The organism is Metabacillus idriensis (assembly GCF_050483325.1).
Taxonomy (GTDB): Bacteria; Bacillota; Bacilli; order Bacillales; family Bacillaceae; genus Bacillus_P; species Bacillus_P idriensis_A.
In genome coordinates, this window is the sequence record NZ_JBCMYF010000004.1 from 1 (window position 1) to 57,671 (window position 57,671).

At 40.1% G+C, this 57,671-nt stretch carries 56 protein-coding genes (1 of these 56 running past the window's edge); 23 read left to right on the top strand and 33 right to left on the bottom strand.

Going from position 1 to position 57,671, the window contains the following annotated elements; translation table 11 throughout:
• Positions 1-177 precede the first annotated feature (177 nt).
• From ABEQ24_RS02365 to ABEQ24_RS02375, 3 genes are all read left to right on the top strand, one after another.
• Complete coding sequence (locus tag ABEQ24_RS02365; protein ID WP_430005291.1) at positions 178-1,344, top strand: MalY/PatB family protein; 1,167 nt, start codon at positions 178-180, stop codon at positions 1,342-1,344.
• A 176-nt stretch (positions 1,345-1,520) separates the two neighbouring features.
• Positions 1,521-2,816 (top strand): ATP-binding protein, encoded by a 1,296-nt coding sequence (locus tag ABEQ24_RS02370; RefSeq protein ID WP_430005403.1) that lies wholly within the window; start codon positions 1,521-1,523, stop codon positions 2,814-2,816.
• An 85-nt stretch (positions 2,817-2,901) separates the two neighbouring features.
• On the top strand, positions 2,902-3,231 hold the full coding sequence (locus tag ABEQ24_RS02375; RefSeq protein WP_430005292.1) for a hypothetical protein: 330 nt from the start codon (positions 2,902-2,904) through the stop codon (positions 3,229-3,231).
• A gap of 35 nt (positions 3,232-3,266) precedes the next feature.
• On the opposite strand, the gene ABEQ24_RS02380 is transcribed toward ABEQ24_RS02375, so the two are convergent.
• Both ABEQ24_RS02380 and ABEQ24_RS02385 read right to left on the bottom strand, forming a co-directional pair.
• A complete protein-coding gene (locus tag ABEQ24_RS02380) occupies positions 3,267-3,836 on the bottom strand; it encodes a superoxide dismutase family protein (protein ID WP_430005293.1) in 570 nt (189 codons plus the stop codon).
• 107 nt (positions 3,837-3,943) lie between these two features.
• On the bottom strand, positions 3,944-4,153 hold the full coding sequence (locus ABEQ24_RS02385; protein WP_430005294.1) for a hypothetical protein: 210 nt from the start codon (positions 4,151-4,153) through the stop codon (positions 3,944-3,946).
• Positions 4,154-4,363: 210 nt separating this feature from the next.
• On the opposite strand from ABEQ24_RS02385, the gene ABEQ24_RS02390 reads away from it, so the two are divergent.
• On the top strand, positions 4,364-4,750 hold the full coding sequence (locus ABEQ24_RS02390) for a kinase-associated lipoprotein B (RefSeq protein ID WP_430005295.1): 387 nt from the start codon (positions 4,364-4,366) through the stop codon (positions 4,748-4,750).
• Between the two features lie 76 nt (positions 4,751-4,826).
• On the opposite strand, the gene kapD is transcribed toward ABEQ24_RS02390, so the two are convergent.
• Complete coding sequence (gene kapD / locus ABEQ24_RS02395) at positions 4,827-5,450, bottom strand: 3'-5' exonuclease KapD (RefSeq protein WP_430005296.1); 624 nt, start codon at positions 5,448-5,450, stop codon at positions 4,827-4,829.
• A gap of 239 nt (positions 5,451-5,689) precedes the next feature.
• Between kapD and ABEQ24_RS02400 the strand changes: the two genes are divergently transcribed.
• The 3 genes from ABEQ24_RS02400 to ABEQ24_RS02410 all read left to right on the top strand — a co-directional run bounded on the left by ABEQ24_RS02400 (position 5,690) and on the right by ABEQ24_RS02410 (position 9,309).
• On the top strand, positions 5,690-6,868 hold the full coding sequence (locus ABEQ24_RS02400) for an MFS transporter (protein WP_430005297.1): 1,179 nt from the start codon (positions 5,690-5,692) through the stop codon (positions 6,866-6,868).
• Positions 6,869-7,024: 156 nt separating this feature from the next.
• Positions 7,025-8,851, top strand: a complete 1,827-nt coding sequence (locus ABEQ24_RS02405; RefSeq protein WP_430005404.1) for a transglycosylase domain-containing protein — start codon at positions 7,025-7,027, stop codon at positions 8,849-8,851.
• A 59-nt stretch (positions 8,852-8,910) separates the two neighbouring features.
• Entirely contained in the window at positions 8,911-9,309 is a 399-nt protein-coding gene (locus ABEQ24_RS02410; protein ID WP_430005298.1) for a thiol-disulfide oxidoreductase DCC family protein, read from the top strand.
• A 33-nt stretch (positions 9,310-9,342) separates the two neighbouring features.
• On the opposite strand, the gene ABEQ24_RS02415 is transcribed toward ABEQ24_RS02410, so the two are convergent.
• Positions 9,343-9,900: a DUF5366 family protein gene (locus ABEQ24_RS02415; protein WP_430005299.1), complete on the bottom strand. Its 558-nt coding sequence runs from the start codon at positions 9,898-9,900 to the stop codon at positions 9,343-9,345.
• A gap of 114 nt (positions 9,901-10,014) precedes the next feature.
• The gene (locus ABEQ24_RS02420) at positions 10,015-10,248 is read right to left on the bottom strand and encodes a hypothetical protein (protein ID WP_430005300.1); all 234 of its coding nucleotides are present in this window, start codon (positions 10,246-10,248) and stop codon (positions 10,015-10,017) included.
• 226 nt (positions 10,249-10,474) lie between these two features.
• On the opposite strand from ABEQ24_RS02420, the gene ABEQ24_RS02425 reads away from it, so the two are divergent.
• The 8 genes from ABEQ24_RS02425 to ABEQ24_RS02460 are packed head-to-tail and all read left to right on the top strand — an operon-like array spanning position 10,475 to position 16,918.
• Positions 10,475-12,865: a Na+/H+ antiporter subunit A gene (locus tag ABEQ24_RS02425; RefSeq protein ID WP_430005301.1), complete on the top strand. Its 2,391-nt coding sequence runs from the start codon at positions 10,475-10,477 to the stop codon at positions 12,863-12,865.
• Complete coding sequence (locus tag ABEQ24_RS02430) at positions 12,862-13,299, top strand: Na(+)/H(+) antiporter subunit B (RefSeq protein WP_430005302.1); 438 nt, start codon at positions 12,862-12,864, stop codon at positions 13,297-13,299. Before ABEQ24_RS02425 ends, ABEQ24_RS02430 begins: the two co-directional genes overlap by 4 nt.
• Positions 13,299-13,640, top strand: coding sequence for a Na(+)/H(+) antiporter subunit C (locus tag ABEQ24_RS02435; RefSeq protein WP_070876102.1), 342 nt, complete (start codon positions 13,299-13,301; stop codon positions 13,638-13,640). Before ABEQ24_RS02430 ends, ABEQ24_RS02435 begins: the two co-directional genes overlap by 1 nt.
• Positions 13,633-15,114: a Na+/H+ antiporter subunit D gene (locus ABEQ24_RS02440; protein WP_430005303.1), complete on the top strand. Its 1,482-nt coding sequence runs from the start codon at positions 13,633-13,635 to the stop codon at positions 15,112-15,114. The genes ABEQ24_RS02435 and ABEQ24_RS02440 overlap by 8 nt, the downstream gene beginning before the upstream one ends.
• A gap of 5 nt (positions 15,115-15,119) precedes the next feature.
• Positions 15,120-15,596 (top strand): Na+/H+ antiporter subunit E, encoded by a 477-nt coding sequence (locus ABEQ24_RS02445; protein ID WP_430005304.1) that lies wholly within the window; start codon positions 15,120-15,122, stop codon positions 15,594-15,596.
• The gene (locus tag ABEQ24_RS02450) at positions 15,596-15,880 is read left to right on the top strand and encodes a Na(+)/H(+) antiporter subunit F1 (protein ID WP_430005305.1); all 285 of its coding nucleotides are present in this window, start codon (positions 15,596-15,598) and stop codon (positions 15,878-15,880) included. Before ABEQ24_RS02445 ends, ABEQ24_RS02450 begins: the two co-directional genes overlap by 1 nt.
• A complete protein-coding gene (gene mnhG, locus ABEQ24_RS02455) occupies positions 15,864-16,223 on the top strand; it encodes a monovalent cation/H(+) antiporter subunit G (RefSeq protein ID WP_430005405.1) in 360 nt (119 codons plus the stop codon). Before ABEQ24_RS02450 ends, mnhG begins: the two co-directional genes overlap by 17 nt.
• Positions 16,224-16,261: 38 nt before the next feature.
• The gene (locus ABEQ24_RS02460) at positions 16,262-16,918 is read left to right on the top strand and encodes a DNA alkylation repair protein (RefSeq protein WP_430005306.1); all 657 of its coding nucleotides are present in this window, start codon (positions 16,262-16,264) and stop codon (positions 16,916-16,918) included.
• Positions 16,919-17,526: 608 nt separating this feature from the next.
• Here ABEQ24_RS02460 and ABEQ24_RS02465 read toward each other — a convergent pair.
• The 10 genes from ABEQ24_RS02465 to ABEQ24_RS02510 form a co-directional block, all read right to left on the bottom strand.
• Positions 17,527-18,087, bottom strand: a complete 561-nt coding sequence (locus tag ABEQ24_RS02465; protein ID WP_430005307.1) for a GNAT family N-acetyltransferase — start codon at positions 18,085-18,087, stop codon at positions 17,527-17,529.
• A 63-nt stretch (positions 18,088-18,150) separates the two neighbouring features.
• The gene (locus tag ABEQ24_RS02470; protein ID WP_430005308.1) at positions 18,151-18,540 is read right to left on the bottom strand and encodes a hotdog fold thioesterase; all 390 of its coding nucleotides are present in this window, start codon (positions 18,538-18,540) and stop codon (positions 18,151-18,153) included.
• Complete coding sequence (locus ABEQ24_RS02475; protein WP_430005309.1) at positions 18,540-19,637, bottom strand: PQQ-dependent sugar dehydrogenase; 1,098 nt, start codon at positions 19,635-19,637, stop codon at positions 18,540-18,542. The genes ABEQ24_RS02470 and ABEQ24_RS02475 overlap by 1 nt, the downstream gene beginning before the upstream one ends.
• A gap of 266 nt (positions 19,638-19,903) precedes the next feature.
• Positions 19,904-20,590 carry an SIMPL domain-containing protein gene (locus ABEQ24_RS02480; protein WP_430005310.1) on the bottom strand — a complete coding sequence of 229 codons (687 nt, stop codon included), beginning with the start codon at positions 20,588-20,590 and terminating at the stop codon, positions 19,904-19,906.
• Positions 20,591-20,677: 87 nt separating this feature from the next.
• On the bottom strand, positions 20,678-21,307 hold the full coding sequence (locus ABEQ24_RS02485; RefSeq protein WP_430005311.1) for a response regulator: 630 nt from the start codon (positions 21,305-21,307) through the stop codon (positions 20,678-20,680).
• 80 nt (positions 21,308-21,387) lie between these two features.
• A complete protein-coding gene (locus tag ABEQ24_RS02490) occupies positions 21,388-23,685 on the bottom strand; it encodes a histidine kinase (RefSeq protein ID WP_430005312.1) in 2,298 nt (765 codons plus the stop codon).
• 38 nt (positions 23,686-23,723) lie between these two features.
• Entirely contained in the window at positions 23,724-23,885 is a 162-nt protein-coding gene (gene comX / locus ABEQ24_RS02495; RefSeq protein WP_430005313.1) for a competence pheromone ComX, read from the bottom strand.
• Between the two features lie 3 nt (positions 23,886-23,888).
• The gene (locus tag ABEQ24_RS02500; RefSeq protein WP_430005314.1) at positions 23,889-24,836 is read right to left on the bottom strand and encodes a polyprenyl synthetase family protein; all 948 of its coding nucleotides are present in this window, start codon (positions 24,834-24,836) and stop codon (positions 23,889-23,891) included.
• A gap of 138 nt (positions 24,837-24,974) precedes the next feature.
• Positions 24,975-25,115, bottom strand: coding sequence for a degradation enzyme regulation protein DegQ (gene degQ, locus ABEQ24_RS02505; protein ID WP_101567816.1), 141 nt, complete (start codon positions 25,113-25,115; stop codon positions 24,975-24,977).
• Positions 25,116-25,353: 238 nt separating this feature from the next.
• A complete protein-coding gene (locus tag ABEQ24_RS02510) occupies positions 25,354-25,581 on the bottom strand; it encodes a hypothetical protein (RefSeq protein WP_430005315.1) in 228 nt (75 codons plus the stop codon).
• Between the two features lie 305 nt (positions 25,582-25,886).
• On the opposite strand from ABEQ24_RS02510, the gene ABEQ24_RS02515 reads away from it, so the two are divergent.
• Positions 25,887-26,120: a hypothetical protein gene (locus tag ABEQ24_RS02515; protein WP_430005316.1), complete on the top strand. Its 234-nt coding sequence runs from the start codon at positions 25,887-25,889 to the stop codon at positions 26,118-26,120.
• A 24-nt stretch (positions 26,121-26,144) separates the two neighbouring features.
• On the opposite strand, the gene ABEQ24_RS02520 is transcribed toward ABEQ24_RS02515, so the two are convergent.
• The 5 genes from ABEQ24_RS02520 to ABEQ24_RS02540 all read right to left on the bottom strand — a co-directional run bounded on the left by ABEQ24_RS02520 (position 26,145) and on the right by ABEQ24_RS02540 (position 33,052).
• On the bottom strand, positions 26,145-28,124 hold the full coding sequence (locus ABEQ24_RS02520; protein WP_430005317.1) for a methyl-accepting chemotaxis protein: 1,980 nt from the start codon (positions 28,122-28,124) through the stop codon (positions 26,145-26,147).
• Between the two features lie 90 nt (positions 28,125-28,214).
• Complete coding sequence (gene pcp, locus ABEQ24_RS02525; protein WP_430005318.1) at positions 28,215-28,823, bottom strand: pyroglutamyl-peptidase I; 609 nt, start codon at positions 28,821-28,823, stop codon at positions 28,215-28,217.
• A gap of 644 nt (positions 28,824-29,467) precedes the next feature.
• Positions 29,468-30,370, bottom strand: a complete 903-nt coding sequence (locus ABEQ24_RS02530) for an aldo/keto reductase (protein WP_430005319.1) — start codon at positions 30,368-30,370, stop codon at positions 29,468-29,470.
• A 72-nt stretch (positions 30,371-30,442) separates the two neighbouring features.
• Complete coding sequence (locus tag ABEQ24_RS02535; RefSeq protein ID WP_430005320.1) at positions 30,443-31,678, bottom strand: EAL and HDOD domain-containing protein; 1,236 nt, start codon at positions 31,676-31,678, stop codon at positions 30,443-30,445.
• Between the two features lie 102 nt (positions 31,679-31,780).
• Complete coding sequence (locus ABEQ24_RS02540) at positions 31,781-33,052, bottom strand: helix-turn-helix domain-containing protein (protein ID WP_430005321.1); 1,272 nt, start codon at positions 33,050-33,052, stop codon at positions 31,781-31,783.
• A gap of 138 nt (positions 33,053-33,190) precedes the next feature.
• On the opposite strand from ABEQ24_RS02540, the gene ABEQ24_RS02545 reads away from it, so the two are divergent.
• Positions 33,191-33,331 (top strand): hypothetical protein, encoded by a 141-nt coding sequence (locus ABEQ24_RS02545; RefSeq protein WP_430005322.1) that lies wholly within the window; start codon positions 33,191-33,193, stop codon positions 33,329-33,331.
• Positions 33,332-33,486: 155 nt separating this feature from the next.
• On the opposite strand, the gene ABEQ24_RS02550 is transcribed toward ABEQ24_RS02545, so the two are convergent.
• Together ABEQ24_RS02550 and ABEQ24_RS02555 are read right to left on the bottom strand one after the other, a co-directional pair.
• Positions 33,487-34,740, bottom strand: a complete 1,254-nt coding sequence (locus tag ABEQ24_RS02550; RefSeq protein ID WP_430005323.1) for a S8 family serine peptidase — start codon at positions 34,738-34,740, stop codon at positions 33,487-33,489.
• Between the two features lie 461 nt (positions 34,741-35,201).
• Positions 35,202-35,591: a YueI family protein gene (locus tag ABEQ24_RS02555; protein ID WP_430005324.1), complete on the bottom strand. Its 390-nt coding sequence runs from the start codon at positions 35,589-35,591 to the stop codon at positions 35,202-35,204.
• Positions 35,592-36,095: 504 nt separating this feature from the next.
• On the opposite strand from ABEQ24_RS02555, the gene hpaB reads away from it, so the two are divergent.
• Positions 36,096-37,556 (top strand): 4-hydroxyphenylacetate 3-monooxygenase, oxygenase component, encoded by a 1,461-nt coding sequence (gene hpaB, locus ABEQ24_RS02560; RefSeq protein WP_430005325.1) that lies wholly within the window; start codon positions 36,096-36,098, stop codon positions 37,554-37,556.
• Here hpaB and ABEQ24_RS02565 read toward each other — a convergent pair.
• The 6 genes from ABEQ24_RS02565 to ABEQ24_RS02590 all read right to left on the bottom strand — a co-directional run bounded on the left by ABEQ24_RS02565 (position 37,547) and on the right by ABEQ24_RS02590 (position 44,507).
• A complete protein-coding gene (locus ABEQ24_RS02565; protein WP_430005326.1) occupies positions 37,547-39,601 on the bottom strand; it encodes a molybdopterin oxidoreductase family protein in 2,055 nt (684 codons plus the stop codon). The two genes, hpaB and ABEQ24_RS02565, sit on opposite strands and share 10 nt — an antisense overlap.
• 200 nt (positions 39,602-39,801) lie before the next feature.
• Complete coding sequence (locus ABEQ24_RS02570; protein ID WP_430005327.1) at positions 39,802-40,785, bottom strand: LacI family DNA-binding transcriptional regulator; 984 nt, start codon at positions 40,783-40,785, stop codon at positions 39,802-39,804.
• A gap of 152 nt (positions 40,786-40,937) precedes the next feature.
• Entirely contained in the window at positions 40,938-41,153 is a 216-nt protein-coding gene (locus ABEQ24_RS02575; protein WP_430005328.1) for a spore germination protein, read from the bottom strand.
• Between the two features lie 230 nt (positions 41,154-41,383).
• On the bottom strand, positions 41,384-42,532 hold the full coding sequence (locus ABEQ24_RS02580; protein WP_430005406.1) for an AI-2E family transporter: 1,149 nt from the start codon (positions 42,530-42,532) through the stop codon (positions 41,384-41,386).
• A gap of 143 nt (positions 42,533-42,675) precedes the next feature.
• On the bottom strand, positions 42,676-44,010 hold the full coding sequence (locus ABEQ24_RS02585) for a hemolysin family protein (RefSeq protein WP_430005329.1): 1,335 nt from the start codon (positions 44,008-44,010) through the stop codon (positions 42,676-42,678).
• A gap of 83 nt (positions 44,011-44,093) precedes the next feature.
• Entirely contained in the window at positions 44,094-44,507 is a 414-nt protein-coding gene (locus ABEQ24_RS02590; protein WP_430005330.1) for a MerR family transcriptional regulator, read from the bottom strand.
• A gap of 407 nt (positions 44,508-44,914) precedes the next feature.
• Between ABEQ24_RS02590 and ABEQ24_RS02595 the strand changes: the two genes are divergently transcribed.
• Positions 44,915-45,481: a TVP38/TMEM64 family protein gene (locus tag ABEQ24_RS02595; RefSeq protein ID WP_430005331.1), complete on the top strand. Its 567-nt coding sequence runs from the start codon at positions 44,915-44,917 to the stop codon at positions 45,479-45,481.
• Positions 45,482-45,741: 260 nt separating this feature from the next.
• Here ABEQ24_RS02595 and ABEQ24_RS02600 read toward each other — a convergent pair whose 3' ends face one another.
• A complete protein-coding gene (locus tag ABEQ24_RS02600; protein WP_430005332.1) occupies positions 45,742-46,275 on the bottom strand; it encodes an HD domain-containing protein in 534 nt (177 codons plus the stop codon).
• 237 nt (positions 46,276-46,512) lie between these two features.
• Between ABEQ24_RS02600 and ABEQ24_RS02605 the strand changes: the two genes are divergently transcribed.
• A complete protein-coding gene (locus ABEQ24_RS02605) occupies positions 46,513-46,974 on the top strand; it encodes a helix-turn-helix transcriptional regulator (RefSeq protein ID WP_430005333.1) in 462 nt (153 codons plus the stop codon).
• A gap of 131 nt (positions 46,975-47,105) precedes the next feature.
• On the opposite strand, the gene ABEQ24_RS02610 is transcribed toward ABEQ24_RS02605, so the two are convergent.
• Positions 47,106-47,657 carry a hypothetical protein gene (locus ABEQ24_RS02610; protein ID WP_430005334.1) on the bottom strand — a complete coding sequence of 184 codons (552 nt, stop codon included), beginning with the start codon at positions 47,655-47,657 and terminating at the stop codon, positions 47,106-47,108.
• Between the two features lie 159 nt (positions 47,658-47,816).
• Between ABEQ24_RS02610 and ABEQ24_RS02615 the strand changes: the two genes are divergently transcribed.
• The gene (locus ABEQ24_RS02615; protein WP_430005335.1) at positions 47,817-48,305 is read left to right on the top strand and encodes a DinB family protein; all 489 of its coding nucleotides are present in this window, start codon (positions 47,817-47,819) and stop codon (positions 48,303-48,305) included.
• 131 nt (positions 48,306-48,436) lie between these two features.
• Here ABEQ24_RS02615 and ABEQ24_RS02620 read toward each other — a convergent pair whose 3' ends face one another.
• From ABEQ24_RS02620 to ABEQ24_RS02630, 3 genes are all read right to left on the bottom strand, one after another.
• Positions 48,437-49,192, bottom strand: coding sequence for a (S)-benzoin forming benzil reductase (locus tag ABEQ24_RS02620; RefSeq protein ID WP_430005336.1), 756 nt, complete (start codon positions 49,190-49,192; stop codon positions 48,437-48,439).
• Between the two features lie 163 nt (positions 49,193-49,355).
• Positions 49,356-53,876, bottom strand: coding sequence for a cell wall-binding repeat-containing protein (locus tag ABEQ24_RS02625; protein ID WP_430005407.1), 4,521 nt, complete (start codon positions 53,874-53,876; stop codon positions 49,356-49,358).
• A 364-nt stretch (positions 53,877-54,240) separates the two neighbouring features.
• A complete protein-coding gene (locus ABEQ24_RS02630; RefSeq protein WP_430005337.1) occupies positions 54,241-55,644 on the bottom strand; it encodes an alanine/glycine:cation symporter family protein in 1,404 nt (467 codons plus the stop codon).
• A gap of 277 nt (positions 55,645-55,921) precedes the next feature.
• On the opposite strand from ABEQ24_RS02630, the gene ABEQ24_RS02635 reads away from it, so the two are divergent.
• Positions 55,922-57,154 carry a PucR family transcriptional regulator gene (locus ABEQ24_RS02635; protein WP_430005338.1) on the top strand — a complete coding sequence of 411 codons (1,233 nt, stop codon included), beginning with the start codon at positions 55,922-55,924 and terminating at the stop codon, positions 57,152-57,154.
• A gap of 152 nt (positions 57,155-57,306) precedes the next feature.
• Positions 57,307-57,671, top strand: the 5' portion of a protein-coding gene (gene ald / locus ABEQ24_RS02640; protein WP_430005339.1) for an alanine dehydrogenase. It continues 766 nt past the right edge of the window; only the first 365 of its 1,131 coding nucleotides appear in the window; the start codon lies at positions 57,307-57,309; the stop codon falls past the right edge of the window.

Genomic DNA, 57,671 nt, shown 5'->3' on the forward strand with positions numbered 1-57,671 from the left:
GTGTAAACCCGAAATCCCTGGTTAGCTCCGACAGACAGATAAGGATCCGGCTGAAAAGGCGCTTTTTGCCTTTACAAACGGAGCCGTTCTGGCCGAGGAGTTGGGCGATGGAGCTGGACAACAAGAAAAGCGTAACCGCCCGTTTATTTACAATACCAGAAAAGAAGGAGGGTTAAAATGAATCCTTTTGATCAGACAACAGACAGATCCAATACTCAATCCGTAAAGTGGGATTACACGGAAGAAATTTTCGGGATTAAGGATGTCCTGCCTATGTGGGTGGCAGATATGGATTTTAAAGCTCCTAATGAAGTAGTTTCGGCTCTCGCAGAGCGGGCATCACATGGTATTTTCGGATATACATCCGCAGGGTTCGGTGCCAAAAAAGCCGTACAGCATTGGATGGAAAAACGCCACAACTGGAGCATCACACAAGAATCGATTGTTTTCAGTTCGGGTGTAGTGACAGCTTTAAGCATGGCCATTCAGTCACTGACAGATCCCGGAGACAGTGTCCTCATTCAGTCTCCTGTTTATCATCCTTTTTTTGACATGACCGAAAAAAATAACCGGACGATTATTAATAATCAATTAGAACTTGTGCAGGGAAACTATGAGATTGATTTTGCAGACCTTGAAGAAAAGCTATCTGATCCTGCAGTTAAACTTATGCTGCTGTGCAATCCCCACAACCCAGGCGGCAGAGCTTGGACCTCGGATGAATTGAAAAAGCTTGGCGAGTTATGCGCGGCCCATCATGTTATCGTAGTTTCAGATGAAATTCATTCTGATTTAATGCTGTTTGGAAAAAAGCATGTGCCATTTGCCTCCATTTCTAAGGAGCTGGCCGATCTTTCCATCACATGCATGGCTCCAAGCAAAACATTTAATCTTGCAGGCCTGCAATCATCTGCAATTATCATTTCAAACAAGAATCTTCGCACGAAATATGAGGATTTTCAAAAGAGACAGGGTTTTTTCACCCTGAATACATTCGGGATCACAGGAATGGAAGCTGCTTATACTTTTGGCGCTCCTTGGCTTGAAGAGTTAACAGCGTACCTGGAAGGCAACGTCAATACAGTCACTTCCTTTATTGAAGAAAAGCTGCCGGAGTTAAAGGTAATTCAGCCTGATTCCACCTATCTTGTTTGGATTGACTGCAGAAGCCTCTCAAAAACAGATGCGGAATTGAAGGAATTATTGCTTAAAAAAGGGAGACTTGCCGTTGAAGAAGGCACAAAATACGGCCCTGGCGGTGAAGGCTTTATCCGCATGAATATTGGCTGTCCCCGTTCAGTTGTTCTTGATGGGTTAAAACGCCTTGAAAAAGCATTTTCTTGAATCAGCAAAAGCCATAACTGGGATTATGGCTTTTTTAAACTTCCAATCCGGAATAACTAAGCGCCTCATTCCGGCAGCACATCCCCTGGGTATAAATTGAAATATATTGAAGTATATTGATTTTTTTAATGGTATAATGTATTCAGAATATTGTAAAGGTGTCGAATCCATTGACCATGACAATTGAATCGATTAAAGATTTAATTCTCCATATGACATTCATTCTTTTTCCTGTATTTATATATCAAACCGCATGGCTCAGCAGGCCTTTCAAATCGCCCCCCAGCCGTAACAAAACACTAATTTATTTGCTTTGTGCGCCTTCTGCCGTTTTATGCATGACCTATCCGCTTCATATTATTGACGATTTAAGCTTTGATCTTCATTCCATTCCCATTGTGATCAGTATTTTATATGGAGGGCCGCTTTCCGGTGCTCTGGTCATTCTCACTGTATTTGCCTACCGATTTTATACAGGCGGATATTGGCTGATGCTGAGTCTGCTTACCATCCCTTTCTATATTATTCTTCCTTACTATCTGCAAAAAAAATGGTTTTTCTATAATAAACAGCGCAAAATGATGTTCATTCTGCTGACAGCAACTATTAAAACCGCAGTCACTTATTCTGCGTTATATGTAACTGGAACTTTTGGTCTGACTCCTATGATTTTCACCAAAAGCAATATGGTTATTTTATCGCTCAGCTGGCTTTTCCTCTTATTTGCATTTTTTCTCGCACAATGCTCCATTGAATACATTCGGGAAAACGCAATGATGCGTTATCAGATTATCAAAAACGAAAAACTCTCTATCATAAGCGAACTTGCTGCAAGTGTTGCTCATGAAGTCAGAAATCCATTAACGGTAGTGAGAGGTTTCATTCAATTGATGGGTCAGGAACTGCAGGCGGACGAACATAAAAATAAGGATTACTTCGAATTAGTATTATCAGAGCTTGATCGGGCTCAGGATATTATTACCGATTATTTAAATTTAGCGAAACAGCAATATTTTGAAAAAGAGAACGTTTCTTTATCCTCTTTGCTGATTGAAGTCGATCAATTGATGCGTTCCTATGCCAACTACAAAACGGTCACAATCGAAACAAAAATCGATTCCGATTTAGTCGTTTATGGAGATAATCCGAGATTAAAGCAAGTGTTTATCAACCTATTGAAAAATGCAATTGAGGCTGTCCCTGATTTAGAAGGACAAGTCTTTATAAGAGCCTATTCTTCCCATGAATACATCAGAATCAAAATTTCCGACAATGGAAGCGGAATGACGGCAGACCAGCTTGAACGATTAGGGGAACCCTATTTTACATTAAAAGAAAAAGGAACCGGTCTTGGATTAACTGTCACCTTCTCCATCATTCATCACCACGGGGGAACGATTCGATATCAGAGCGCAATCGGGGAAGGGACAACTGTCACTGTATCTCTGCCCATTCAGTCAGATGCTGAATAGTTAGAATGTTTCTTTCATTTTTATAATAAACTGACTATAGAGACAAGAAGTAAACAGACGAAAAGAACATGAGGAGGGGTTTTTTTTGAAGAACCGATTCATGCTGATTTTTCTGCTTACCTTATGCTTACTGACTGCAGCCTTTTTTATCCCGCAGAAAATGGGGAACGGCGCACAAGCAATCCAAAATGAAGAAATGCAGCAAGAAGCTTCCCTTGCAATTGACACGATTCTAACACTTCACTTTAATTCCTTTCAGCGCGCTCTTTCCCTGAACGAGCAAGTGCTGAGCATCAAAGAACAAAAAGGTTCTGATCAGAAATGCTATGAAACGACTGTACAGTTTTATACATTTTTCGGACTGCCTTTCTCGAAAGTAAAAGCAGATTGTCATCAAATTGCTGAAATAAAGTAAAAACGGCCAAGTGAGGCCGTTTTTACCGTTTAGCGTTATTTTTCGTCAGCAGGTTTTACTTCCTTCTTATCAGGACGTTTTCCTTCTTTTTCTGTAATTTCCCCGCAAGCGATGCGTGTTCCTGATTCTCCAGACGGCTGTGTCATCCCGTCATCCTTCTGTTCAGTAATAATCAGCGTTGTTCCCTCTTTCATTAATAAAGAGTTTTTTGCATCTTTTTTTAGCGTAACGGCCGGTGCAGCAATTTCCGCCTCTACCAGTCCATCTTCATCTGCAATCAGATTCTGCAGATCACCTGCATGCGATCCTTCTGGATGCAGCAGACCGTGCTGCTTTTCATCAGGATTGAAATGATTGCCTGCACTTTTAAATTCAGGCGCCTCGCACTTTGCATTTTCATGTATATGAAAACCATGCTCTCCAGGCGGAAGACCCTCTAAAACTATTTCCAGCTTTATGCCTTTTGTCTGTTCGGAGAGTTTCACCGTCCCAAGTGAATCGCCGCTTGCATTAAACATTTCTACATCTACTTTTGTCGGTGCCTCTTCCATGCACCCGCTTAAGAATGAAAGGAAAAAGACTGCCGGAACGATACGTTTTTTCATTGTTCCCTCCAGAAATATGTACTTCTTACCATTTTCGGCATACGTCGGGTATTTTATTCTGGAAAATAAAAATACCAACCCCAAAATTGGAATTGGCTTCAATCCTATCATTTATTTTTATGAGCGGATTTAAGGTTTTGTTCAAACTCCTCCGCTTTCAATTCTTCTTTTTTCGAGATTTTTTTAATGAGCATAAACGCCCCTACAGCAGCAGCGAAAAAGATGAACATCGTAATTCCAGCTGGAAGGTACTCAGACTTATCTTCAGGAAAATAGAGAAACAGACCAAATATGAAAGCGTTTAACAAATCGATCACTCCTTACCTTTATCCACTTAACTATAACAATTTTTTACCATAAGCTCCACTCTTGTCACAAAATTGATAGAAAAGCGGAACCGACTGTTTAGCTTAGGCAAGGTCTGCCAGTGAAGACGCTTTTTTCCAATGCATAAATACACTATAATTAAAAGAAAGATCAAAAATAAAAATGGGGATTTGCACCAAATAAAAACGGGGGGCATAAAAATGAGAGAAGAACTTTTTATAGGGGAAATCGTTACAGGCATCTATAAAACAGGGAAATATATCGGAGAAATCACGAATATTCAGCCGGAGCATTATTTAGTAAAAGTAAAAGCCGTTATTAAACATCCGCTTCAAGGAGACTTGCACATGCCTAAGGAAGCCGAGGTCCCGTTGTTTCATGAACGAAGAGCACTTGCAGAGAATGAGCAAACCAATATTCCTAAAAGCATGGTCCGTAAATATGAAGGCACCCCCCCATCTTATCAGGAATCTCTGGGCAAAGCAGTTGCCGAACTTGAGAAAGATTTAGCGGAAGATTCAAGACCATGGGCTAAAATGTCACTCGAGAAAATCCAGGTGTTAAAAGAAGATTACTTTAAGCAATAGACTCTTTTATAAAACATTGCTGCTAAAAGCACATCCAAATGATAATAAGCCAAATCACGGGTAAGGTGATTTGGCTCTATGTTGCAAATTTGTTCATGACTTTTGAAAAATCAATTCGGTCTCCGATTGTCGTCGGCGTTGGTTTTTGAAGATACCGTTTATCATTTTCGACAAGGTTATAAATATTGCAGGTGGTCAGTGCATCGTCTAATGCGCAATGATGCCTGCCTGTTCCCTTTTTTCCATACTCTTCAACTGCTTTCCATAAACCTGTCTGATTTCTGTCCCCAAAAAACTTCTTATATTCCATTGATAAATCTCTGAACTTGCCGCTGAAAGGGAAATCAGCGTTGTTCTTCTGGCAATTTTGCCTGAGCACCTTCATGTCCATATTTCCCCATGTAATGACGGTAGTCTTCGGATAATCTCCAAATTCTTTCAAGATTGCGATCAATTCCTGAAAGGAAATACCTGAGTTAACCTGCGCCTGAGAAATGTGCAGAAATGACTTGCAGCGATCTGTTAAAAAGGGAAACTGAACTGGTCTTACATAAGAGGAAAATTGTTTGTGTGCGGTTTGATTGATGACGGAGACGATACCTACTTCGATTATTTCAGGATAAAATCCGCGCGGGTTAGCTTTTCCTTCTGGCATGGTGAATTCAAAATCAATAAAAATTAATTGATGGTGATCTGCCATACGAGCCCTCCTTTCCACTCATTTTATTCATTAAAAAAGAAATTTCCTTTTTATTACTATTATATCACCAAACTGGAAAATATAGCTTTATTTTTCTAAAAATAATGAATATTGCTCAGTTATTATTTCTAAAAACGAAAGGATTGATTTATAATATTAAGGGACACGAAATATATTGCTGGGGTTTTATACTAAAGAAGGTGTTTTTTATCTCAATTCAGAAAAGAAATTTTTTAATCATGTGGGCAGCTAACTTTTTTGTAGCAGCAAGCGCGACCATGATTATGCCCTTTCTGTCTTTATACTTGAGCACATTTGGTGATTTTACCGATGACTATGTGCGCAAATGGGCCGGCTACGTATTTGGCATCTCTTTTTTAATGGCTTTTCTTGTCTCTCCTCTCTGGGGAAGATTTGGAGATAAGTATGGCTATAAAAAGATTTTGCTCATTACAGGGTCCGGCATTGCTACAAGCATTCTTTTAATGGGGTTTGTAAATTCCGTTCATGAATTATTTATACTGCGGCTGCTGATGGGTGCTGTTACTGGGTTTATACCGACTTCTCTTGCTTTAATTTCAGCACAGACTAAAAAGGAAGTTGCAGGGCAAACGCTTGGCACCCTTCAGATGGGAACGGTATCAGGGGGATTATTCGGACCGCTTATTGGAGGTCTTCTCGCTGACGAGTTTGGTTTTACCTACACCTTTTTCATAACAGCAGGCGTTATTTACATATCAGTCCTTCTTGTTGCTTTTGGCATTAAAGAAGCACCGCTAAGAGGGAAAGAGGAAAAAAAGAAATCATATACAAGGAAACAAGTTCTGCGGCATATTTTTAAATCTCCTCTGCTCTTAACAATTATGTTCTTAACCCTGCTTGTTCAAATCGGCAACTTCAGTATTCAGCCGCTGCTGGCTCTTTATGTGAGCGAGCTTCATGGTCCTGTCAATCTGGCCTTTTTCTCTGGGCTTGCTTTTTCCGCAACTGGTGCAGGCAATTTACTGGCATCAAGGAGATGGGGATCTCTTGGCGACCGGATTGGACATGAAAAAGTGCTGATTGGCCTTTTGATTGCCTCTGTTTTCTGCTTTATCCCGCAGGCGCTTGTCCATACTTTATGGCAGCTGATGATTTTCCGTTTTCTATTCGGCATGGCAATTGGCGGAATCATCCCTTGCATTACCGCATTTATCCGCCAGACAGCACCTATAGCTATGCAGGGAGAGGTCCTTGGCTACAATGTCAGCTTTAAGTTTCTTGGGAATGTCATTGGTCCAGTTCTTGGCGGAATGATAGCAGGAAGCTTCGGTATCTCTGCTGTTTTTTATGTAACAGCCGGATTGTTTCTATGCAGTGCGATTCTATTATGGAAAAGCTTGCGCATTGAACAAAAAGCACTTGCAAAAGCAAGCTGAAGAAACGCTCTCCAACAGGAGGGCGTTTTTTTGCTGCTCCTTACAGGAAATATCTTCTATCTGATCCCAACTGATGGTACTATAAAGTGTACACAATAACCTATAAAGCGAGTGACAGCATTGCGTTCAATAATTGGCTGGATAAGCCTGATCATCATGGGCCCCGTTCTTATTTATTTATTTTTAATTTCCGGGGATGAAGTAAAAAATGTGAAAGCTGTATCAACGGTGTTAGACGAAAAGCTCCCTTTAAAAGAATTTCCTCTAACCCAAAATAGTTTTATCGTTGATCAAAACGGCGCCCTCGTTTCTGAAATCATCACAAATCAGGAAAACCGGACTTATGTGTCTTTTGATAAGATCCCTGAAGCTGTCAAAACTATTTTCATTGTTTCAGAGGATCAGAAATTCTATGAACATATTGGATTTGATCCTGCCGGAATGGCGAGAGCGGTCCTGATTAATGCCAAAAGCGAATCGATCGAACAGGGCGGAAGCACCATTACCCAGCAGCTTGCCCGCAATGTCTTTTTATCCCACGAGAAAACCTATAATCGGAAGCTAAGCGAGCTTCTGTACTCATATCACATAGAGAGAACTTTTTCAAAAGAAGAAATTCTCGAAGGATATTTAAATGCAGTCTATTTTCATAACGGAGTTTACGGGGTTCAAATGGCAAGCAATTATTACTTCAGCAAGCCAATTGACAAGCTGACGCTGGCACAAATTGCGTTTATCAGTGCCATCCCGAATAATCCCTCCTTATATGATCCAGTCAAGAATTTTGATCATACAAAGAAAAGGCAGCTTCTGCTGCTTAAAAATCTTTTAGACGGTGAATATATCACTTTGGAGCAATATAACTCTGCTTCAGCAGAAAAAATCAGGTTAAATCTGCAGCACCGGACTGACCGCTTTCCTGACTACGTAACCTATGTACATGATGAACTAAAACGCCTTATTGCTGAAAATGAAGGTTTCAAAAAAAGAGCATCGGCTGCAGACAAGGAAGGTAAAGCTGCAATTGATGAAGAACTGAATACCAGGGTGCATGAAGTTGTAAAAAAAGGCGTGATTATTCATACTGCTCTTGATCCAACCATGCAGGCAAACGCGGCTGATGCTTTTAAAAATCACTTGAGCGATTCTTCTGTTCAAGGAGCGAGTGTTGTTATTGATCATCATACTCATCAAATAAAAGCCTTATATGGAGGCCGGGATTATCAAAAATTCAATTTCAACCGTGCTTATCAGGCATACCGGCAGCCGGGTTCGGCAATAAAGCCTTTGCTCGATTATGTTCCGTATATAGATGTGAAAAATGCTTCTGCATCATCCGTGATAAGTGCAAAACCTTTTTGTAAAAAAGACTACTGCCCCAAAAACTATGATGAGAAAACATATGGAAATGTGACCCTTGAAACGGCTTTTAAAAAATCGTACAACACACCTGCAGTCAGAATGCTTGATGAAGTGGGCATTGCAAAAGGATATTCTTATTTAACGCCATTCGGTTTCCAGGCAGTAACGGATGCTGATTACGTGCTCCCTTCAGCGATCGGCGGCTTCACAAATGGTTTTTCACCTTTAGAACTTACACAAGCCTATTCTGCTTTTGGAAATGACGGTGTTTTCTATAAAAGTCATGCCATTGTCCAAATAACAGACTTGCAAGGGAACTCTTTATACCAATGGAAAGAAGAACCTTTAAGAGTGTGGAAAAGCACAACCAACAATGAAATGAGGAAGCTTTTATCAGCTGTCACATCAAGCGGGACCGGCACAAAAGCTAATCATTCTGCTGTCTATATAGGAGGGAAAACAGGAACAACAAATCACTATAAAGATTTATGGTTTGTCGGTTTAACCGACCGGTATACAGCAGGCGTGTGGATAGGGAAAGACAAATCAGGCAGCATTGAGAATTTATCAAAATCCGCTCCCCAGCAGCTCATCTGGCGTGATATTACAAAAAACCGATAGTTTTAGATTATTTATTCGTGGAAAAGGAAAGATAAAGCATGTAACTTGAGGGTGATATCTTGAAAAACAATAAAATTCTATTATTTGATGGAGTATGCAATTTTTGCGACGGGACTGTACAATTTGTCTTAAAACATGATAAAAAAGCTGTTTTTAAGTTTGCCTCCCTTCAGTCTGATGCGGGACAGCAAATTCTTGCTGAAAATAGCCTCCCTTTGTCAGACTTTGACAGCTTCGTCTATGTCGATGGGGATAAGGTTTACTTCAAATCTACAGCGGCTTTGCACGTATTAAAGGAGCTCGGCGGTTTTTTCAGGATTGCCTTTCTATTAATAGTCATCCCCCGGACAATCAGGGATTATGTCTATAGCATTCTTGCAAAAAACAGATATAAATGGTTTGGAAAGAAGGATGCCTGCACCCTTCCTTCTCCTGAAACAAGAGAAAGATTTCTATAAGAAAAGCCCCCGGGATTAACCGAGGGGCTTCTTCTATACGGGCAAACTCGCCATCAAGCTGTTGTACAATCTCATGCATATATAAAGAATGCCGAACAAAAAAATAGACCAGAACAGCACATGAAATAAAACAAGTCCAACTAAAGAGAAAGACGTTAAGAAAAAGCTGAACTGATATACCGCAAAAACGAAATAACACAGAGTGGCGAGCAGAAAGACAGCGAAAATGCCAATCCCATATTGAACGAGCAGCAAAGAAAGTGCAGCTGCTATTAAATAGAACGCCGAGCCAAGTCTGATTTTCTTCAGGCTCTCACCATTCACATCCTTTGAAAAAAAGAGCAGAGATAGCTCTGTCACTGTATCTGCAATAAGTTTTAATGCTGAAAAAATCATAAAATAAATAAGAGCAAAAACAATAAATAAAGCTAATTTGATGCCATTCTCCGAAAAAAACTCAAGCATTCCTCCGTAAATACCGAGCCTTTTAAGCACTTTTACTACCATCATGACTGTAGAGATGGAAAAAGAAGTGCTGAACAGCAAAATGGAAATCAGCGGAAAGTAGCTGGTGAAATAAGTATTTTTCATTCCATGAATCTCCTAATCTGACAGAATACTCATTCATTATGCCTCACAGCAATAAGGGTTACAAGAATTTTTTTCCACATATAAAACAGAACGTCTAAAGGCTGACGTTCTGTTTTACTTATTCACATTCACAATCCGAATATATTCTCTCGGCTTAAATTTCTCAAGCATCCTTTTTTCCTCATTAGACAAATAAAACGGCTCTTCTCTTTCTGGGATTTCCGCCTTGCTTTCACTCAGGGAATCAGGATCAATGTATGTTCGTTTTGTGTTTTCATTTGCAGCCCATGCACTGCTGAACATGGCTGTAAAAATGAATGTTGCGGTGATGATCTTCTTTTTATTCATATGGATCACCTCATCACTAGCATGCTCATTCAAAAAAGGGAATATACAGGCAAGAAGTGAAAAAAATCGTTATTTTTTGGCTGATTTTTGTTTCTTTCTTCTTATTTAATAGAACAGATAAAGGTGGTCAATAATAGATGTGTAAGGAATGCACGAACGAAATTTTTACGTTATAATCAATTTAGGGTCTTATGACCGTGAAATTTCATCATAAGGAGGATCAAAAATGACGTTATTACATGCGGCTATCATCTCACCATTTCTTCTGGCCATTCTGATACCTTTCCTTTATAAATATTTCAGAAGCATACATACTGGTTGGTTTGTACTCATTTTGCCCATTGTTTTGTTCGTTTATTTTCTTGGATTTATCGGCGAAACCGTTCAATCAACTGTAAATTGGATTCCATCACTTGGCATTAATTTTACAGCCTATGTGGACGGGCTTGGGCTGCTGTTTGCTTTGCTGATTACAGGTATCGGATCGCTCGTCGTATTGTATTCCATTTATTATCTTTCAAAAGAAAAAGAAAAATTAAATCACTTTTATGTTTATCTGCTGATGTTTATGGGAGCTATGCTTGGCGTTGTTCTTTCGGATAATGTCATTGTTCTCTACACATTCTGGGAATTTACCAGCCTTTCATCTTTCTTATTGATCGGCTACTGGTACCACAGAGAAAAATCAAGGTACGGTGCATTAAAGTCGATGATGATTACCGTGTTTGGCGGACTTTCAATGCTCGGGGGTTTTGTCCTGCTCTATTTGATGACAGGAACATTCAGCATCCGCGAAATGATTGAGGCAGTTCCTGGCATTATGAACGATCAGCTGTTTATTCCGGCTCTTGTTCTTGTTCTCCTTGGGGCGTTTACAAAATCAGCCCAATTTCCGTTTTACATCTGGCTTCCGGATGCGATGGAAGCTCCAACGCCAGTCAGTGCGTACTTGCACTCAGCAACAATGGTCAAAGCGGGAATTTATCTTGTTGCAAGGTTCAGTCCTGTTTTTGCCATGACGGCTGAATGGTTTTGGCTTGTCAGCATTTTCGGTCTCATTACATTGTTCTGGGGATCATTAAATGCTGTAAAGCAGACTGATTTAAAAGCGATTCTCGCTTTCTCAACGGTGAGTCAGCTTGGGTTAATCATGTCATTGCTCGGAGTCGGGGCAGCCGCTCTTCATTACGATTCACTTGATGATAATTTTTATACCATTGCAACTGTTGCGGCTATTTTTCATTTAATCAATCATGCCACGTTTAAAGGCAGTCTTTTCATGGTAGCCGGAATCGTTGATCATGAAACCGGCACACGCGATATCCGCAAGCTCGGCGGTTTGATGAGCTTTATGCCAATAACGTTCACAATCGCTGTTATTGGCGCTTTCTCTATGGCCGGCCTGCCGCCTTTCAATGGATTTTTAAGTAAAGAAATGTTTTTTACCGGTATGATCAACGTAACAAAAATGGATATTTTCAGCATGGAAACATGGGGCTTATTATTCCCTGTTCTCGCCTGGATCGCCAGTATTTTTACGTTCCTATACAGTATGGTCCTTGTATTTAAACCTTTTACAGGTCCTGTTCAATTGGAGAAGCTTGAAAAGAAGCCGCATGAAGCACCGCTTGGCATGCTGATTTCTCCTATTATTCTAGGTTCACTTGTTGTGATTTTCGGATTTTTCCCGAATCTGCTGTCTTACACATTAATTGAGCCTGCCGTAGAATCGATCATGCCTTCGCTGCTTTCTGAAGGCGAAAAATTCGAAGTCCATATTACCTTCTGGCATGGATTCACACCTGAATTAATGATGACAATCGGGGTTATTGCCCTTGGAATCATTGGATATCTGACTCTTGGAAAATGGAGAAAGATGTACGATTTGTTCCCGAAAAAACTTGCTCTTAATAAATTCTATGATGCTTCGTTAAGCGGGATGGAACGTTATTCAAATACGTTTACCCGTTTTTACATGACAGGGTTTATAAGAGATTACTTGGCCTATATTTTTGTTTTCCTGATTTTGATTACAGGAGGAACAATGGCTATTAAAGGCGGATTCTCATTCAGTCTGGATGGCACCGCGGAAATTGGCATTTATGAAGCCGTCCTTGCTTTTGCCATGATCGTCGGAACGGTCACGATTTTATTTTCCAAATCCAGATTGACAGCGATTATTGCACTAGGATCAGTGGGCTACAGTTTAGCTTTATTCTTTGTCCTGTTCCGCGCACCGGACCTTGCTCTTACCCAGCTTGTGATTGAAACAGTATCGGTTGCACTGTTTTTGCTCTGCTTCTACTTCCTTCCTTCTTTTAAGAAAAGAGAAAAGAAGCTCAGCTTCCGATTAGTCAATTTCTTTATTTCACTGGGAGTGGGACTTATTGTTACATTGGCTGCTATTTCCGCCAACAGCAATCGCGTCAGCGAAACGATTTCGTCTTTCTTTATTGAAAAAAGTTATACAGAAGCCGGCGGGAAAAATATGGTCAACGTGATCTTAGTAGATTTCCGCGGTTTTGATACTTTATTTGAGATTACCGTTCTTGGCATTGCTGCGCTTGGCATCTATGCAATGGTCAAGCTGCGGATGGCAAAGGGGGAAGAAGGATGAAAAAAACGCACATTAAAACAAACGACGTAATCCTGCAGACGATTACGAAAGTTGTGTTCTTCATCATCATCATTTTCTCGATTTATCTCTTTTTTGCCGGACACTACACACCTGGCGGGGGATTTGTCGGAGGATTAATGACTTCCTCTGCCATTGTACTGCTTCTGCTCGCTTATGATGTAAATACAGTCATCACGATTTTGCCTGTCAATTACATTAATCTGGCTGCAGCAGGACTGCTGATTGCCGTTTTAACAGGTGTCGGGTCTTTCTTTTTCGGTGTTCCGTTTTTATCCCACACATTCGGTCATGTTAATCTGCCGATTCTGGGGGATACGGAGCTTGCAACGGCAGTCTTGTTCGATCTCGGGGTTTATCTTGTTGTAATCGGTGTAACCCTGACCATTATTCAGACGATTGGGGAGACAGAATAATGGAAATTTTAATGGCAATCGTTGTTGGTATATTGTTTATGGCTGCAACTTATTTAATGCTATCTAAAAGCTTGCTTCGCATTATTATCGGTACAGGTTTGCTGAGCCATGGCGCCCATTTGTTAATCCTTACAATGGGCGGATTGAAAAAAGGCGCAGCCCCGCTTCTAGGCGAAGAAGCTTCATCATATGTCGATCCTCTGCCACAGGCTTTGATTTTAACGGCAATTGTTATCAGCTTTGGTGTTACATCCTTCTTGCTTGTGTTAGCTTACAGAGCGTATCAGGAACTTGGAAGTGATGATATGGATCAGTTAAGGGGAAATGATCATAATGAATAATATCGTGATGCTGCCTCTCATTGTTCCATTATTGGCAGGTATTCTTTTAATTTTTTTCAATAAATATATAACGCTTCAAAAGTGGATGAGCGTCATTGCCTCTTTTGCTGCAGTAATCATATCTTTTCTGCTCGTTCAGGATGTCAGAGCAAATGGTATCCTCACGGTGGAAATTGGAAGCTGGGCGCCTCCATACGGAATTGTCTTCGTTGCAGATATGTTTTCCAGTCTGCTCGTCCTGACGACCAGTATCATTGGACTGACTTCTATTTTGTTTGCTTTCCGTTCAATCGGGGCTGAACGGGAGCGTTTTTACTTTTATCCTGCCGTTCAGTTCCTGATTGTCGGCGTAACAGGCGCATTTTTAACAGGCGATATTTTTAACCTGTTTGTCTTTTTTGAAGTGATGCTGATGAGCTCGTATGTGCTGATTGTTCTTGGCGGAACAAAGCCGCAGCTGCGGGAATCTATTAAATATATTATCGTGAATATTTTATCTTCAGCTTTATTTGTCATAACCGTTGCCTACTTATATGCCGTGACTGGAACCTTGAATATGGCAGATTTGAGCCAGAAGATCAGTGAAAGCGGCCAAACAGGCTTTTTGACAGTTATCGCGATTTTATTTTTAGTCGTTTTCGGCATGAAGGGCGCTATTTTTCCGCTTTACTTCTGGATGCCGGGTTCTTATCAGGCCCCGCCGGCTGTTGTAACAGCTTTATTCGGAGCTTTATTGACAAAGGTTGGCGTGTACTCCATTACACGGGTGTATACGCTGATCTTCATTCATGATACGGGTTATACACATCAGCTTTTAGCATGGCTCTCTGTTCTGACTATTCTGTTTGGAGTAATTGGGGCAGTTGCCTATTGGGATGTAGAGAAAATTGTGATCTATAATATTATCGTCGCAGTCGGCGTCATATTATTTGGAGTTGCAGTCTTTAATTCTCCAGGCATTGAAGGAGCTATTTACTACTTAATTCATGACATGATCATAAAAGGTGCCCTCTTTATGCTTGCCGGTGCCATGATTGTGATTACCGGAACAAGCGACCTGCGGAAAATGGGCGGGCTGCTGAAAAATCATCCTCTGCTTGCATGGATGTTCTTTATCGCCGCCATTGCTCTTGCCGGAATTCCTCCTTTAAGCGGCTTTGTCGGAAAACTTAAGATTATTCAGGGCGGATTTGAAGCCGGGGAATATGTTTTTGCTATCTTTGTCCTGCTGTCAAGCTTGCTTGTTCTATACTCCATCATGAAAATTTTCATCCATGGTTTCTGGGGTGAAGTCAAGCTTGAGAAAGAACAGGAAAAAGGCAGAACAAAAGGTCTTCTCTTTCCAATTGCAGTCCTGATTGTTCTGTCGATTGCTTTTGGGGTTGGAACGGAAGCAGCTGCACCGTATATCACTCAAGCTGCTGAAACGCTGCTTGATCCCTCAATCTATATTCAAGCCGTGCTGAAGGAGTAGATGATATGGCCTTTCAAATATTACTTAATTTCTCTATTGCATTTACATGGATGTTTCTAAAGGGAGAATACTCCGTCCAGGATTTTTTTAACGGCTACTTTTTCGGATTGCTGATGATCTTTGCGCTTCGCCGTTTTTTCAATCACCGGTTCTATTTATGGAATGTTTTTGCCGTTTTAAAACTCTTATATATCTTTAATCGCGAGCTGATTATGTCAAATTTGGCCGTTTTAAAGGTCGTACTTGCGCCAAAAATGACAGCTCGTCCCGGAATCTTCAAGCTTGAAACAGAGCTGAAAAAAGATTGGGAAATTACGATTCTTGCAAATCTGATCACCCTTACACCCGGGACACTTGTTGTCGAGATATCTGATGATAACCGTTACTTGTATATTCATGCGATGGACTTAGCTGACGCTGAAGAAGCCAGAAAAGATATAAAAAACACGTTTGAAAAAGCCATTCAGGAGGTGAGCCGCTAATGTTTGATTTAGTATTAAAAATCTCCCTTCTCATCATCGCCATTTCAACGGTTTTATACTTGTACAGGCTGATCAAGGGACCTTCAATTCCTGACCGGGTCATTGCGCTTGATGCCATCGGAATAAACCTGATCGGTATTACGGCCATCATTTCAGTTATGCTGCGCACCAATGCTTTTCTCGAAGTCATTCTGCTGCTTGGAATCCTGACATTCATTGGAACAGTTGCCTTTGCAAAGTTCCTTGAGAAGGGAGAGATTATTGAAAATGATCGTAATCGCTAATATCATTATCGGGTATTTCATCCTGCAGGGTGCTATTCTGAGCCTTATAGCAGCCTATGGGGTTGTCCGGCTTCCTGATGCCTATACGCGCAATCATGCCGCATCTAAAAGCGCAACGCTTGGCGTCATCAGCATACTGCTTGGTGTATTCTTCTATTTCTGGCTGATTGAAGGCCATTTAAACGCACGAATTATCCTGGGTATAGTGTTTGTCTTTATGACAGCACCGGTTGCCGGACACCTCATTATGAGGGCTGCATACAACACGAAAGTGCCGCTATGGGAAAAAAGCGTTCAGGATGAATTAAAATCAGATCGAAAAAAAGAAGGTGTAAAAGGATGAGAACTGTCTCATCCTTTTTTTTAAAGAGGAGAGATAAAATGAGCTATGCAATTAAGCTTAGAGACGTTTTTTCACAGAATGCAGATCAGGAAAAAGCGATTGCGATGGAGAAGTATATGCGCGATCAATTCCGCTTTTTCGGCATAAAATCACCTGAAAGAAAAGAAATAACCAAACAATTTCTTAAACAGCACGGCAGGCCAGATCATTTGAGCGACACTGTTTTGGAGCTTTGGACGTTTGAAGAGAGAGAACTTTTATATGCGGCAATTGATCTTCTTCTGCTTGAAAAAAAGAAACTTAAGCCATCAGATATAGAATGGATAAAGCATCTGATTATAACTGACTCCTGGTGGGATACAGTCGATCTGATTGCCTCAAACGTCATCGGCCAGCTCGTCATGAAGCATCCCGAATTGCGGGCAGCGTATATTGACAAGTGGGCTGATTCGGACAATCTCTGGCTGCAAAGAACGGCCATCCTGCATCAACTAAAATATAAGCAAAAAACAGACGAATCATGGCTCTACCCTCTCATCATAAAGCACTCATCATCCAAAGAATTCTTCATTCAAAAAGCTATCGGCTGGGCATTGCGGGAATACTCAAAATCAAACCGGGAATCCGTCCGGGCGTTTATTGAGAGCACAGAGCTATCTACATTAAGCAGGCGCGAGGGAAGCAAGTATCTATAATGATCTAATTCATTTTAAAAATTCGGGATTTTAGGAGTGTTGATTCCACCAAACTGCTTTTTTCCTTTGGAGTTGGAATCATAGCATGCTTTTGATTCTACCAAACAGCTCTTTTCCTTTGGAGTTGAATCATAGCATGCTTTTGATTCTACTAAACAGCTCTTTTCCTTTGGAGTTGGAATCATAGCATGCTTTTGATTCCACCAAACAGCTCTTTTCCTTTGGAGTTGGAATCATAGCATGCTTTTGATTCCACCAAACAGCTTTTTTCCTTTGGAGTTGGAATCATACCGGGCTTTTGATTCCACCAAACTGCTTTTTTCCTTTTGAGCTGGAATCACAGCTTGCCTTTGATTCCACAAAACTGCTTTTTTTCTTTGGAGTTGGAATCATAGCATGCTTTTGATTCCACCAAACTGCTTTTTTCCTTTGGAGCTGGAATCACAGCTTGCCTTTGATTCAACCAAACTGCTTTTTTCCTTCAGGTTTGGAATCATAGCGTGAAGATGTTGATTCTCCTCAAAATATACTCAAATTTCCACAATCAGTAAAATAACAACTAAAAAGGGTGTTTGATTCAAAGTAATCAAACACCCTTTTTATTCCAATTACAAGCTGTGCTCTTTCATGTATTCCGCTTTTAAAAGAGAACACACAGCAGCATCACAGAATACCCCTTTTTCATAAGCAGCCTGTCTTAAGACTCCTTCATATATAAATCCTGCTTTTTCGAGGCACCGTTTTGAAGCCGTATTGTCCGGATCATAAAAAGCTTCAATGCGATTTAGATTCATTTGGGTAAAACCAAATTTCAAAATAGGTGATAAAACCTCGGTCATCACGCCTTTTCTAAAGTGCGACGGATTCACTTCAAAACCTATTTCCGCTTTAAAATGTTCTTTTTCCCAGTTGTGATAGCCGCAGCTGCCTATGATTTTATTTGTTAGTCTATCTGCGATACCCCATCTGAATCCTTCATTATTATGGAATCTTTCAGCCCAGCGGTTAATGATCTCAACAGCCTGAGCTGTTTCAGTAAAGCTTTCAAGATCGTAATATCGCGTGACTTCATCATCTGAAAAATAAGCAAACACCTCACCCGCATCACTTTCTTCCATTTTTCTTAAAACAAAACGCTCTGTATAGAGAACCGGAAAACTTGTTTTCATCTGTTATTTTCCCCTTTTATTCATATAAAACATGCCCCGATGGTTATCAGGGCATGTCAGGAATTATTTTTTCTGCAAAATCGCCATCGTGCATCTGGAAATGCAGATCAGGCTTTCTCTTTCGTCGACAATCTTAATCTCCCACACCATTGTTGTTTTGCCCCGGTGCATCGGGATGGCATGAGCAGTAACGGTGCCGTCCTGCTTTCCTCTTATATGATTCGCGTTAATCTCCAGGCCGACGCACATTTCCGTTTCCTGGTTGATTAAATGAAAGGCCCCTATACTTGCAACTGTTTCCGCAAGCGCTACCGATGCGCCTCCATGAAGAATGCCAAAAGGCTGTCTCGTGCGGTCATCTACTGGCATTGTAGCGACGACACCATCATTTGTGACACTTTTTATCTCAATTCCAAGTGAGCTCAAAAGCGTATTTTCAACATTGTATTCCATTATTGTTCCTCCTCTATTGCGGGCTTAAGTTTCATCAGCAGCATCTGATCATCCTCTTTGCGCGGATTTCCTCTGCCATCACGATTGTTTGTTACTGTATATAAACGGTCATCTTCAATGATAACATCGCGCATCCTGCCCCTGCCTTCCAGATAAGTGTGCACCTCTCCTGTATGTACTTCAAATTGCTTGACTTCATTTCCCGTTAAAGTCGCCACATACAAGATTCCTTGTTTATAGGCAATACCGGAAGGGGCCCACGTCTCTTCCCCGGTGTGATAGAGGGGCGCCTCCATGCCTTCTTGCTGCTCGTCCCCCTCAATGACAGGCCATCCATAATTTTTCCCAGGCTGAATCCAGTTAATTTCATCATGTGCAGACTGGCCATGCTCTGTACTGAACAGCGAGCCTTTCTCGTCCCATGCAAGCCCCTGGGGATTACGGTGGCCATATGAGTATACAAACGAACCAGGGAAAGGATTGTCACCCGGTACAGAACCGTCAAGTTCAAGCCTTAGTATTTTTCCTGCAAGAGACTTTTTATCCTGTGCAAGGTCAGGATTCAGAGAATCTCCAGCTGTTGCATAAAGCTTGCCGTCAGGCCCTATTTTGAGGCGACCGCCATTATGGAACTGTGCACCCGGAATATCTTCTAAAACAGCCCTTACTTCCTCCCATTGGTCTGCATTTTCCTCTAGGATGACAATTCGGTTTTTCACTTCGTTTCCATCTTTATATGTATGGTAGGCGAACGCTTGCCTGCTCTCTTCAAAATCAGGGGCAAGCTGAAATCCAAGAAATCCGCCCTCTCCTTCTAGATGCAGCTTCTTTTTCAACTTCAGTTTTTGAATCACTTTTTTGTCTGTATCATGGTCCCATTTTACAACTTGACCTGTACGTTCACTCAGATAAAAAACGTTATTATTCTTAGCAATGGACCAGGGAACATCCAAGTTCTTTAGAATACTTTCGGAATTCTGCCGCTCAGACTGGCCGCTCACTTCCCTGTCATCCTGGCTATCATTTTGGGCAGACTGACATCCGGCTATGACCAAACTGCTGAAAAAAATAACCCATAACCTCTTCAGGTAAATCACCTCTTATTCCCATTTTCATTAAGTTTAACGAAAAATAAGAAATGATTCACGGATTTATACTTCCGTGATTTATTTTCGAAGGGCGTATACAGCAAAGCAAAAGTAAACCATCATCAACATAAGTACAGGCAATACCGCCATCACGTCCATCATAACCCCCTGTTAAGAAAGCGCTTTCTAACGCTTGAATCTGTATTTAGATTCCATCTTATCGCAGGTTTGTGATGGGGATATTGAGAGAAAGTATAAATTTTGTAAACTTATGCTTACTGATACGTAAACAAAACCGTCAATTCTGCAATGATTTCTATATTCTTTACAAAGACAGGGGTCTGTCCTGACGATTGTGCACCTAAACTTAATTCTTTAGACAAAGGGAAAAATCCTCTAGGTTCTTCGGTTATTTTTACAGGCTTGCGCATCAGATTGAGCTGATAAGAACCGGCAATCGCTTCTGCCTTCTCCAAAGCTTGTTTTGCAGCAAGATTCAGAGCCTCATTGATCCATCTCTCTTGATCGGAAAGGGAAAACTGCAGAGAATCTGCCCGGTTGGCCTCATTAGAAAATGCTGTATCATAAATCAGCCCAATGTTATCTAAATTTTGAGTGGTGATGGAAATCGTATTGGTGACTTCATACCCTTTTAAGACTGGATCTGAACCTGCACTATAGTCGTATTGGGGAAAAACGGTGTAAGAAATAGTCTCAATTTGATCCTCTGAAATTCCAATTGACTGCAAAGCTTGAATAAGCTGATTGACGCGCCTTTTATTTTCCTGCTGAGCTGCTGCAGCATTCTTGTCTATTGTCACCACTGCAAGCTGCAAAACGGCAGTATCCGGTTTTGCTTCCACTCTTCCTGTTCCGCGAACAGAAATTAAATTTGGGGATTTTTTTTCTCTCTGGCGGGTTCTGTAAGACGGATCAAAAGGCTGCCCGTACATTGGAAACATAAACAACACTCCTCTCAGAATCTAACACTCTTTTCAATCTATATGCCTGAGCAATAAAAAAAAGTGCGCAAGAATCATTCTTGTGCACTAATCAATAATTCCTTCTGATTTAGAAATCAGGACAGCTTCTGTTCTTGAGCCGACATTTAATTTATTAAAGATGGAAGTTAAACTATATTCAATTGACCGCTTGCTCAAATGAAGTTTATCGGCAATCTCCTGATTGGTTAAACCCCGTTCAACCTCTTGAAGAATGGCTTTCTCCCGATCATTCAAGGCCTCTGTATCATTTGAAGAAGAGCTGGTTTTCAATTTTTGCTGAAGAATAAGAGACTTTAAATAGGAATACGGCACAACAATGTCCCCCGAGAGAGCGTGCCGAATGGAAGAAAGAATCTTTTCCTTTGTCTCTGTTTTGCTGATCGCCCCGTGAATCCCAAGGCGAATAGCCTCCTCATAATAATCCTCTACATCATAGCCTGTATACAGGATAATCTTGCAATCCTCAGAATGCTTAATGATTTCAGTGGAAAGCTCCATTCCATTTATATCTCCGAGATTCATATCCATCAGGACAGCATCGTATTCGCGGAAGCTGATGTGCTGAATAACATCAATTGAATATGGGGGATTTAAGCAGGACACCCTCACATCCGGCTCTGTTTCCAATATCGCTTTTGTTCCCTCACGTACTGCTACAACTAAAATATGTATCATGTAATCAACCTCTCTGACCCGAGCATCTACTCACTATTTTATAAAAAAGACCTGGCAAATGCCAAGCCTGAACTATTCTTTCAAAGTTCAACAACTACTTTAAATCCATTCCCTTTTGAAGTCTCAATATGAAGGGAACCATTTAAAGCTTTCACCCTTTCTGTTATCCCTGAAAGACCCATGCTTTGATTATTGGAATACAGTTCACTTTGATCAAAACCAATACCGTCATCTTCATAATGAAGAACAATTTTATCCTTAATGCAAACAAGCATAACCAGAACATGGAGTGCATTGGAATGCTTTCCGGCATTAGTTAAGAGCTCCTGAACGATCCGGTATAAATTCAGCTGTGTATCAATATCAATCGCTTTAGTAAAGTTGCCTGTATTTAATCTCACATCAAAAGCTGCAGATTCATTATACTGAGCCGCAAGCTTCTGCAAAGCCTTTACAAGCCCAAGATCATATAACAGCTGCGGACGCAGCTCCTGGCACGTCTCCCGCGTAGTCTTGATGATATTGGTCATTGAGCTGTTCATCTCCTGCAGCTGATCCCTGAAAACAGTCGGAGCCATTTCAAGTTCAGCCAGGGCAAGCTCGCTTTGCCGCTTTAAAGAAATTAAATCCTGCAAAACAGAATCATGCAAATCCTTAGCCAGATTTGAACGCTGCTTTTCCTCTATAGAAAATAAAACCTTCGTCAGCCATGCCGGGTTGCTGCCTTCACTTTTAATCTTGTGAAGATGATTCATCAGCTCTTCTATCTTAAGGAAGTTCTCAAGAGAAATATTCGTATAGAATGACAGGGTTTTAAGCCAGGAAATCTCATCACGGTTTAATTTTGGAGTATTAAGCATAGACAAGCAAACCATGACATAGCTTCGGTCATCTGTCTCGCCTACATTAATCACAAAACCGCGATCCACTTCGACAATTTTCCCGATCTCATGGGAAGCCTTCGTAATCTCTTTTTCATATGACAGATAATCTGTACCCTTCATATGAATCTCGACTGAGATGATGTACCCGTTTTTATCAACTTCCACATAATTCGCCCTGCTGACAAGCAAAACATCTGTAATCACCTGCTTCAGTTCATTTATGACATGATCAAGCTTGCTTGCCTTCCGGATGCTTTGCGTATATTTAAAAATACTGTCCTGATAATTGTATTTTTCGGAAAATCGTTTGAAGCGAAAACGGAAGTCGAGAATTTCCTTAATATAAAAGACTACTAGCATTGTGATGTAGATGAAGATTGATAGTTTTATTGGATAGAATGTAGGATTATTTTCTTTAATTAAAATTGTAATTGCTACTAATACTAATGTAGGCAATACAGCCAGCAGAGAGTAATAGCGAACTCTTCCCAAAATAAATTCAATATCATAAATTTTAGTGGCCATAAACTGGTATACCAGTGAAAATGGGACAAGCAATAAAAATGATGCTAAAACAGTCGGCGGGAAGATATATTTATTTAGGAAAATAAACGGCAAAATATATAAAAATACAAATGGAGAGAACGCAATGATATTAGTGATAATTAAAACTTTCACTAAATATTTTTGATCTGAGTATTTCACTTTTCTTAAACCATAAAGCTTTAAAACAAAAGTTAGGATAATTAAGATAAAAAATGTTATTAGGTTAAGACTTTTTGTAATGTGATAAGAGAAAAGCAACATGTCTAAGATATACTCAACTAAAATGTTTACTACAACTGCAACATATCCGACAATAATGAATTTTCTTGAAAATAGCTTTTTACCTAATTCGAGGAAATATTTATAAATGAAGTTTAGATACAAAACAGGAACGAGCAGAAAAAGGGAAAGATTTATATACCTGCTGAATAAATCTCCCCTTGATGAACCACTTGCGCTAAAATACGCCATTGCTATAGTCAATAAAAATAAATTCAATAAATAGGCTGATTTAAGGTTCGAATCTTTATTGCTTTTAAATACAAAATAACTGCAAAAAAGACAAAGTACATATAACGTTAACGGAATTATTAACATAAAAAGACTTTGATTATTGATAATTGTATCTGAAACCTTATATGATATTTCTTTTCCATCTCTAGAAATAGTCATATGATCTACTTGCTCTAAAACACCATAATTAGTAGATGGAAAATGTTTTAATGCATCCTTATTGTTAACGTCTAACACAATGTCCCCTGGCTGCAGTTTAGCTTTGATGGCCCATGTATTAGGCTCTACAGCTGTAACAACCACTTCTTCTGCGTCATTAGTTCTTACTGTTGCTCCTAAATAAGGAAATTTCACATTAATATATGCAAAATAAACAGTTAGGATAAAGCTGATTATTACTATAAGTAAATATGCTTTGTTAAGGTTAAATTTCATGTTATTCACCTATTTATTGAATTAAGACTATTAAACTATTACCACCAGTACATATTCGTCGTTCTAGCTGTACTCAACAGTCCTTCTACTAATCCTAACACTTCATCCACATTTTTCACACCCAGCAAACTAGCTTCACCGCTGGCTACTTTTTCGATTACTTCGGGGTTTTCCACTAAAAAGTTTACGATTTCCTGCATGATTTAATCTCTCCTTTTATTTTCAGATGAATTTATGATCAAATGAGACTTTAGAAGCTCAATTTGATGGTTTGGCAAGGGCACTTCCGCTATCAGTGTTGAAGCTTTCTGAATCGCAATTTGTTTCATGACGTTCAGGTAATGAACAACACCAGATTGTAACAATTTCGATTTGAATGATTCCATACTCCCATAGTGCTGGGTAAAGGTTTGGCTGCCGGCAATAAACTCAGTCAGCTCTTTTGCATGTTCGTTAAATCCTCTGTTTAAAAAGAGAAGTGCCAGCGATATTTTTTGTGCTGATAGATCATTTTTATGTTCATGAAATAAATCACGGTAATCGTTCTCAATTTGTGCAGCCAGTCCTACTTGATAGGAGTACTGTTCAACGCATGGGAATTCTTTTCCGGTGGCAAGCAAGGCCCCGGTGACTGAGGCTAAAGCAATCAGTGAACCGGATTTCTTTTCGATCATCGTGATGCATTCTTCTTCATTTGCGATATCATTTTGAAGATCTATGTGCTGGCCTTCCATTGCCTGAAGAGCAAAACGCTGGAATGTGCTGATGATCATCAATCTGTGCTCGCTTGATAATTCATGAAGCATTTGCAGACTGATTGTGTACATAGCAGTGGCGGCATTCAGGGAAAGAGATGGATTAATTTTCATCCATGGTTCTTCATAGTTGTCTAGGTCTTCAAGATCATCTAAAATGTCGAATGACAGCGCAAGCAGTTCTACTGCAGCTGAAAGATGAATGATTTGCTGCTCTTTTCCTCCAAAAGCTGTGTAATGCAAATGTGTCAATTGACCGAACGGAAAGGTTTTTTTCGTTTCTAAGAACGACAGGATAAGCTGCAATAATTCTTTGTTCGTTATATATGAAGAAACAGCAGTTTTAAGACTGCAATTCAATTCTTCATAGTCCAAATGTAATCTAATTGCAATCACCCCTTCGAAATTATATTACAATATTCGCGGCCAATATAGTAGATATAATAAGAGGTTTTTACATAAATATAAAATTTTTACCATTCTTTTGGAAAAAAGGACATAAAAAAAGACTTGGCCGGATAGGCCAAGTCAGTCTTATGACACGTTTATAAAGGAGTATTTATCATACTTATCAATGCTTTTATTAATTGATCTCAGTGACTGTTTCGTTTCCTGAATTTCTTTCTCAAGACGTTTCAATAATTGAGTAATTTCTTCAATGTTGTGCTTTTTCATCGTTTCCACACTCCTCTGTTAAAGATCAAATTATGCATGGTGAACGAAACACTTGGTTTGATCTTTCCTACTTCAAATTTTAAAGGAATCAGAAAGTAATTTCACCGAAAATAATGCGAAATAATCAATGCGTGATACCGCAACCGGCGCAATAGTCCATTGTATCTGTTTTTTTCGCTGGAAATCATACCATCTACATTAATAAATACAGAAAAAAAGCCCCATATTCAGGGACTTGTCACTTTGCAGCTAAAATCGTGTTCAAGTAAATGGATTGAGCTTCTTCCAAAGCCATTTTCGTCAGTTCATCTCTCTTTTCAATCTTTCCGCTAAACTCTAAGGTGTAATCCAGAATCCCCTGTTCAGACAGTAAACACTCCATTTTAACCTTACATTCGCCTTTAATAACCGAAAAGACCGCAACCGTCTTATCATCCAGCACATATATGGATGGCTGCACGCGCATAGAGAGCTGAACCTCCTTCGAAAAAAGTAGTTTAACAATTATCCATATTCGACAGAAGCAGCCGTATTCCTGCAACTTTTTCATCATATCGAAATAGCACGAACAAGATCCTTTACATATATATAAGGAGCAAGTTCGTTCGGAGGTGTATTTTTTTGCGGAGGCAAAGGCAACAATGGTTTCGGCCGTATTATTTCAACCCCTATTGTCAAATTCATTTCCCTTGTAATCAATATATGAGGAGACCTTTTCCGGAGGTTGACTCAAGTCAGTTTGTCCATTCAGCCTCTCATATGGATGGACTGATGGCTGATGCAAAAAAATTGACCACCTATCTCTCAGTTTCTAAAGAACAGGCAAAAAAGATCCTTTCTGCCGCACAGGAATCCAACACCAAACTGGTAAAAAAGCTTTTGCTCGCTTCCGGCATAACAAATGAGGTAGAAACTGAGTTCAATCCTGACGGTGTCAAAATCATCCTTTCTTATAAAAATCCTGATTTGAATTGCTGCAGGCTAATATTGGTGCTGAAATGGTAAAAGAAAAAAGGATGACAAGTTTCGTCATCCTCCCGTTTTAAACCTTTTCACCAGTTCCTGAAGCTGTTTAGTGGCTTCGCTTAAATTTCCAGCTGAATCTGCAACTGATGCAAGAGCTCTGAGCTGCTCATCTGTTGAAGCATTTACTTCTTCTGCAGCTGCCGCAGATTGTTCTGTAATAGCCGATATATTAACAATTGATTCTATCACCTGTTCTTTTTGCAATGTCATTTCCTTAGTATCTTCAGTGATACTCGAAATGGATTGTGAAAGATCGCTCATCAACATAACAATTGTCTGAAAGGCATCACCCGAATTATGAACGGCTTTCTGCTGTTCATTATTCATTTCCTTTGTCCGATCCATTGCAGCAACTGCTTTAATCGATTCTTGCTGAATTCCTGAAATCGTTTCTGTAATTCTGCCGGTAGCTCTTGCTGACTGCTCTGCAAGTTTTCTTACCTCAGCTGCGACTACCGCAAATCCTTTCCCGCTCTCTCCTGCCCGTGCAGCTTCAATGCTTGCATTAAGAGCAAGCAAATTGGTTTGATCAGAAATGGACGAAATCACCGTAACTACCTCTTCAATTTGTTTAATCTTACCTGCAAGATCAGTTAAAACACCTTCCACAGAAGCAAGCTCTTTATTCGATTCTGTTGATTTAGCCTGAAGGACATTTAATTTTTCCAGACCATCATAGCTTGCATGCTCTGTCTTTGCAGACAATGTCTGAATATGTGAAATAGATTCATTTACTTCCGTAATCTTCGAAGATAGCTTAGTTGTGAGGCCGCTCATATTTTCAACATCCGAAGTTTGTTCAGAAGCCCCTCTTGCAACATCTTCCATTGCACCTGCAACTTGCTCACTGGCTGCCATTGTTTCTTCAGAAACCGCACTTAAATTCTCAGCAGAATCATTAATCGTTTTAACAGACAAGTTCACTTCCTCAATCATGCGTTTCATTTCAGAGACCATGGTGTTAAAGTTCTCTGCCAGGGTTCCTACTTCATCCTTATTTGAAACATTCACTCTGCGAGTTAAATCTCCCGCTGCAACTGCTTTAGCAGTTTCGCCTATACGAACAATAGGATTTGCAATGGATCTGGAGACAAAATATCCAATGACAACGGCAATTAGAAGAGCTGCAAGTGTAATAAGCAGATTTGTAAAGGAAACTGTATTTGCTGTTTCCATTAAATCGTCGTATTTATAGACAGCCCCAATTTTCCAATTTAACCCGTTAATTGTTTCAAAATACAGCATTCGTTCTTCTGATTCAAAAACGTATTCTACTAAACCATTTTTGTTTTCCATCACAGATTTCATAAAATCTAACTTAGATAAGTCTTTTCCCTGTTCAGTCGGATGCGACAAGGCTGCTCCATTTTGATCAATTAAGAAAGAATAGCCGCCATAACCAACTGTTACGCTGTTCACTATTTCATTGACTGCATCTAAAGATAAGTCAAAAGCAATAACACCTACTACTTTATTATTTTTCATAACTGCTTTTGCTCCGGTTACCGTAAAGGAACCCTTTGCAGCATCTTGATATGGTTCGGTCCACACTACTTTTTCAGGGGTTTCTTTAGCCAGGATATACCAGGGTCTTGTTGTAGGGTCAAAATCCTCTGGAAGTTCTACCGAAGGCTGAATGAACAGCGATTTTTTTTCGTTTCCTGCATAAATTAAGCTCACCCGCTGATTCGTCTCAAGAAAGGTTTGAAACTGCTGTGAAATAGCTGTTTCATTTCCTTCTTCACTTAACAAGCCGACAAGCTGATTATCTTCTCCAAATCTGATAAGGCTTTTCTCATAATCTCTCAAACTTAATTCAATGTTGCTTTTCAGCTGCTGAATAATGCCTGTACCATTTCTTTTTGCATCTTTGTGCATTTCAGATTGCAGATAAAAATGTGAAAAAAGCTGTACAGAAGCAAGAGCTGATATGATGATGACCGCCAAAAACAAAGTAATTTTAACTTGAAGCTTTTTAAACATTTTTATTACTCCCCCGCCATTTTCTTTGTATAGGGGTTATATCGTCAGTTCAGTTCAAAATATTAGTAAAAAACGAAAAAAGAAAGCCGGTTAGACTTCTGATAAGTGCTGGATCATAGCAGACACCGCTTCTGTTAAATCATCCTGCGAAAAGCTGGGGACATTCCCTATTTCCAGAGCCAGGTTATGTGAAGCCGGAACATGGATAAAACCTGCCGGGATGGTTTGATTTGATTGCTTAAAATAGTGGATGGCCTGATACATAATGTAATTGCACAAGTAAGTTCCGGCGGTGTTGGATATTTCCGCTGGAATGCCGCGTTCCTTTAGCACGTTCACAAACGTACGGATAGGAAGTGTGCTGAAATAGGCAGCCGGTCCCTCAGTCTGTATCAATTCATCCTGTTTTACAATTCCCTCATTATCTTTTTCTCCATCCGCACAATTGATGGCTATTCTTTCGGGAGTAATCTTGTATCTGCCGGCAGCAAGTCCAAGCATCAATACGGCATCAGGCTTTTCTTCCTCAATATGCAAAAGACATTGCTCCCACGTTTTTGAAAATTGAACAGGGAGTACTTTCCCGCAGATTTCATAGTCACCAATCATCTTTCCATGCAACTGCTCAGCAATTAAAGCTGTTGGATTTATTGTATAATGCAAAAATGGTTCAAACCCTGTTAACAATACTTTTTTCACTCTTCTCTCTCTCCTTATTTAGGAACTCGAATGAAATGATTATATCAGAAAATTCTATATTTTATTTAAAACGTTAGAAAATGGATTGGTTTTTATTTAGAGGAATCATAGTATATTTTTGATTCCTCTTTTCAGGCATTTTCAAGCTTTTGTGGAATCATAGACCTCCTTTGATTCCACTTACCAGGTTTTTTCAGTTTGTTATGGAATCATAGACATCCTTTGATTCCACTTTCCTGGCGTTTTCAGGTTTTTATGGAATCATAGACTTCCTTTGATTCCACTTTCCAAGCTATTTCAGGTTTTCGGGGAATCATAGACATCCTTTGATTCCACTTACCAAGCTGTTTCACGTTTTCGTGGAATCATTGACCTCCTTTGATTCCACTTTCCAAGCTTTTTCACTTTTTCGTAGAATCATAGACCTCCTTTGATTCCACTCATCAGGCATTCTCGGTTTGTTTGTGGAATCACAGCCTCACGCTGTTTCCCCTAAACAGGATCATCCAGGTTTTTTGGATGCCCATAGCCTTCCGTTTATTCCCCTAAACAACAGAAAACGGGTACTAAATTGCTAAACAATTTAGTACCCGTTTTCTTCTGAACCCTGCTTCTTATCTTAAAACGAGATCATGGGTTTAATGCTATGCAATTTCACGTCCCATTGCAACCTGCAGGATATCAAACCATTGGTCGCGTGTTAAGGTTAAATCAAGTGCGCGAATTGCGGACTCAATGCGGTTCATTTTGCCTGAGCCGACAATCGGCATAATGTTTGCCGGATGGCTGATCAGCCATGCGTACAGAACTTCATCCATTCCTTTTGCCCCGGCTTCGAGAGCGATTCTCTCAAGTGTATCACGCAGATTCTTGGCTCTCTCGTCATCAGCTGAGAAAATAGAACCCCCTGCAAGCGGAGACCATGCCATTGGCGCGATTCTTTCTTCCTGACATAAGTCAAGCGTGCCATCTTCAAAGTTCTCCAGGTTATAGGCAGAAAGCTCAATTTGATTCGTAATCAGCGGGAAGTCTAAATACGATTGCAGCATTTTGAACTGTGAGCGTTTAAAATTCGATACGCCAAAATGGCGGACTTTTCCTTCTTTTTTAAGTTGTGTGAACGCTTCTGCAACCAGTGCTGGATCCATAAACGGATCGGGACGGTGAATAAGCAGAACATCTATGTAATCTGTCTGAAAGTTTTCCAGTGATTTGCTGACTGAAGCCAAAATATGCTCTTTGCTTGTATCATAGGATTTGATGCTGTGTTCCGGGCGATTGTCTGAGACTAGTTTAATGCCGCATTTTGTGACAATCTCCATTTGCTCTCTAAGCTCTGGTTTGAGTGCAAGAGCATCCCCGAATTTTTTCTCGCAAGTGTAATTTCCATAAATATCAGCGTGATCAAAGGTTGTAATGCCTGCCTTTAAGCACTCCTCTATTAATTTAACCACTTCTTCATTTGACATGTTCCAGTCTGAAAGACGCCATAATCCATGTATGATCCTTGAAAATGATAGATCTTCTGTAAGTTGTATTCTCTGCATAATCATTCTCCTTTCCCTTTCATTGTATACTGAAAGCGTTCGATCACAAAATAATTGTGTCCCTGAATCTTCTCAGCTTGTTTGTGCAATTTCTTCACCGTTTAAAAGATGATTTGACCAAAGAATTGCCTCCATATAGCATTCTTGAATTTCTTCAGGGCTGAGCGGCAAGTCTTGTGTATGCCAATTTGATTTTTCTATTTCAATGGCCCATTTTAATACTTTGCGAATGTCATTTTCTACTCCGCTTAACGCTTCCCGAATTTCATCTGAAAGAGGCAGTTCATTTAAAACGTCATCCAAATTGCGGTGCAGGAGCGCATCAACAAGGGAAAACATGCCTGTCAGCATATATAGGGAAGGTTCTGTTCTGCCGATCTTAATGGAGAGCCTCTCACAAAGCTTAGCGCGCATAAGAGACAGGCGGATCACTTCCTCCTGAATCGGATCATTTTTGAAATTCAGATTTTTAATGGACAGGATATAAATCCATTTTTTAATTTCATTAAGTCCAAGGAGGACAATCGCCTGTTTGATCGACTTAATTTTGTTTTTTGGCCTGAAAGCAGGCGAATTCATTAATTTCAAAAGCTTATAGGAAAGGGAAAGATCCTGTTCAATCTGCTCTGAAATTTTATCAATGTCAGGCTCCGTTTTAGATAACTCATGGAGGATCTGCAGATAACCATGAATATAAACGGGAATATCATAGCTTGAGAGAACAACTGGTTTGCTGAAGAAATAGCCTTGATAATAATCATAGCCATCTCTTAATGCAAGCTGGTATTCCTCTTGTGTTTCTACCTTTTCGGCTAAAAAAGACACTCCATATTGCTTGTACCGATTCATAATTTGTTTTCTTTTCTGCACCTGTGTCTGCAGAAAATCCACCTTGATAATATCAATATACTTTAGTAATTTCGGCAGCAGAAAATAGTTTTGCTGCAAGTTAAAATCATCGAGCGCAATGGTATACCCGAGTTTTTTCAATTCAGCGCAAATCTCTATCAATTCTTCTGTAATGGGAACATCTTCGAGAATCTCCACTACAATGGAACCAGGATTAAAATAGCTTGGCAAGTTCATTTTCAGCAGGCTTTCTGTGAAATTAATAAAACATCTTTTTCCCTGTGCCAGCTCTTCAAGGCCAATATTGATAAAACTATTTATAATAACATCAGCTGTCGCTTCATCTCCATCTATATCAGGAAATGAATTACTGCTATTTCCGTTCCGGTAAAGAAGTTCATAGGCAACACTTTGTCCTTTTCTGTCAAATATCGGCTGCCTTGCTACAAATACCTTCATTTCTCCAACCCCTTTTGCCCTATCTCCAATCAGTACATTTGAACTATATCGATTGTACATGAAAGAGCGCATTGGTTGTGTCGAATTATGTAGTCTTTTGCTTTACATTTTCAAGTATTTTTCCACAACATAAAAAAGTGTTTTCTCATTTTTCGTCAAATAAGCGATTTCAGCTATTTTTTTCAGTACATCTTTTACGATTGAGGAATCCACAACCAGAACAGAATTATTCAAGATTTCATAATAGCACTTCAGAGCTTCTTCCTGATGACTGTTCCGACAATGCAAATCTCCTATTAAATGCAGAAATTTAAATTTCAAATCGCCGAATTCGCCTGAATAAACATCTCCGAACGCTTGATAAAGTCTTAATACATCCTTATCCTGTCCATCCTCATAATAGGTAACGGCCAGCTCAAAAAGCGTATTTAGTATTCCTTTTACATCATCCTCTTGTTTATAAATTTTATGAGCTGATTGCAGGTACGACATCGCACTCCCGGCATCCAGTAAATACCTGCTGAGAATACCTAAGTTCGTATAAGTGCCCGCCAAATTCAATTGATCATCTGTCCCTTCGAAAAACAGCAGCGCTTTTGCATAGGCGGCACTTGCATTTTCATACTCATTCATTCGTCTGTAGCATAGGCCCAGCACCATATATACAACACCTGTTTGATAGTATATGGATGTTTTGCTGCTGAACGAGAGCGCCTGTTTCAAAAAACGGATCGCCGAATAATATTCTCCTTTTTTAGCATGGGCGAGTCCAAGATTATTCAGCAAAGAGATTTTTTCAACTCCTGAAGCTTTGAAAGCAATCGAATCCTCATAAGCCTCATTTAAATAAGAAAATGCCTTTGAGAGCTGATCCTGGTTAATGAGCAAGGACGTCAGATAATTGCTGGTTCTGAGTCTTTGTTCAGAATATTGCAGGCTGCAGAATATTTCGTAGCTCTTTTCATAAGCCGCAATTGCTTCTTCAATTTCTAGCTTCATCCGCTGCAGAATTCGCCCCTGGCAAAAATAATAAAGGGCTAGGTCACTTTGGTTTAACGATTCCAGATTTTTTTCTAAATCGTTTAAGTGTTCAGCCGCATCTGCAAAATGATCATTGATGACAGCGTATTCCAAACTGGAAAGAGCTTTTTTTATATCAAAAGACAAAAGCGACTTATCCTCATCTTCGAAAAAATCATGAATATCACATTTCAGTCTTTCGCTGAATTTCAGCAGCAGTTTATAAGAAGGCTGTACCATTCCCTTTTCAAGCTGGCTGATATAGCTGCGGTTGACGATGCCGATTGCAAGCTCGCTTTGAGTCAATTTTTGCTTCTTTCTCAGCTGTCTTAATTTCATTCCAACGGTATTCATAAGGCGCCTCCTGAAAAAAATTGAATATGTATTGACAAGAAAATAAATTATTGTATATATTTGAATTGTCAGTTAATTACAACAAAATGTTTTTAATTTTTAAAATGTTAATATAAAAGAACTAACGGAGGTTTTGAGATGAAGAAAATGAGAAAGCATCTTTTTTTACTTGCACTTGGTATGGCTATCCTTTTATCTGGATGTTCAAAAGCAGAAAAAGATATCCAGACTGCTGACGAAGAATGGCCTAGAATTATTAAAGCCCACGAATATAGTTAACATCCGCTCTAAATGTGCTTCAGAAGATTCATGACTTCACTCTATATCTATCTATTAAACCATATTTTCATAGGATTGAACCAAATTTTGTAGGACGAAAAAGAAAAAGAGCTTATCCCATTTTAGTTTTGGGAAGCTCTTTTTCTTTTCTCTTATTATTGAACTCTTGCAAATCCAAACCCTGATGCGTGGTCATCTCCTGTTGCCGCGCCAATGCCGCCTTTAATATCATAAAGCTTTGCACGGCCCTGGAGCTCTGCACGAACTTGAACATTGCTTTGTCCTTTATTTGTGGACCAGATTTTTGCAGCAAGCCCTGATACATGAGGAGTTGCCATTGAAGTACCGCTGATTGTATTGTATCCATTGTTAATCCATGTAGATTCAATCGCAGCACCTGGAGCTGAGATTTCAACATCACGTTCTCCAATAATGAAGTCCCCATCTGTTGCAGAGTTGCCGCGGGATGAAAAATTTGCAACGCGGTAAGTTCCATTTTGCTGCACATTTTCAAGAGCCGCAACTGCCACAGCATTTACTAGTGCTCCGGGATATCCAATTGTATTGTTGCCAGATCCTGAGTTGCCGGCTGCCGCAATTACCAATGCACCTTTGCTGTATGCATAATCAACTGCACTTGCAATTAAACTATCTTTTGAGCTTGATCCAAGAGACATGGAGATAATGACTTTTGAACCTGTTCTTGTTCCTTCATCTGCAGCGTGTCTGATTGCAGCTGCAATATCATCTGAATAGCCAGAACCGCTGTCAGTGAGTACTTTGTATGCCCAAAGCTCTGCCTGAGGCGCTACGCCGTATATTCCCTGGCCGTCAGAACCGCCATTGGCAAGTGCAGATCCTGCAACATGCGTCCCATGTCCGTTGCGGTCCGTGCAGGAGTTATTCGTATAAGTAGATCCCACTGTAAAGTCTTTGCACTGCTCAGCATTTTGCGATAAATCGATATGGCTTGTCTGCACACCGGTATCAAGTACAGCAATTTTAATGCCGTCCCCTCCGCTTGTGGATGTCAGCGAGGCGTTATTATAAATGGCTTTAATGCCCCATGGGGTTCTTGTGCTTGGGTATGCCATTGTCTTTATTGGTTTCCCTGCGGCAATTTTAAAGGTTGAAACTTTTTCTACTTTGATTTTGCTGTTCTTTTGCAGCGCTTCTAATTGTTTCTGGGTAACCGTTGCAGTAAAACCATCTTTCCCAAAATCACGGCGAACCTGATGACTTCTTTTCACTTTTCCCTTTTCAGCGTCAGTCCCTTTGATCACAACTCGAATGGATTCCTGCTTCACATCTGTTTTTATCTCCTCATTTGCAAAAGCCGCTGTTCCAAACATTGAAAGACTCATTGATAAACTCAGTACTGCAGCTCCAAGTGCTTTAGTGATCTTCATTTCATTTCCCCTTCCAAAATGTTAGTGTTTTATAACTTTTACAACTTAGCAATTTAAATATAAATTAGATTAACTATTTTCACAATAATCTAAATTTACTAATATTTTCTTATTATCCAGCTTAAGTGCTTAAGCCATATCCCGCCCTTAGCCCTGCTTTTTCTTACTATCATTTGAAAATCGTTTTTACTGTAAGGACAAATAGCTATAAAATCAAAAAAACCACTTACATGAAGTGGTTCTTGAAACCTATTTCTTTTTCTGCTAAAAGCAGTACGATGATGGATTGATAATTTACAGTGCACGGAGATATATTAAAGATAAGACTGAAGTTGCGGGGGATATCATGAGGGAAGATCAATCATTTGCAAAAGGCTGTTTTTATGGAATATTCCTGTCAATTCCAATCTGGATTCTCCTTTATTTTCTTATAAGATAAAAAAACACAGGCTTTCCTGTGTTCATTTAAAAGATTGATCAAATATTTTATCTTTTACGTAAATTTCTTCTTGATCGACCGCATATTCAGAAGCAACGATTAACCCGATCTTTGTTTTGTTATGATCACTTACGATGGTAAAAGGGATTTTTTCTTTGTTGGCAGCTTTGATATATTTTGACATGGCCCCATAATCTATTGTGCCGTTCAATAGAAGTACTTTGTCCTTTCCCGTTCTAAGCGCCTTAATTACTTCATCGTATATTTTGCTTTGTCTCACCTGCCCTGCAGTGAGAGCTACATATATTCTTTCTCTCAATGTGCCGAGGTAAACATTCCTCTCCTCCGGCTTCGTTTCAAACGCTCCATATATTCCATTCTTCATATAGAGATCAAGCTGTTCGTCTGCCATGATGTCATTCTCCTTGTTTAAAAGTCCATTACAGGATTAGTCTATCAGAGAAAAAAGCTGACATAAAATCATATGTTTAACTACCATTTAGTATAAGATAAAATGATTTTCATCCACCCGAAGAAGGATACCCACAATGGAATACTAAGAACGGTCGCCCAAATCATACCTTTAAAAAAGTTAGCATCTTGCATGAGCAGCTCTCCCTCCGAATCTTCCTTACTATTCATTTTACCCTTCCCGCTGTTTTATATAACTGAATAAAACAGAAACCGCTTACAATATTATTCTTTTCATTCTTATAATATCCTCCATAATATGTTCTTCATTTTTTCTTTCCAAAGTCTGGATGTCTTTTCTTGTCAGGTCTCACCCGTACTCCCGCAGCAGCATATAGTGTTTAAATCAGAGGCTGTTTTCGGAAACTTGCGGTGCTTGTTTACATGACTGAGCTTATGCTTGGTCAGAAAAGAGTCAGAACAAAAGATCGCTAGGAGGAAAAAAATGCCGGCCATTTCAGGGAGAGAATATCTGCAGCGCATGGAAGCATTAAAACCTAACGTTTGGTTAAAAGGCCAGGCCATTACAGAAAATCTCATTTCACACCCTGTTTATAAAGGAGCTATTCAGACAAAAGCTTCTCTTTATGATTTACAGGTTGATAAGGATGCGATTGATTTTATGACATTCCAATCTCCGTTTACGCAAAATCGTGCTGGAATGTCGTATCTAGAGCCAAAAACAATAGAAGATTTGCAGAAAAGAAGAAAGATGATTGAATACTGGGCGAACGCAACATGCGGGATGATGGGGCGAAGTCCTGACTATATGAATACGGCATTAATGGCTATATCAGCGGCATCCGCTATTGTCGGCGCTCAGGATGAAGAATTTTCAAAAAACCTCCGTAATATGTATGAAACTGCGCTCGATCAAGACTTATCTTTTACCCACAGCTTTATAAATCCGCAGGTCAATCGTTCGTCCGCTTTTCTTGAAACATCCGGGCAGCCAATCGGAGCGAAAGTGATTAAAAAAACAGCAGAAGGTCTTATCATAAAAGGAGCGAGATTGCTTGCAACAGAAGGCGGAATGACCGATGAAGTCCTGATTTTCCCTTCAGGGGGCAATTATTTGGGTGATGAATATGCATTTGCATTCAGCATTCCTGCTAATACGAAAGGACTGAAATTCATTTGCCGGGAGCCGTTTCATACTGGTGAATCTGCTTTTAACTATCCGCTGTCCTCGCGTTTTGATGAAATGGATACGCTTCTCGTCTTTGATCATGTACTGGTTCCCTGGAATCGCGTGTTTTTTTACCATAGGCAGGATATTGCCTATAAATTATTTAACCATAGCGGGTTTATTTCTCATGCCCTTCATCAGGTTGTCACACGCCAGACAGTGAAACTGCAATTTTTAATCGGACTTTCACAGCTGCTGATCAATACTTTGGATGTATCTGAATATGAACATATCAAACTTAAGCTTTCTGAAATGATTATTGGTCATGAGAGCATGAAGGCACTCCTGCTTAAATCAGAAGCAGAAGCCAAAATCGATGCTTTTGGAACCATGACTCCGAGCGTACATCCGTTATATGCGGCAGTTACTTTATTTTCAAAGCTTTACCCTCACTTTATTAGTCTTCTGCAGCAGATAGGAGCAGGCGGGTTAATGGTTCTGCCATCAGAGGAAGACTTCACATCCCCGATCGGCAAAGACGTTGAGCACTATCTTCAGGGCTCTTCTGTTGATGCAAAAACAAAAACAAAACTGTTTCGGTTAGTATGGGAGCTGACAATGAGCTCTTTCGGCACAAGACAAACTCACTATGAGAGATATTTTTTTGGAGACCCCATACGCCTTGCAAAAAATTTATACAGCGGATATGAACGAGAACAATACGTTGAGAGAGTCACAGACTTTTTAAACCAAACGAAAGAGAGGCCTCACGAATGAGGTCTCTCTTTCGTTTTAACGCCAACTCTTCCTGAAAAAAAGGTTGCGCCGCCGCCCATATCTGACAGGCGGTCTGGCGTAAGTGTGTTCACGAGCTGTTTTGTTCCGGGTGTATCCATCCATAAACCCTGGCTTACAACTACTCCAGGCAGTACGTTCTCTCCAGCAGAAACTGCAAGCTCACATTCCCCCCGCGCATTCCAAATGACAGCTATATCTCCATTTTTCAAACCAAGCCTTTCAGCATCCTTCTCATTCATATGCAGTTTAGGAGCTTTTTCAAGGGATTTATGTTTTTCATTATTTGAAAAAGTGGAGTTTAAAAAGTTATGGTTCGGACCAGGAACAAATAGAAAAGGCAGATCACTTTCTTTGACGAGCGGTGTAAAAGTCGGCAAAGGCGGATATCCTGCTTTCTCCATCGCTCTTGAGTAAAGCTCTATTTTCCCGCTTGGCGTTTTAAGAATTCCCGGAAACAGCGGCTTTACTTTTGCTTTTAAGAATTTCTTCTTCTTCATTTCCTGAAACGTGATTTTATTAAAATATGGATTTTGAGGATTATTCAGCGCCTGATCAATCATCTCTTCCTCTGTATCTTTAAATGCCCGGTCTGTAAATCCCATGCCTTCCGCTAATAGCCTGAACACTTCCACGTTTGATTTTGACTCTCCATATGCTTCAATCACCGGTTCCTGCAAGTGGAGATAATGATGCCAGTATGACGTATAAAAATCTGTATTCTCAAAGGCCGATGATGCCGGAAGAACGAGATCCGCATAGGCGGCTGTTTCTGTTAAAAACAAATCATGGACCACGAGAAATAAATCTTCCCGCTCTAATCCCTTTTTCACTTTGTTGGCTTCGGGTGCCACAACTGCCGGATTACTGCCATATACGAACATGGACTTGATGGCTGGATCAGCATTTAGCAGCTCTTCGCCAATTAAGTTCATATTAATGATTCTTGTCTGTTTATTCTGAAGGAGATCCGGCCGCTGCAGAGCGTCTGTATTGTATGCCAAATAACCAGAGTTGCCTTTTATGGCGCCTCCTCCTTTTTTCAGCCACTGACCAGTCAGAGCCGGAAGACAGGCGATGGTCCGGATGCACATGCCTCCATTATCATGGTGCTGCAGACCATTGCCGATTCGAATACAGGAAGGGGATGTCCCGCCGTACATTCTTGCCAGTTTTAAAATGTCCTCGGCTGGAACTCCTGTTATTTCTGCTACAGTACGGGGATCATATTGAACAACATGTTCTCTTAATTCTTCGTGTCCGACTGTCCACTCCTCAAGAAATTCGCTGTCCACCAGGTTTTCCTTGAACAAAATATGCATAATCCCAAGAGCGAGAGCGCCATCTGTTCCCGGAAGAACAGGAATAAACCAGTCTGCAAGTCTTCCCGTCTGATTTTTATGAACATCAATAACGATGATTTTGGCTCCGTTTTTACGGGCTTTCTGAGCAAGAGTGATTTGGTGCATATTTGTACTCACTGCATTAATGCCCCACATAATAAACAGCTTTGTATGCACCGTATCCTCAGGATCGATCCCGAAGCTTCCGCCCATTGTATACTTATACCCAGTTGATCCCGCTATTTGGCAAATGGTCTGATCAAGTCTGCTTGCGCCAAGTTTATGAAAAAAGCGGCGATCCATCCCTTCTGCATTCAGATTGCCCATATTGCCATAGAAGCTGTATGGAAGAATGCTCTCCGGGCCATCCGTTTCAATAAGTGTTTTCCATTTTGAAGCAATGATGGAAAGAGCTTCATTCCAGCTGATCCGTTCAAATTGCTTTGATCCTTTTTTCCCTATTCTTTTCAAAGGATATTGCAGCCGCTTTTCATCATAAATACGTTCAGCCATGTTCCTCACTTTATTGCAAATGCTGCCTTTTGTTACCGGATGCTCCGGATCTCCTTCCACTTTTATGATTTTGCCGTTCTTTTTATGGACTAGAAGTCCGCATTGATCGGGACAATCCAGCGAACAAACAGATGGAAACACTCCATCTCTCTTTTCAATAAATGTATCCATATGGTTTCTCCTTTACCGTGAGAATCGTTTTATTCATGATAGAATAGTTTTAACATTCCATCAAGAACTCTCAAAAGAAAAGCTCAAGCTCCTTGGCCAAATCCTCAGAAAGGCGCCGGAGCTTGCCGGAGATATCCTTAATTCAATTTTATAATTTGCCAAACAGTAAAAAAACTGAAGAAGGAAACCTTTCTTCAGCTTTAATTGAACGATTTAGTTGATGTTGATTCTCTCATTTTGAGAGTGGATGGAACGAGTACTTTCAGGGGTGTATCTCTATGTTCAATGACTTGTTCATGCAATAGTTTTAAAGCGATTTTTGCAATTTCAGCTGGTGATACATGTATGGTCGTCAGAGAAGGTGCAAAGTAATGAGCTTCAGGCACATCATAAAAACTGACAATCGAGACATCCTCTGGAATCTTCACATTTTCCTCGCGCAATGCCATGATGGCTGCAAGAGACATCACGCTGCTTTGAATAATATAGGCATCAGCAAGCTGGCTGTTTGAAGCAGCTTCCTTTAGAATCCTGTATCCTTCCGTCCCATATGGTTCTGTCATATAAATATGTTCTTCTGACAGAAGGTTCGCTTTTTCCAGCTGCTCTTTCATTGTATGCCCCCAATTCGAAGCACCTATGTAGCCAATCCGTTCATGCCCCATTTCCTTCAAGTGAGAGATCACAAGCTCCGTCATTTGAACAAGGTCTATACTTACCAGGTCTGCAGAGGAGTCCGTATCCCAATCTGTAACAAACACGATATTTCCTGAAACTTTTTTAAGCTTTTCCATATCGCCGTCCTGTAATCGGCCAATGACAATAATACCATCCAGCGCTTCCATTTTATTGGTTCTATCAATATTTTCATACCGGATGATTTCTTTAATATGAACGCCGCCAATGAGACATGCCTGCTCAATATGTTTCCTTAGTGCCATATAAAAAGGATTTTCCAGTTCCCCATCAGCAGCATCTAAAATCGCAAGTGCTATATGGACACTGTTATTATTTGCTGAAGAAGGTTGCTTCTCTGCCAATCTATAATTTAATGTTTCTGCAGCTTGAAAGATTCTCGCTTTTGTATCATCTGAAGCTGTTGATTCAGCATTTTCATGAAGCACTTCATATGCTGCTGCAGCAGACACCTTCGCAAGCTTTGCTATATCTTTAATGGTTGTCATCCCTACACCTCTTCATTCATTGAATTCTTATGTTTAATACCCTTTTCCCGCCAAAAAGAAAACCCTCTCTCAGAAAAAAGAAAGGGTCCGGATTTTTATCCTCCCAGATCGTTTCCCGGGTTTGGAAGGTACGTTTCTTCCGTTTGCTTACCCTAGCCATTGAAGATAGTCGGCTGATCAATTATGTCTGCATCATATAAATTTGTGCTGTTTTTATCGTTTTTAACGACCATGCAGTCGCCAGTATTGAGAACTCCCGCACCTACAGAGAATTTACTTGTGCTTTTTGGCGAGAGTGCAAAGACATCCCCGGCACTGACTGCACCGGTGCTTGAATGAATTAAAATAGGACCAACAAAAGCCGGCATAGAATCTCCTCCTTTATTTCTTAAGCTCTATTCGCAGACATTGCTGCTTTAGCCATGCAGTGAAAAATAAGATTTGGATTTTTCACATTCCTGCCCCGAACTAAAATATCTATAAGAGCAAGCAGATGAATAGACGGAAAGCGGCAATCAATACGAACTCAGCCATTTCTTATTAGCCTATGCCAAAAAGAGCTTTTGGGTTTCATTTTAATAAAAGAAAAAGCCGCCATTCAAACCGGCGGCTTCCTGTCTTTTTCAACTGTGTTTCGATTCTCTGTCTCCTGCTTATATCTGTTTCTTAATTTCACAAGTCTTATGACATGTAATAAAACAGCTTTTAATACCGCATAAGCCGGCACAGCTAAAATCATCCCTAAGATCCCGCCAAAACTGCCTGCACCAATCAGAAGGAGGATGATAGTAAGCGGATGTGTATTTAGTCTCTTTCCAATAATTAATGGAGAAAGAACGTTTCCGTCAATCTGCTGAACAACGGTTACCACACCTGCAGCAAGCAAAGCTTTAGTAGGGGAATCAAGGAGAGCAATAACAACTGCCGGTGCAGCACCGATAAAAGGTCCTAAATAAGGAATGATGTTTGCAATAGCTACAACTATTCCGAGAATCAGGGCATAATCAAGTCCAATCAGTGTATACCCTATAAAGCAGCCTGTCCCCACAAAGAGAGAAACAAGCAGCTGTCCCTGTATATACGCTGCAAGCGTCTGATAAAGATCTTCAAAAATTTTAATGCCTTCCCGTCTATACGCAGCAGGCAGAATATTGACTGCTGTGATTGGAAACTTGTGCCCGTCCTTCAGCATGTAAAATAAAATGAATGGGACCGTGATAATGGTAAGGGTAATATTCGTCACAACCCCCAGTACCTTTGTTACAGATGAAGTAATACTCTCGGGGAGCGATGTCGTCAGGCTGCCCAATGCTTTCTCCATTTTATCAATCGTTTCCTCAATCGAAACATATTCCTGTGTCATTATCCATGTAAACCAGCGTGATTCAGACAGATCCATGATGAACTGCCTGAATTCCGTTATGTATCTTGGGAAGTTTTTAAACAGGTCAGTGATCTGCTGAGAAACAACCGGGCCGGCTGTTGATAACAGCAGCATGATCAATCCGATAAAGATGAGGTACAAAATGAGGATTGCAAGCGTTCTTGGAACTTTATTTTTTTCTAACAGCTTAACGACCGGGCTGAAAATAAAAAACAGGATGCCAGCAATCAAGATCGGGAAAAACAGCGTAGATGCAAAAACAATCAGCGGCTGAAATAAAAACGAAACCTTCGTGCTAACGTAAAAAATTAACAGCAGCAGCAAAATTTCAATCGTCCAAAAATGAACCTTTGACTTATTCAGATTACATCCTCCTCCTGCTTCAATATTCCTGTTTCAAACGTACTATGTGAAAGATAAGGTGTCAAATTAAGATTTAGTGAAGGTAAGAAATCCATATCCAAAGAAAAAGCTATGCCCGTAAGCATAGCTTTCAACAATTCCTATTAGTTTTCTTCTGCAACCAGCTCTTCTTCAGTATGAGCAAGCTTAAAGATTTCGATTACACGGATCAGGTGGCCTTCCATTTCTTTTGCAAAAAACTCATAGCCATCTAAAATGATGCTCTCGCCTTGCTGGATGTCGATATTCTCTGTCAGCATCCATCCGCCGATTGTATCGACATCCGTATCATCAATGTCAAGTCCCAGCAGATTATTCACTTCATAGATAAGGACCTTGCCGTCAAGCAAATAATGGCCCTCGCCTTTTTTCTGAACCTCAGGAACCTCATCCTGGTCAAATTCATCGCGGATTTCTCCAACAATTTCCTCGATAATATCTTCAACAGTTACAAGTCCTGCTGTTCCGCCGTATTCATCTACAAGGATAGCCATATGAACACGCTCTTTTTGCATTTTGATTAATAAATCATGAATTGGAATCGATTCTATGACTTGAATAACAGGACGGATATACTTATCAATCGTGCTCTTTTTTCGCTCTTCTTCGGATAATGAAAAAATGTCAGTGAAGATCTCCTTGAGATTGATCATACCAAGGACGTGATCTTTGTCTCCGTTTACAACCGGATAACGAGTATATTTTTCCATACTCATTGTCTCAAGGTTGTCTTGAAACGATTTTTCTACTGAAGCAGCTACGATTTCAGTTCGAGGCACCATAATTTCTTTTGCTACTCGATCATCAAATTCAAATATTTTGTTCATATATTTTAATTCAGATTGGTTGATTTCTCCGCTCTCATAACTTTCTGAAAGAATAATGCGAAGCTCTTCCTCAGTATGAGCAAGCTCATGCTCAGACGCAGGCTTTAGCCCAAAAAGACCTGTTATGACGCGGGCAGAACCGTTTAATACCCAGATGAACGGGAACATAATACGGTAGAACCAAATCAATGGAGTTGCAAATAAAAGTGTCACAGCCTCTGCTTTTTGGATTGCTACCGTTTTAGGTGCAAGCTCTCCAATTACAACGTGAAGAAACGTAACAGATGCGAATGCAATACCGAAAGTTAACACATGGGAAAGCGATTCGTTAATTTCAAAATTATCGAATACCGGTCTGAGAAGACGTTCGACTGTCGGCTCCCCCAACCACCCAAGACCTAAGGCTGTTACCGTTATTCCAAGCTGACACGCTGATAAATATTCATCTAAATGAGTTGTTACTTTTTTTGCAGCAACTGCCCCTTTTTTACCTTCTGCAATCAATTGATCCAATCGTGAACTGCGAATTTTGACAATCGCAAATTCTGATGCAACGAAAAAAGCTGTTAAAGCAATTAAAATCGCCACGAATAACAAGTTAACTATGTCCAAAACACCCTTATCCCCTAATAGAGAATAAGGAGTCACCTCCTAAAATAGTAAGTTATCAATTTTTTAATCCGTAAACTATAAAATTAATGCAGCAGTACCATTAATGATTGCATAAGCGCCATGCTCTGCGGAGAGATCCGGCTTGCAATGATTTCCTGGTTTTCCCCATTCATTTTATCAAAAATTGGTTTCAGCTCTTTTATTTCGTATTCAAGCTGTTTCATATGATTAGCCAGTATTTCGGCCTGTTTGATTAGCTTATCTTCTTCATTGGTTTGACTTCTCTTAAGTTCCAGTCTTTCTTTAATATCCTGCAGACACATATTGAATAACTTGCATTCCTCAATAAAATGAATGTCGTTAAGCGCCTGATCAGAATAGAGGCGATAGTTGGACTTAGATGTCTTATCTACATGGAGCAGCCCAATTTGAGTATAGTAATCAATTGTTCTCTTAGATACGTTTGCCACTTTTGCTAGTTCGCCAATTCGATACAATGCCCCATCTTATCACCCCAATAAAAAAAGATTACTCCTATCATACCTTTTTTTTAACTGTACAGTCAAACGTTACGGTTAAGAAGTGGCTTTGATATAAAAATTTTTAAATTCCAAAAGTTTTACCGGCTAACTGCAATGGAAATTCATGTCTCTATAACGTTTATAACCTCAACTGTAATGGATGATTCCATGAAGAAAGGCTGCTGGAAATTTATCTGGATCATGCTCTGCACTTCCATTCCTTTGCTTCTTGCATGTCCATTTGTTTTTTTAAATGTCTCTGCACTGCGGATTGAACAATAACATGAAAGATTTATTAGTAAGTGAGCACTTCAAAGTTTAAACTATAACTAGGCGGAAAGTACTTGAAAAAATTTATCTAATGATCAGACAGCGGTGAAAGAATGGAAGAGCAATTAATCGAATGGCTGAAAATCAGCGGCCCGTGGGCATTTATTATAAGTCTCGCTGCAAATACACTCATTAGTTTATTGGCATTTGTGCCGAGTGTTTTTGTTACAGCTGCCAATCTATCTTTTTTTGGCTTTGCAAAAGGGCTTCTCCTCTCTTTTTCTGGTGAAATCATTGGAGTTATGGTCAGCTTTTATGTATACCGGAAAGGGTTCTCCTTTCTGAAAAAAAAGAAAGTGCCCAAAAATAAGATGCTTCAAAACCTTTCAAAAACAAAAGGCAGAGACGCATTTTTGCTTATTCTTGCTTTAAGAATTTTTCCTTTTGCTCCATCAGGTGCTGTAACACTTGCAGCAGCATTCAGCGAAGTGGGCACAGGTATTTTTTTCACTGCAAGCTTGATTGGAAAAATCCCTGCTATTCTTATTGAAGGATTTGCCGTGCATCAAGTCCTGAAAGCTGACTGGCACATTCAGCTGATCATGGGAATTGGAGCTATCCTCATTTTGCTCATTTTCTGGAAGCTTAAAAGAAGGAGAAATAAAAATCTGCAGGAGTAACTGTTCTCCTGCAATAAAGCATTCCCTGTATTCTCCCTTATGGGAAAACAGTTTATTATGCTAATAAAATCTAAGGCATCACCTTTGGGATAACGCAGAAAGGAGTCTATCCTATAATGGCTGATAGTAGAGGGAAAACTTTAGAATGGAGAAGTCTCCTGAAAGAACAAGTATTCAATCAGTCTTCGCAGATTCTGCAGGAAAAATACATGTCAATGAAACAAATCAAATCCACCATTTCCTTGGGTGGATTTTTTTATTCAGACAGATTTTTTTAAGGTGGGGTTTTGGAGCTGATTGATTTTTTCATCCAGCTTTTGAATTTTCTTTAAGGCAGTTTTTTCATTAATAGTGCGGTAATGATGGCCTCCGCCTGGTTCCTCATCCATTTCATCAGCTAAGCGGACTACTTTTTGAAGGGAACTTTGATTAAATGAGCCTTCGGGCAGATAAGAATCTGTATGCAGAAGAATGGCTAAAGCGATCTGTTTGGCAGATTGGGGATCCTCACCAAGTCGTATCAAAAGTTTGTGGGCACGTTCAGCACCTTTTATTGCATGAATATCATTCTCTTTGTACTTTTCATAATCCCATTCCCCGTCTGTATACCACTCATAATGCCCAATATCATGAAGCAGGGCTGCTTTGGTGGCAAGATCGGGATCGACACCGTGCTGGATGGCTAATCTATATGCATGGCAGGTTACTGCAATTGCATGCGCTACGCCAGAACGCTGCAGATATTTTTGAGCAATAGGATGGGAATAAACCTCTGTCAATGTTACATTTCGCATGAAATCTCCTCCCTGTAAATAGTGTGAAACATGTAAAACCTATCTAATTAAGCTGAACATTCTTAAAAATATTTCTGTATACATTAACATAATACGGCATTTGCCGCAACAATCCTGTTATATTGTATGACGTGATGAACAAATCTATCTAACATCTTCTATATTTTCAAGCGGAATACTTGAGTTGCTTTCCATTTCATGTAGAATTACACTATACCAAGGTAAAGGAGCTCTTTTATGAAAAAGCATGAACTAACTGCCGCTCTATCTAAAAAAATGCTTCTGATCCGGACTGAATCCCGTTACACACAAGAAGAAATGGCTGAAGTACTCGGGCTCTCCAAAAAAACGCTCGTACAGATTGAAAAAGGCCGGCAGGAAGCCTCTTGGTCAACAATCGTCGCATTGTGTGCTCTTTTTAGACACAGCAGTGTTCTTCAGCAGACTACTGGCGGTGACCCATTGGATATTTTGCAGCTCCTCGCTCATCAAAAAATGGAGACCCGCAAGGAGAAGACGCTTGGAGGAAAAATATGGTGGAAAGACATCCATCAGGATGAAGGCTTTAAACTTCAGCAAAACCTAATCAGCTTCCATTTCCGGATCATTGATGAAGACGATTATCGCTGGTACTCTTCATTTGACAGAGCAGAGATGGAAAAAAAGCTGAATGAGCTGACAGACAGCAATAGCACGTAACGATTTAAGAGTTTGTCTTTTATTATATATATGTCATTTTAAATGTGTTGCCATAGGGAAATACCTCTAAAATTAATTAGTGTTTGTTATATACGAAAAGGGACGCCATTTTGGCCGTCCCCATTCTCCGTTCATCCTTGCTCTTCAATCAGTGTTTTCATCTTCTGATTATGTTCTTTCATATGCTGTAGCCTTGTATGAAGCAGTTCTTTAACTTTGGCTTTATCCTCGCTTTCAATCGCTTGCTTCCACTGCTCTCTCATTTCTTGTCTTCCTTGTCTGCGCTCCATTTTATGTTCTCTGAAAGCTTTCATCTTCTCTTCCATTTGTTCCTTGGTCATTTCACCTTTTTTTACTTTTTCTTTAAGCTCAGCGATTTCCTGTTTTTTCTTATCTCTAAGGGCATGATGCTTCTCTCTTATACCCGTTTTATCCATCTGCTTGATCAGCGCTTCTCTTTCCTTAAACACATTCTCCCACTCTTGCTTTGTTTCAGGTGAGTACTTGCTTACTAATTCAAGAATTTTTTGCTCTCTTTCAGCTTTTCTTTCATGCCAATCCTTCTTTATATCTTCATGGGCTGCAGGATGACTGACCTGTCCATTTCCTGTATTAGCCATTGCCGTTGTCGGAATGACAAGTGCCAGTGCTGTGAAAGCAATAAGCCATTTCCTATTTTTCATTGATCCATCACTCCTTATTTATTTTCCTCCTTATCTTGTCCATTTGAAGGCATAACATAATGAAAGAATTATGTGAAATGATGTGAAAATGATTTTAAGAGATTTCTAAAGGGAAAAGGAAAAGAAATGTGGAATTTCTCCCTAAAGGAGATGATAAAAATGAATACAAATGAAATTTTTAAAGAACAGCTGATGGCCTGCTTTTTTGAAGATAATTGGTTTGCATCCCTTGAAACCGCACTAAAGGGTTTAACTGAAGAACAAGCATCATGGAAAACAGAGGAAGACACTCATTCAATTTGGGAGATTGTCAATCATCTGGTTTTCTATAACACGAGACACCTTAAACTTTTTAATAAAGTGCCAATGTCAACTAACTACATTATGAATGAAGATACCTTTGTCATTAAAGAAGGCGAGAATTGGCATGACAAAAAAGAGCAGCTTTTTCTGGTCATAAAAGGATGGATCGAAGAACTGGAAAAATGGACGGAAGAAGAACTTCTATCATCCATTCGGGAAGATACTAACTCGCCGTGGATTTCCGTTTTATTAAACATGACCATTCACAATGCAAGCCACATCGGTCAAATCATTCTTATCCGCAAACTCCAGGGAAGCTGGAAAAAGGAGCTAAGTGTGTCTTGATAGGAAAAGCAAGACACTCGAAAAACAAAGCTTTCTGATACTAAAGATTTTTTGTAATGCCTGAAAACTTAACAAGCAGCTAAGCACGACAATCAAAAACGGAACATCCTCCCAAGGATGTTCCGTTTTTGTTATTTGATAAGTTCTTTTATATCATAGACTCTTCCATTTTCAAGCGGACTGTTTAATAACTTAAACAGTTCACTTGCCACAAATTCAGCAGATCTAAGCTTCCCTGACTCATGATATTCCTGAAAACGTGCAACTTCTGCAAAATCCTCAGGCTGTGTATTCCGTATACTGCCCTGCATATCTGTATCCATAATTCCCGGTGAGAATGAGAGGACTGTAACAGGATGCTCTTCTTGTTTCTGTTCAAGTCCAAAAGCTTTAGTGAACATATCAAGACCTGCCTTTGAGCTGCAGTATGCATTCCATCCGAAAATAGGATTATTGGCAGCTCCCGATGAGATATTAACCACCACTTTTTCAGCTTTTATATTCTTCGTTTCAGCTGCAAAGGCATTTGATAATACCATTGGGGCGATCAAATTCAGCTGGACATGCGCTTCAAGCTCAGCTGCTTCTGCTTTTCCAACCGGCTTCATGGGATCAACCGTGCCTGCATTATTGATCAGTGTGATTTTTTTTGCAGCACTCAGATCAATTTTTTCGAATATTTCTGGTATGGCCGCTTCAATATGAGGAGCATTTGATAAATCGCAAGCAACAAATTGAAGAATAGCGCCATTCTCAACGGCAAGGCGTCTTAGTTCTTTATTCTCAGATCTGGAGAGATAAATAATTTGATGTCCGGGTTTCATCAGCTGTTTAACAATAGCTTCACCGAGTCCGCGGGATGCACCAGTAATAATTGTCGTATTCATTAAATCGCTCCTTCCTTCTTACCTTATATTTTATCAAAGTTCCGATTGCTCTAATAGAAATTAGATTCAGGACATATTTTCGCAAAGAGTTTTTTTGAGTAAACGAGAAAGGCAGATTCTAAAAAACTGCCGGGAATCTCCCGGCAGCTTAATCTCTTTTCTATTACTTTTTCAATTGATTTACTACTTCTTCACTTACCGCATTTTCGCCGCCCAAAACATTAAATTCATTAGCTTTGATAGCATCTAGTGCTGTTAATGTCTCAGAAGGAATCTTTGTAGGCTGAACCAGCAGCATTGAAGCCTTTTCTTTAGCTGCAAGTACGGAACCTGCCAATGCATCAGCAAAGTTTTCCCCTGTTGCAATATACACATGGTTAGACGGGTTAAGCTTTGTTGCAATTTCAGCAGCTGTGCCATAGCGTGTCAGGCCGTAGTAGCGCTCAGGTTTAGATAACTCTTTGAATACTTTCGTATTCACTGCAGCTTCGCCGCCAACTACGATTGTGCTGTCAATATGATTTAAAGCTTTCTTCGAAGTATTTGGAAGCTTATCTGTTTTTGTTAATAGAATCGGGTATCCATTTTGCGCTGCATATGGAGCAATGGAAAGAGCATCTGGGAAATTCATTCCATTAGCAATGACAGCTTTTTCAGGTGAACCGCCAAGGATAGCCGCAATGTTTGCTGCTGTTTCAAAACGGTCCGCTCCGCCAATACGCTGTACTTTTAAGTCCATGCCTTTCAGCTGGTATTTTACATAATCGCTTACTGCACCTTTTCCGCCAAGAATAACTACTTTCTCGGCGCCAAGACGCTTGATTTCTTCTTTTGCTGATTTATTTAATGAACCTTTTTCTGTAAGAAGAATTGGTGCATCAAGCTTGTAAGCAAGCGGTCCGCCGGCAAGTGCGTCAGGGAAAGAATCCCCGCGTGCAAGGACAACTGTTTTCGCTGTTTCCCATCCAGATTTAGAGATTTCAACAGCTGTTTCATAGCGTGTTTCACCTTTAATGCGTTCTACAGGCTTCTCTGTCACTTCTTTTCCTTCAATAATTCTGCCTTCAACCTCAGGTGAAACTGGATTATTCTTTGCAAGATATGATGTGAACACTTCATAATCTACAACGAATAACTCTGTCATGCGGCCTTCATCTTTAGCTTTTTTAAACATTGTATAGCCGTCTCCGCCATCTGCTGTAAATGCATTGGTAGCGACTCTATATGTTTTCTTGACATCAATTGCTTCAAATCCATTGTCTGTTTTCGCTTCAGCAAACCAGACACGATCACCAACAGGCTTGCTTACGTCATACTTAAATTTAAGGCCTGATACTTGCAGGAAGCGGCCTTCTCCTGTTTCAACTCCGCTTACACTATGCTCTAGAGCATCCAGGATTTCCTGACCTGTTAAGTCAAGTGTGACTAAGTTGTTTCCAAACGGCAATACCGTCAGAACTTCACCTAAAGTAATTTCACCTGCATTAATCGATTCACGAATTCCTCCGCCGTTTTGCAGGGCGATATGCGTTTTAACAGATTCGTTTGCTTTTGCAGCCATGCCATCTGCAATCAAGTTTCCTAAGTTTGTTTCTTTAGTGCGGACATCAGCCCGGAGCCCATTAAGGCTAACCGCTGAATTACCGACTACTTCATTTTTAATTTCTTCTAAAGGCGCTTTGTATTCGAGAACCTTCTCTTCAGCAGCTGCATCTTTTTCATAGTTGGCTACTGCTTCTAAATGACCGGCATGACCAGTAACTTTTCCTTCTTTGTCAAACGTTACATCCAGTAATCCAAGGAAGTTTAAGTATTCACCAGCTTGTACAATAACTGTCGGTTCATCTTTATCAATTAAAACCGGTGCATCTAGTTTTGTGTGAGAATGTCCGCCGACAATGACGTCAATCCCATTCACTTCTTCAGCAAGCTTTAAGTCCGGAGAGTAGCCCAAGTGAGAAAGGACGATGATTTTGTTGACCCCTTCTGCTTTAAGCATATCTATTGTTTCATTTGATTTTTGAACGACATCTTCAAAAACAACATTTTCACCCGGGCTAGCAAGGAATGTTGTATCTGGGGTTGTTAATCCGTAAATACCTACTTTTTCTCCGTCTATTTCTTTGATGATGGCAGGATAGATGTTTCCGCCATTACCCGGAGTTCCAATTTCATTTTTGAAAAGAGGGCTTAAGTCTGCATCCTTTGTTACATTCACGTTTGAAGATACCATTGGAAACTTCATTTCTTTAACAAAGTTAGCAAGAGTCTTGGAATCTTTATCAAATTCATGGTTTCCGAAAGTCATAGCATCATAGTTCAGCTGATTCATAAAATGCAGATCTGCCAAACCAAGATATTGGCGGAAATATAGTGTTCCTGAGAAAACGTCTCCTGCATCAACAAGTAAACTGTTTTCTTTTTGTGTGCGCAATTCGTTTACAGCTGTAATTAATCGAGGATACTGTTCTACATGAGCATGTGTATCATTCGTGTGCATAATTGAAAGATTGAACTCATCATTATCTTCAGAAGACAAGTCGAACTGGCCAACATAAGCATCGTGGTCACTTGCGCGGCCATGCTCTTCCATATAAGGTGAGTTAAAGTTAACAATATCAAATGCAGCACCTGCAGCTAAACGATTTGAAACAAGCATGTGATCAAGAACCTGTGCATTTCCTTGGTATGAGTAAGTATAGCGCTCAGAAGGAGGAAGAGTTTCTACCAGATTCGTAAGCTCAGAGCCTTTAAGAGTCTGAAGAGGTGCCGAGAATTCAAAGTCGTTAAGGTCACCTGTTATGACGACATTCGCATTTTCGTTTTTCGCATGAATATCAGCTACAAAGGAATTGACGATTTCTGCGATTTCAAGACGCTGGGCTTCACTTCCAAGTACAGGAGGCTGTTTTTTGCCGAATAACGGTTCGTCTCCGCCTTTAGAGTTAAAATGGTTATTGATGACAATAACATCTTCGCCCTTAAAACTGAATTGTGCAGCTAAAGGCTTACGGCTTTCATTGAAAGCAGGATTTGTTGGATCAATCCGGCCGGGATTCAGCGTTAATGAACCATTTTCGTAAGCAACTGCCGTTGTGGCATCCCCTTTTGTTCCTTCAGTTAAAGTGACTCTTTCAGGATTGTATAGGTATCCTACACGGATATTCCCTCCGGGTACACCGCCATCCACTTTATCTTCCGGTGCTATTTCTGTCCATGCATAAGCCGGTCCGCCAAATCCGGCAATCGCATCACTTAATGCTTTGTAGTTTGCATCTGCTTTTACAACACCATTATCTGTTGTACCGCTTTCATCTAATACTTCTACTAAACCAATAATGTCGGGAGATTTTAAGTTTTCAACAATAGATTTAGAAAGCTTATCGCGCTTTTCCGCATCAGAAGCTGCGAAGTTTTCAATGTTATAGCCTGCAACCGTTAATTTGTCTTCTGCTTTTTCGATTGTGGTTACTTCCGGCGTAAATTCACGCTCATTTAATTGAGGAAGATCAGCTTCTTTTACAAGAATTTTAAAGTTGCTGAAACCGTAGCTGACAACACCTGTAACCGTTCCATCAAACTGATCTCCTGCTTTAGCAACGTAGTTGCGGTTATCTAATAATAGGAACATTCTTTCAGGATTTTGATTATCCTTCGTTAGAAGAGGTGCTCCTTCTTTCGTGTATGCTTTTCCTTCTGTTTTTCCAGTAATGACTGTCACTTCACCATATTTTTGCGGTCCAGTCACTGTTGGACTTTCCAGAGAAACACGCATTCCTTCTAAACTTTCATAAAAATCGATTCCGTCTTCCTTAGGATCGAATGTTCCCAATTGGTCATTGTCGATTACTCCAGTCGGAGGTATGGCATCTTTGCCGATGACAACAGCAGCCGGCAAAGCTAGGCCGCTTGACTTAACAGCAACATTTCCATATTGAGCATTGATTTCTGTCATCGCAAGGTCTGTTTCAAGCTTTTCTGCATAGCCGTCAAGAACCCATTCTTTCACTTGTCCATCAGCTGAAACAAGATCTCCAGCTTTTACACCGTGTGACGGTTTATAAACAAGAACAGCTTCAGATGTGTTTGCATTATCATCAGGCGCCGCATCCTGCATGTAGAAGTTGCTCGCATCCGCTACATGAGTGACGACTCCTTCAACTCCTTTTACATTTTTAGTGTCATAAGGTGATTTATGTCCTTCGCCCTGGATATCATGAATGCGAAGGCCTTCAATACCTTCAAACGGCTTAGGCTCTTCAGGAGTTTCACCGTCAAACACCATGGCTGTTGGATTTTTAAGGCCAGGTTTTGAAAAGTAAGACTCAAGTGTCCCTGTAACCAGCACTTTTTTGCCGACAATATCAGGGTTTGTCATCAATCCGAATTTGCTGCGGAAAGATGATGGAAGCTGTACGGGAAGAATTTTTGAAACATCTTTCTCATCTGCACTGTCAGCGATAGCTAAGTTAGTGTCAGCAGAAAACGGTGCTTCAAAATCTACTCCGGCAGCACTTAATGTGTATCCAACAATATAACCTTCTACTGTACCTGATCCGGAATTATTATCGATCGCTTCTTGAACAGTCATATTTCCTTCTGCTTGTGCCGGTGCACCAAACGGGACCATAAGCGTTACAAGCAGAGCAAAAATAGTTGTCAGTGCAATCAGCTGTTTTTTCATGATTTTCAACCTTTTTCCTCCTCTAATTAAGTAAGATGATGAAAATAAGCGTATGTAACATAATTCTGCTTATTTTAGACTGCGGCAAAATGTAAGCGTTTACTTACCTGGACACGTCTAATAAAAAATTAAATGTCTGCCCCTGGTTTTATCTCCGTAAAACACCTCCGGTCGAATCATGTAATTTAGCACCCTTCTAATATATCACTTTTTTGTCAATTATTAAGGATTTTACAGATAATTTGCAAAAAAACCACAATTCATTTACATATTGTAAATAATTTTCACCTTTTCAGGAGAGAAAAGTGAACAATTTGAACCAAAAAAAGAAAAACGCGAACATTGAGTCCGCGTTTCTTTCTTCCTAACTAGCTTTCTTATATTCTGTTATTTTATAGTGATTTTCGAAATAATCGTTTGTTTCATTCACAATGACTTTCCACAATAAGATTAAAGCAATTAAGTTCGGGATCATCATGAGCGCGTTTGCCATGTCTGCAAAGGCCCAAACAACTGTCAGCTGTGCAACCGCACCGTATCCGCAAGCAAAGATGTAAATAAGACGGTAGCCGAGAATTCCCTTAGAGCCAACAAGATATTCAAAGCATTTTTCACCGTAAACGTACCAGCCGACAATCGTTGAAAATCCGAAGAAGATAACTGAGAACGCAACGATGTATTCGCCAAGGACGCCAAGTGTTGATGCAAATGCAGCAGATGTCAGTGCACCGCCGTCAAGTGCCGCATTATGCTGGACACCTGAGATAAGTCCGCCTGACGGATCCCAGAAGCCTGTGATAATCAGGACAAGTCCTGTCATTGTACAAACAACGAGCGTGACAATAAATGTTCCAGTCATCGCAACAAGCGCCTGCTTTACAGGATGATCTGATTTAGCATTTCCTGCTATCAGTGCAGCTGTACCAAGACCCGCTTCGTTTGAGAAAATCCCTCTGGAAACACCGCTTCTGATTGCTTCAACAACAGCCACTCCAACAAAACCGCCGGCAGCTGCTACAGGATTAAACGCATAATGGAAAATCGTTCCAAATGCAGGGATAATTAAATCGTAATTAATGACAAGAATCATCAGTGCTCCGCCAATATAAAGAAAGGCCATTATCGGAACAAAGAAGCTTGCCACAGTACTGATTCGCTGAATTCCGCCAAAAATGATCAAACTTGTTAAGAGTGCAAGCACAATCCCTGTAACAAGGCCGCCGATGCCAAAGCTGTCGCCCATTACTTGTGCTATCGTATTAGACTGAACACTGTTTCCAATTCCAAGTGCCGCAAAGGCTCCAAATAGAGCAAACGCAATCGCAAGAAACTTCCACTTTTTCCCTAAACCTTTTTCAACATAGTACATTGGACCGCCCGAATATTCACCGTTCTCATTTTTCACACGGTATTTCATTGCCAGAAGCGCTTCTGAATATTTCGTTGCCATTCCAAGCAATCCGACAATCCACATCCAGAAAATCGCTCCAGGACCGCCGAGTGTGATGGCAGTTGCAACCCCTGCAATATTTCCGTTGCCTATTGTCGCTGCAAGAGCCGTCATTAACGCTTTAAAATTACTTACGTCTCCTTCAGCTCCGTCATCTTCCTGATGTTTTTTCGAAAATCCTAATTGAAATGCATACAGCAATCTTCTAAACTGTAATCCTTTGAGAACAAACGTCAGAAACAGGCCTGTCCCAAATAATAAGATTAAACTCGGTGTACCCCATAATATCCCATTAATCTTCGCCAATATATCCATCATGTGTCATCACCCCTGAGATGTTATTTCTTTGTTAGCGCTTTCATGCCATATTAATATAATAAAATTTTTCATACAGGTCTGTAATTGTTAAAAACCATAAAACAGATTCACCCTTTTTGTTGATTTTTACAAACGCTAGTTACATAATAGCCATAAGGGTGTACGTTGTCAAAGTTAAAAAAGTACCAATTTTTTTATTGAATTGTACTTTTTGAAGTAATATACGAAGATAAGAAATCAAATAATATATTTTTTTAGAAGAAGCAGGTGAAATACGATGAACAAACCGGCTAATGAAGCCTTTAATTATCATGCCGACCGCCTTGAAGATGTCGCTGACCGCATCAGCGAGGTTCTTCAATGTCCAATCACGATTGAAGATATCAATCATCGCCTTCTCGCTTACAGTACACATGATGACTGTACGGATCCGGCGAGAATATCAACAATCATCGGCAGACGTGTGCCGGAGAAAGTCATTAACAGCCTATGGCGAGACGGGACGATTCCAATGCTTCTGCAAACAGATGAGCCTATCCGCGTAAAAAATATTGATGAGGTCGGTCTTGGCAACCGCATTGCCATATCCATCTGGAAAAACAATGAAGTTCTCGGTTTTATCTGGGCTTTGGAAATAAATAAAAAGCTGACAGATGATGAGCTTGAGCTATTAAAAAAAGCAGCGCAGGTTGTGAAAAATAAACTGCTTAATCTCCATAACCGCAAATCGAAAAAAGAAGAGCGAAACCAGGAATTTTTCTGGAAATTGCTCACCGGCCATATTCACGAGGAAAATGACATCATAAATGGGTTTCATACTATCGGCATTACTCCTCCCGCTCAGCATTCCGTTGTCTTATTCCGTTTCAGCGATGAAATTAAAGAACCGACTGAAAAACAAATTAATTATCTGCTTCAAACAACGCAGCAGGTTCAAATTATCCTCTCCACACAAGATCAGAATGAACTGATCATCCTGCTTGCTCCTAAAAGCGGCGAGCCGCTTTCGGATATTAAACAATTTGTTGACTGGACCATCCTTCAGCTAAAAGAGCGGTTCATGATTGATGATGTGAAAGCCGGAATAGGGAGCATATATAAAGATGCTGAACAAATTGAACTCAGCTATAAAGAAGCCATTGCCGTTCAGAATATTAAAAAGCGGTTTGTGAATGAAACAAAAGGTTTGATCAGCTTTTCAGAGCTTGGCATTTATCAATATCTGGATTTGCTGAACGAAAAACGGAAGCAGGAGGGCTTTGTAAACTATCCTCTCAGAAAATTGAAAGAATATGATGAGATGCATCATACAAACCTTGTTGAAACGCTGGAAGTTTATTTAGACAAAGACAGCAATGTCAACGATGCTGCCAAAGCGCTGAATGTTCATGTCAATACTTTGAGCTACAGAATCAAGCGCATATCGCAGATTGCTGAGCTTGATTTAAGAGATCCAAATCAAAAAATAACTGTTTATCTTAACCTAAAGCTCGATAAAATGAGTTTGTGAAATTTCACAAAAGATCAGAAATCCTTTCTCTTTTTTAAACAAACAAATGTGTGAGAAAACGCTTTATACTAATCTCATATTCAAGAAATCATCACACATTTCAAGATAAGCGGCACAGTTTAAGCTGGCTGCTAAAGGAGGAAGGGTTTCAAATGATTATCGGTGTACCTAGAGAGATTAAAAATAATGAGAATCGTGTTGCATTAACGCCTGGCGGGGTTACACAATTTGTGGCAACTGGACATAAAGTACTTATCGAAAAAGACGCAGGAATTGGAAGCGGTTTCACGAATGAAGATTATCTTGCTGCCGGTGCAGTAATCGCTGAAGATATTAAGGATGTATGGGCCGCTGAAATGGTCATGAAAGTTAAAGAACCATTAGCATCTGAATATGAATACTTCCGCGAAGGGCTTATTCTTTTCACTTACTTGCATTTAGCTGCTGAACCAGCTCTTGCAGAAGCACTTAAAAACAAAGGTGTTACAGCTATTGCATACGAAACAGTAACAACTGG

Bases quoted from the DNA above. Each gene is read 5' to 3' on its own strand.
- ABEQ24_RS02365 (WP_430005291.1), top strand. From the start codon at position 178: ATGAATCCTTTTGATCAGACAACAGACAGATCCAATACTCAATCCGTA.
- ABEQ24_RS02370 (WP_430005403.1), top strand. From the start codon at position 1,521: ATGACAATTGAATCGATTAAAGATTTAATTCTCCATATGACATTCATT.
- ABEQ24_RS02380 (WP_430005293.1), bottom strand. From the start codon at position 3,836: ATGAAAAAACGTATCGTTCCGGCAGTCTTTTTCCTTTCATTCTTAAGC.
- ABEQ24_RS02390 (WP_430005295.1), top strand. From the start codon at position 4,364: ATGAGAGAAGAACTTTTTATAGGGGAAATCGTTACAGGCATCTATAAA.
- kapD (WP_430005296.1), bottom strand. From the start codon at position 5,450: ATGGCAGATCACCATCAATTAATTTTTATTGATTTTGAATTCACCATG.
- ABEQ24_RS02400 (WP_430005297.1), top strand. From the start codon at position 5,690: ATGTGGGCAGCTAACTTTTTTGTAGCAGCAAGCGCGACCATGATTATG.
- ABEQ24_RS02405 (WP_430005404.1), top strand. From the start codon at position 7,025: ATGGGCCCCGTTCTTATTTATTTATTTTTAATTTCCGGGGATGAAGTA.
- ABEQ24_RS02415 (WP_430005299.1), bottom strand. From the start codon at position 9,900: ATGAAAAATACTTATTTCACCAGCTACTTTCCGCTGATTTCCATTTTG.
- ABEQ24_RS02420 (WP_430005300.1), bottom strand. From the start codon at position 10,248: ATGAATAAAAAGAAGATCATCACCGCAACATTCATTTTTACAGCCATG.
- ABEQ24_RS02425 (WP_430005301.1), top strand. From the start codon at position 10,475: ATGACGTTATTACATGCGGCTATCATCTCACCATTTCTTCTGGCCATT.
- ABEQ24_RS02430 (WP_430005302.1), top strand. From the start codon at position 12,862: ATGAAAAAAACGCACATTAAAACAAACGACGTAATCCTGCAGACGATT.
- ABEQ24_RS02435 (WP_070876102.1), top strand. From the start codon at position 13,299: ATGGAAATTTTAATGGCAATCGTTGTTGGTATATTGTTTATGGCTGCA.
- ABEQ24_RS02440 (WP_430005303.1), top strand. From the start codon at position 13,633: ATGAATAATATCGTGATGCTGCCTCTCATTGTTCCATTATTGGCAGGT.
- ABEQ24_RS02445 (WP_430005304.1), top strand. From the start codon at position 15,120: ATGGCCTTTCAAATATTACTTAATTTCTCTATTGCATTTACATGGATG.
- ABEQ24_RS02450 (WP_430005305.1), top strand. From the start codon at position 15,596: ATGTTTGATTTAGTATTAAAAATCTCCCTTCTCATCATCGCCATTTCA.
- mnhG (WP_430005405.1), top strand. From the start codon at position 15,864: ATGATCGTAATCGCTAATATCATTATCGGGTATTTCATCCTGCAGGGT.
- ABEQ24_RS02460 (WP_430005306.1), top strand. From the start codon at position 16,262: ATGAGCTATGCAATTAAGCTTAGAGACGTTTTTTCACAGAATGCAGAT.
- ABEQ24_RS02465 (WP_430005307.1), bottom strand. From the start codon at position 18,087: ATGAAAACAAGTTTTCCGGTTCTCTATACAGAGCGTTTTGTTTTAAGA.
- ABEQ24_RS02470 (WP_430005308.1), bottom strand. From the start codon at position 18,540: ATGGAATACAATGTTGAAAATACGCTTTTGAGCTCACTTGGAATTGAG.
- ABEQ24_RS02480 (WP_430005310.1), bottom strand. From the start codon at position 20,590: ATGTTTCCAATGTACGGGCAGCCTTTTGATCCGTCTTACAGAACCCGC.
- ABEQ24_RS02485 (WP_430005311.1), bottom strand. From the start codon at position 21,307: ATGATACATATTTTAGTTGTAGCAGTACGTGAGGGAACAAAAGCGATA.
- ABEQ24_RS02490 (WP_430005312.1), bottom strand. From the start codon at position 23,685: ATGAAATTTAACCTTAACAAAGCATATTTACTTATAGTAATAATCAGC.
- comX (WP_430005313.1), bottom strand. From the start codon at position 23,885: ATGCAGGAAATCGTAAACTTTTTAGTGGAAAACCCCGAAGTAATCGAA.
- degQ (WP_101567816.1), bottom strand. From the start codon at position 25,115: ATGAAAAAGCACAACATTGAAGAAATTACTCAATTATTGAAACGTCTT.
- ABEQ24_RS02510 (WP_430005315.1), bottom strand. From the start codon at position 25,581: ATGCGCGTGCAGCCATCCATATATGTGCTGGATGATAAGACGGTTGCG.
- ABEQ24_RS02515 (WP_430005316.1), top strand. From the start codon at position 25,887: ATGGCTGATGCAAAAAAATTGACCACCTATCTCTCAGTTTCTAAAGAA.
- ABEQ24_RS02520 (WP_430005317.1), bottom strand. From the start codon at position 28,124: ATGTTTAAAAAGCTTCAAGTTAAAATTACTTTGTTTTTGGCGGTCATC.
- ABEQ24_RS02530 (WP_430005319.1), bottom strand. From the start codon at position 30,370: ATGCAGAGAATACAACTTACAGAAGATCTATCATTTTCAAGGATCATA.
- ABEQ24_RS02535 (WP_430005320.1), bottom strand. From the start codon at position 31,678: ATGAAGGTATTTGTAGCAAGGCAGCCGATATTTGACAGAAAAGGACAA.
- ABEQ24_RS02540 (WP_430005321.1), bottom strand. From the start codon at position 33,052: ATGAATACCGTTGGAATGAAATTAAGACAGCTGAGAAAGAAGCAAAAA.
- ABEQ24_RS02545 (WP_430005322.1), top strand. From the start codon at position 33,191: ATGAAGAAAATGAGAAAGCATCTTTTTTTACTTGCACTTGGTATGGCT.
- ABEQ24_RS02550 (WP_430005323.1), bottom strand. From the start codon at position 34,740: ATGAAGATCACTAAAGCACTTGGAGCTGCAGTACTGAGTTTATCAATG.
- ABEQ24_RS02555 (WP_430005324.1), bottom strand. From the start codon at position 35,591: ATGGCAGACGAACAGCTTGATCTCTATATGAAGAATGGAATATATGGA.
- hpaB (WP_430005325.1), top strand. From the start codon at position 36,096: ATGCCGGCCATTTCAGGGAGAGAATATCTGCAGCGCATGGAAGCATTA.
- ABEQ24_RS02565 (WP_430005326.1), bottom strand. From the start codon at position 39,601: ATGGATACATTTATTGAAAAGAGAGATGGAGTGTTTCCATCTGTTTGT.
- ABEQ24_RS02570 (WP_430005327.1), bottom strand. From the start codon at position 40,785: ATGACAACCATTAAAGATATAGCAAAGCTTGCGAAGGTGTCTGCTGCA.
- ABEQ24_RS02575 (WP_430005328.1), bottom strand. From the start codon at position 41,153: ATGCCGGCTTTTGTTGGTCCTATTTTAATTCATTCAAGCACCGGTGCA.
- ABEQ24_RS02595 (WP_430005331.1), top strand. From the start codon at position 44,915: ATGGAAGAGCAATTAATCGAATGGCTGAAAATCAGCGGCCCGTGGGCA.
- ABEQ24_RS02600 (WP_430005332.1), bottom strand. From the start codon at position 46,275: ATGCGAAATGTAACATTGACAGAGGTTTATTCCCATCCTATTGCTCAA.
- ABEQ24_RS02605 (WP_430005333.1), top strand. From the start codon at position 46,513: ATGAAAAAGCATGAACTAACTGCCGCTCTATCTAAAAAAATGCTTCTG.
- ABEQ24_RS02610 (WP_430005334.1), bottom strand. From the start codon at position 47,657: ATGAAAAATAGGAAATGGCTTATTGCTTTCACAGCACTGGCACTTGTC.
- ABEQ24_RS02615 (WP_430005335.1), top strand. From the start codon at position 47,817: ATGAATACAAATGAAATTTTTAAAGAACAGCTGATGGCCTGCTTTTTT.
- ABEQ24_RS02620 (WP_430005336.1), bottom strand. From the start codon at position 49,192: ATGAATACGACAATTATTACTGGTGCATCCCGCGGACTCGGTGAAGCT.
- ABEQ24_RS02625 (WP_430005407.1), bottom strand. From the start codon at position 53,876: ATGAAAAAACAGCTGATTGCACTGACAACTATTTTTGCTCTGCTTGTA.
- ABEQ24_RS02630 (WP_430005337.1), bottom strand. From the start codon at position 55,644: ATGATGGATATATTGGCGAAGATTAATGGGATATTATGGGGTACACCG.
- ABEQ24_RS02635 (WP_430005338.1), top strand. From the start codon at position 55,922: ATGAACAAACCGGCTAATGAAGCCTTTAATTATCATGCCGACCGCCTT.